General features: G+C 64.1%; 52 protein-coding genes, 1 tRNA gene and 2 pseudogenes (1 of these 55 running past the window's edge). 29 read left to right on the top strand and 26 right to left on the bottom strand.

Annotated elements, in window-relative coordinates; all coding sequences use genetic code 11:
- Together HV744_RS15400 and HV744_RS15395 are read left to right on the top strand one after the other, a co-directional pair.
- A protein-coding gene (locus HV744_RS15400; protein WP_175150348.1) for an ABC transporter permease crosses the window boundary here: on the top strand, positions 1-1607 show its 3' portion. Its footprint begins 145 nt before the window's first position; 1607 of the gene's 1752 nt are visible here — the last part of the coding sequence; the start codon falls outside the window, past its left edge; it ends in the stop codon at positions 1605-1607.
- 18 nt (positions 1608-1625) lie between these two features.
- Entirely contained in the window at positions 1626-2972 is a 1347-nt protein-coding gene (locus HV744_RS15395; protein WP_175150347.1) for an ABC transporter ATP-binding protein, read from the top strand.
- A 101-nt stretch (positions 2973-3073) separates the two neighbouring features.
- On the opposite strand, the gene HV744_RS15390 is transcribed toward HV744_RS15395, so the two are convergent.
- The 3 genes from HV744_RS15390 to HV744_RS15380 form a co-directional block, all read right to left on the bottom strand.
- Positions 3074-3643 carry a hypothetical protein gene (locus HV744_RS15390; protein ID WP_246279055.1) on the bottom strand — a complete coding sequence of 190 codons (570 nt, stop codon included), beginning with the start codon at positions 3641-3643 and terminating at the stop codon, positions 3074-3076.
- Positions 3640-4218, bottom strand: a complete 579-nt coding sequence (locus tag HV744_RS15385; RefSeq protein WP_175150345.1) for a hypothetical protein — start codon at positions 4216-4218, stop codon at positions 3640-3642. The genes HV744_RS15390 and HV744_RS15385 overlap by 4 nt, the downstream gene beginning before the upstream one ends.
- A gap of 360 nt (positions 4219-4578) precedes the next feature.
- Positions 4579-5637, bottom strand: a complete 1059-nt coding sequence (locus HV744_RS15380; protein ID WP_175150344.1) for a sigma-54 interaction domain-containing protein — start codon at positions 5635-5637, stop codon at positions 4579-4581.
- A gap of 344 nt (positions 5638-5981) precedes the next feature.
- Here HV744_RS15380 and HV744_RS15375 point away from each other — a divergent pair, with 344 nt between their 5' ends.
- The 6 genes from HV744_RS15375 (at position 5982) to otsA (ending at position 10675) form a co-directional block, all read left to right on the top strand.
- A complete protein-coding gene (locus tag HV744_RS15375) occupies positions 5982-6299 on the top strand; it encodes an ElaB/YgaM/YqjD family protein (RefSeq protein ID WP_175150468.1) in 318 nt (105 codons plus the stop codon).
- A gap of 53 nt (positions 6300-6352) precedes the next feature.
- Positions 6353-6607 (top strand): hypothetical protein, encoded by a 255-nt coding sequence (locus HV744_RS15370; RefSeq protein ID WP_175150343.1) that lies wholly within the window; start codon positions 6353-6355, stop codon positions 6605-6607.
- A 304-nt stretch (positions 6608-6911) separates the two neighbouring features.
- The gene (locus HV744_RS15365; RefSeq protein WP_175150342.1) at positions 6912-8312 is read left to right on the top strand and encodes a sigma-54-dependent transcriptional regulator; all 1401 of its coding nucleotides are present in this window, start codon (positions 6912-6914) and stop codon (positions 8310-8312) included.
- 98 nt (positions 8313-8410) lie between these two features.
- Positions 8411-8626, top strand: a complete 216-nt coding sequence (locus HV744_RS15360; RefSeq protein WP_175150341.1) for a hypothetical protein — start codon at positions 8411-8413, stop codon at positions 8624-8626.
- A gap of 172 nt (positions 8627-8798) precedes the next feature.
- The gene (locus tag HV744_RS15355) at positions 8799-9011 is read left to right on the top strand and encodes a hypothetical protein (RefSeq protein WP_175150340.1); all 213 of its coding nucleotides are present in this window, start codon (positions 8799-8801) and stop codon (positions 9009-9011) included.
- 233 nt (positions 9012-9244) lie between these two features.
- A complete protein-coding gene (gene otsA / locus HV744_RS15350) occupies positions 9245-10675 on the top strand; it encodes an alpha,alpha-trehalose-phosphate synthase (UDP-forming) (protein ID WP_175150339.1) in 1431 nt (476 codons plus the stop codon).
- A 175-nt stretch (positions 10676-10850) separates the two neighbouring features.
- On the opposite strand, the gene HV744_RS15345 is transcribed toward otsA, so the two are convergent.
- The 5 genes from HV744_RS15345 to HV744_RS15325 all read right to left on the bottom strand — a co-directional run bounded on the left by HV744_RS15345 (position 10851) and on the right by HV744_RS15325 (position 15514).
- On the bottom strand, positions 10851-12308 hold the full coding sequence (locus HV744_RS15345; protein ID WP_175150338.1) for an MFS transporter: 1458 nt from the start codon (positions 12306-12308) through the stop codon (positions 10851-10853).
- Positions 12309-12456: 148 nt separating this feature from the next.
- Positions 12457-12960, bottom strand: coding sequence for a YbhB/YbcL family Raf kinase inhibitor-like protein (locus tag HV744_RS15340; RefSeq protein WP_175150337.1), 504 nt, complete (start codon positions 12958-12960; stop codon positions 12457-12459).
- A 161-nt stretch (positions 12961-13121) separates the two neighbouring features.
- The gene (locus HV744_RS15335; protein ID WP_175150336.1) at positions 13122-13568 is read right to left on the bottom strand and encodes a very short patch repair endonuclease; all 447 of its coding nucleotides are present in this window, start codon (positions 13566-13568) and stop codon (positions 13122-13124) included.
- Positions 13569-13624: 56 nt separating this feature from the next.
- Entirely contained in the window at positions 13625-14908 is a 1284-nt protein-coding gene (gene dcm / locus HV744_RS15330) for a DNA (cytosine-5-)-methyltransferase (protein ID WP_175150335.1), read from the bottom strand.
- Between the two features lie 279 nt (positions 14909-15187).
- On the bottom strand, positions 15188-15514 hold the full coding sequence (locus HV744_RS15325; RefSeq protein ID WP_175150334.1) for a hypothetical protein: 327 nt from the start codon (positions 15512-15514) through the stop codon (positions 15188-15190).
- Positions 15515-15689: 175 nt separating this feature from the next.
- Between HV744_RS15325 and HV744_RS15320 the strand changes: the two genes are divergently transcribed.
- The 3 genes from HV744_RS15320 (at position 15690) to HV744_RS15310 (ending at position 17358) form a co-directional block, all read left to right on the top strand.
- A complete protein-coding gene (locus HV744_RS15320) occupies positions 15690-15893 on the top strand; it encodes a CsbD family protein (protein WP_175150333.1) in 204 nt (67 codons plus the stop codon).
- Positions 15894-16120: 227 nt separating this feature from the next.
- Positions 16121-16342 (top strand): hypothetical protein, encoded by a 222-nt coding sequence (locus tag HV744_RS15315; RefSeq protein ID WP_175150332.1) that lies wholly within the window; start codon positions 16121-16123, stop codon positions 16340-16342.
- A 308-nt stretch (positions 16343-16650) separates the two neighbouring features.
- A complete protein-coding gene (locus HV744_RS15310) occupies positions 16651-17358 on the top strand; it encodes a glutathione binding-like protein (protein WP_175150331.1) in 708 nt (235 codons plus the stop codon).
- Between the two features lie 115 nt (positions 17359-17473).
- Here the strand turns inward: HV744_RS15310 and HV744_RS15305 are convergent.
- A tRNA-Arg gene (locus HV744_RS15305) sits at positions 17474-17548 on the bottom strand.
- A gap of 273 nt (positions 17549-17821) precedes the next feature.
- Positions 17822-18013, bottom strand: coding sequence for a rubredoxin (locus tag HV744_RS15300; protein WP_175150330.1), 192 nt, complete (start codon positions 18011-18013; stop codon positions 17822-17824).
- 323 nt (positions 18014-18336) lie between these two features.
- Between HV744_RS15300 and HV744_RS15295 the strand changes: the two genes are divergently transcribed.
- From HV744_RS15295 to HV744_RS15275, 5 genes are all read left to right on the top strand, one after another.
- Positions 18337-18738 carry a DUF4399 domain-containing protein gene (locus tag HV744_RS15295; protein WP_175150329.1) on the top strand — a complete coding sequence of 134 codons (402 nt, stop codon included), beginning with the start codon at positions 18337-18339 and terminating at the stop codon, positions 18736-18738.
- A gap of 273 nt (positions 18739-19011) precedes the next feature.
- Positions 19012-20949, top strand: coding sequence for an ATP-binding cassette domain-containing protein (locus HV744_RS15290; protein WP_175150328.1), 1938 nt, complete (start codon positions 19012-19014; stop codon positions 20947-20949).
- A gap of 422 nt (positions 20950-21371) precedes the next feature.
- Positions 21372-23357: a DNA topoisomerase IV subunit B gene (locus HV744_RS15285; protein ID WP_175150327.1), complete on the top strand. Its 1986-nt coding sequence runs from the start codon at positions 21372-21374 to the stop codon at positions 23355-23357.
- 90 nt (positions 23358-23447) lie between these two features.
- Positions 23448-25772 (top strand): DNA topoisomerase IV subunit A, encoded by a 2325-nt coding sequence (parC, locus tag HV744_RS15280; RefSeq protein WP_175150326.1) that lies wholly within the window; start codon positions 23448-23450, stop codon positions 25770-25772.
- Between the two features lie 255 nt (positions 25773-26027).
- Positions 26028-26486: a CopD family protein gene (locus tag HV744_RS15275; protein ID WP_120347719.1), complete on the top strand. Its 459-nt coding sequence runs from the start codon at positions 26028-26030 to the stop codon at positions 26484-26486.
- A 49-nt stretch (positions 26487-26535) separates the two neighbouring features.
- On the opposite strand, the gene HV744_RS15270 is transcribed toward HV744_RS15275, so the two are convergent.
- From HV744_RS15270 to HV744_RS15245, 6 genes are all read right to left on the bottom strand, one after another.
- Positions 26536-27744: a chromate transporter gene (locus HV744_RS15270; protein ID WP_175150325.1), complete on the bottom strand. Its 1209-nt coding sequence runs from the start codon at positions 27742-27744 to the stop codon at positions 26536-26538.
- A gap of 169 nt (positions 27745-27913) precedes the next feature.
- Positions 27914-30268: a bifunctional diguanylate cyclase/phosphodiesterase gene (locus HV744_RS15265; RefSeq protein WP_175150324.1), complete on the bottom strand. Its 2355-nt coding sequence runs from the start codon at positions 30266-30268 to the stop codon at positions 27914-27916.
- Positions 30269-30693: 425 nt separating this feature from the next.
- On the bottom strand, positions 30694-31596 hold the full coding sequence (locus HV744_RS15260; protein ID WP_175150323.1) for a PhzF family phenazine biosynthesis protein: 903 nt from the start codon (positions 31594-31596) through the stop codon (positions 30694-30696).
- 213 nt (positions 31597-31809) lie between these two features.
- Positions 31810-32274, bottom strand: coding sequence for a RidA family protein (locus HV744_RS15255; protein ID WP_175150322.1), 465 nt, complete (start codon positions 32272-32274; stop codon positions 31810-31812).
- 65 nt (positions 32275-32339) lie between these two features.
- Positions 32340-33536 (bottom strand): aminotransferase-like domain-containing protein, encoded by a 1197-nt coding sequence (locus HV744_RS15250; protein WP_175150321.1) that lies wholly within the window; start codon positions 33534-33536, stop codon positions 32340-32342.
- Positions 33537-33611: 75 nt separating this feature from the next.
- Positions 33612-34313, bottom strand: a complete 702-nt coding sequence (locus tag HV744_RS15245) for a VOC family protein (protein ID WP_175150320.1) — start codon at positions 34311-34313, stop codon at positions 33612-33614.
- Positions 34314-34589: 276 nt separating this feature from the next.
- On the opposite strand from HV744_RS15245, the gene HV744_RS15240 reads away from it, so the two are divergent.
- From HV744_RS15240 to HV744_RS15230, 3 genes are all read left to right on the top strand, one after another.
- A complete protein-coding gene (locus HV744_RS15240; RefSeq protein ID WP_175150319.1) occupies positions 34590-36044 on the top strand; it encodes an aminotransferase-like domain-containing protein in 1455 nt (484 codons plus the stop codon).
- A gap of 231 nt (positions 36045-36275) precedes the next feature.
- Positions 36276-38174 carry a molecular chaperone HtpG gene (gene htpG / locus HV744_RS15235; RefSeq protein ID WP_175150318.1) on the top strand — a complete coding sequence of 633 codons (1899 nt, stop codon included), beginning with the start codon at positions 36276-36278 and terminating at the stop codon, positions 38172-38174.
- Between the two features lie 522 nt (positions 38175-38696).
- Complete coding sequence (locus tag HV744_RS15230) at positions 38697-40529, top strand: hypothetical protein (protein ID WP_175150317.1); 1833 nt, start codon at positions 38697-38699, stop codon at positions 40527-40529.
- Between the two features lie 115 nt (positions 40530-40644).
- Here the strand turns inward: HV744_RS15230 and HV744_RS15225 are convergent, their stop codons facing one another.
- A complete protein-coding gene (locus HV744_RS15225) occupies positions 40645-41148 on the bottom strand; it encodes an OmpA family protein (RefSeq protein ID WP_175150316.1) in 504 nt (167 codons plus the stop codon).
- 242 nt (positions 41149-41390) lie between these two features.
- Here HV744_RS15225 and HV744_RS15220 point away from each other — a divergent pair, with 242 nt between their 5' ends.
- From HV744_RS15220 to HV744_RS15195, 6 genes are all read left to right on the top strand, one after another.
- Positions 41391-42125, top strand: coding sequence for a chorismate--pyruvate lyase family protein (locus HV744_RS15220; protein WP_175150315.1), 735 nt, complete (start codon positions 41391-41393; stop codon positions 42123-42125).
- Positions 42125-42601, top strand: a complete 477-nt coding sequence (locus HV744_RS15215; protein WP_175150314.1) for a DNA-deoxyinosine glycosylase — start codon at positions 42125-42127, stop codon at positions 42599-42601. Before HV744_RS15220 ends, HV744_RS15215 begins: the two co-directional genes overlap by 1 nt.
- Positions 42598-43530, top strand: coding sequence for a class I SAM-dependent methyltransferase (locus HV744_RS15210; protein ID WP_175150313.1), 933 nt, complete (start codon positions 42598-42600; stop codon positions 43528-43530). Before HV744_RS15215 ends, HV744_RS15210 begins: the two co-directional genes overlap by 4 nt.
- A 262-nt stretch (positions 43531-43792) precedes the next feature.
- Positions 43793-44035 carry a DUF3311 domain-containing protein gene (locus HV744_RS15205; RefSeq protein ID WP_175150312.1) on the top strand — a complete coding sequence of 81 codons (243 nt, stop codon included), beginning with the start codon at positions 43793-43795 and terminating at the stop codon, positions 44033-44035.
- Positions 44032-45582: a monocarboxylate uptake permease MctP gene (gene mctP / locus HV744_RS15200; RefSeq protein WP_175150311.1), complete on the top strand. Its 1551-nt coding sequence runs from the start codon at positions 44032-44034 to the stop codon at positions 45580-45582. Before HV744_RS15205 ends, mctP begins: the two co-directional genes overlap by 4 nt.
- 148 nt (positions 45583-45730) lie before the next feature.
- The gene (locus HV744_RS15195) at positions 45731-46855 is read left to right on the top strand and encodes an FUSC family protein (protein WP_175150310.1); all 1125 of its coding nucleotides are present in this window, start codon (positions 45731-45733) and stop codon (positions 46853-46855) included.
- A gap of 169 nt (positions 46856-47024) precedes the next feature.
- Here HV744_RS15195 and HV744_RS15190 read toward each other — a convergent pair whose 3' ends face one another.
- Both HV744_RS15190 and tal read right to left on the bottom strand, forming a co-directional pair.
- A complete protein-coding gene (locus HV744_RS15190; protein ID WP_175150309.1) occupies positions 47025-47441 on the bottom strand; it encodes a VOC family protein in 417 nt (138 codons plus the stop codon).
- Between the two features lie 237 nt (positions 47442-47678).
- On the bottom strand, positions 47679-48632 hold the full coding sequence (gene tal / locus HV744_RS15185) for a transaldolase (RefSeq protein WP_175150308.1): 954 nt from the start codon (positions 48630-48632) through the stop codon (positions 47679-47681).
- A gap of 138 nt (positions 48633-48770) precedes the next feature.
- Here tal and HV744_RS15180 point away from each other — a divergent pair, with 138 nt between their 5' ends.
- Positions 48771-48953 carry a hypothetical protein gene (locus HV744_RS15180; protein ID WP_175150307.1) on the top strand — a complete coding sequence of 61 codons (183 nt, stop codon included), beginning with the start codon at positions 48771-48773 and terminating at the stop codon, positions 48951-48953.
- A 66-nt stretch (positions 48954-49019) separates the two neighbouring features.
- Here the strand turns inward: HV744_RS15180 and HV744_RS15175 are convergent.
- The 3 genes and pseudogenes from HV744_RS15175 to HV744_RS15165 form a co-directional block, all read right to left on the bottom strand.
- Positions 49020-49595: pseudogene (locus HV744_RS15175) on the bottom strand (benzoate/H(+) symporter BenE family transporter); the annotation flags it as partial.
- 40 nt (positions 49596-49635) lie between these two features.
- A complete protein-coding gene (locus HV744_RS15170; RefSeq protein WP_175150306.1) occupies positions 49636-50811 on the bottom strand; it encodes a vWA domain-containing protein in 1176 nt (391 codons plus the stop codon).
- A gap of 101 nt (positions 50812-50912) precedes the next feature.
- Complete coding sequence (locus HV744_RS15165) at positions 50913-51755, bottom strand: AAA family ATPase (protein WP_175150305.1); 843 nt, start codon at positions 51753-51755, stop codon at positions 50913-50915.
- Between the two features lie 337 nt (positions 51756-52092).
- Here HV744_RS15165 and HV744_RS15160 point away from each other — a divergent pair, with 337 nt between their 5' ends.
- Together HV744_RS15160 and HV744_RS15155 are read left to right on the top strand one after the other, a co-directional pair.
- Positions 52093-52461, top strand: a complete 369-nt coding sequence (locus tag HV744_RS15160) for a c-type cytochrome (protein ID WP_175150304.1) — start codon at positions 52093-52095, stop codon at positions 52459-52461.
- A gap of 47 nt (positions 52462-52508) precedes the next feature.
- A complete protein-coding gene (locus HV744_RS15155) occupies positions 52509-52892 on the top strand; it encodes a c-type cytochrome (protein ID WP_175150303.1) in 384 nt (127 codons plus the stop codon).
- Positions 52893-53039: 147 nt separating this feature from the next.
- Here HV744_RS15155 and HV744_RS15150 read toward each other — a convergent pair whose 3' ends face one another.
- The 3 genes from HV744_RS15150 to rsxB form a co-directional block, all read right to left on the bottom strand.
- Entirely contained in the window at positions 53040-53474 is a 435-nt protein-coding gene (locus HV744_RS15150) for a DUF1841 family protein (RefSeq protein ID WP_175150302.1), read from the bottom strand.
- A gap of 102 nt (positions 53475-53576) precedes the next feature.
- The gene (gene nth / locus HV744_RS15145; RefSeq protein WP_175150301.1) at positions 53577-54221 is read right to left on the bottom strand and encodes an endonuclease III; all 645 of its coding nucleotides are present in this window, start codon (positions 54219-54221) and stop codon (positions 53577-53579) included.
- 20 nt (positions 54222-54241) lie between these two features.
- A complete protein-coding gene (rsxB, locus tag HV744_RS15140) occupies positions 54242-55084 on the bottom strand; it encodes an electron transport complex subunit RsxB (RefSeq protein WP_175150300.1) in 843 nt (280 codons plus the stop codon).
- A gap of 237 nt (positions 55085-55321) precedes the next feature.
- Between rsxB and HV744_RS15135 the strand changes: the two genes are divergently transcribed.
- A complete protein-coding gene (locus HV744_RS15135) occupies positions 55322-55954 on the top strand; it encodes a TetR/AcrR family transcriptional regulator (RefSeq protein ID WP_175150299.1) in 633 nt (210 codons plus the stop codon).
- Between the two features lie 122 nt (positions 55955-56076).
- On the opposite strand, the pseudogene HV744_RS15130 reads toward HV744_RS15135, so the two are convergent.
- Positions 56077-56513: pseudogene (locus tag HV744_RS15130) on the bottom strand (polyhydroxyalkanoate depolymerase); the annotation flags it as partial.

Here is a 56513-nt window from a genome sequence, read left to right as displayed (position 1 = left end):
TGTCGACGCTCAAGACCCAGACGATCTCGCTCGACCCGGCGAACCTGCCCGAGTACGCGATGCGCACCACGCTGCGGATGCTCGCGGCGATGGCGGCCGCGCTGACCTTCACGCTGGTGTACGGCACGCTGGCGGCCAAGAGCCGCCGCGCCGGAATGGTGCTGGTGCCGATTCTGGACATCCTGCAGTCGGTGCCGGTGCTGGGCTACATTTCGTTTACGGTCACGTTCTTCCTCGCGCTGTTTCCGGGCCGCGTGCTCGGCGCCGAGCTCGCGGCGATCTTCGCGATCTTCACGAGCCAGGCGTGGAACATGACGTTCAGCTTCTATCAGTCGCTGCGCACGGTGCCGCGCGATCTGGATGAAGTGTCACGCGGTTTTCATCTGACTTCGTGGCAACGGTTCTGGAAGCTCGAAGTGCCGTTCTCGATGCCGGGCCTCATCTGGAACATGATGATGTCGATGTCGGGCGGCTGGTTCTTCGTGGTCGCTTCCGAATCGATCACGGTCGGCAACAACACGATCACGCTGCCGGGAATCGGCGCCTTTCTGGCGCAGGCGATCTCGGAGAAGAACCTGCATGCGATCGGCTGGGTGATCCTCGCGATGACGGTCGTGATTCTCGCGTACGACCAGTTCCTGTTCCGTCCGCTGGTCGCATGGGCCGACAAGTTCCGCATGGAAACCACCAGTTCGGGCGACGCGCCGGAATCCTGGCTGCTCGATCTGATTCGCCGTACGCGCCTGATTCACCGCTTGCTGGTGCCGCTTGGCTGGATGTTCGCGAAGGCCGCGCGGGTGCGCTTCCAGTTGCCGGCGTTTAGCGCGCCGCGCTTCCAGATTCCGCACCGCGAGAAGAACTCGAAGCTCGGCGACATCCTGTGGGCGGCGCTGGTGCTGGCCGCCACGGTGTACGTGGTGTACCGCGTGTTCCTTTACGTGCGCACCGGCGTGACGCTCGACGAAGTCGGTCACGTGTTCGTGCTCGCGCTCATTACGCTGCTGCGCGTAGTGGTGCTGATCGCGATCGCCTCGGTGATCTGGGTGCCGATCGGCGTGCTGATCGGCTTGCGGCCGGCGCTGGCGGAAAAGATCCAGCCGCTCGCGCAGTTCCTCGCCGCGTTCCCGGCGAACCTGTTGTTCCCGGTGTTCGTGATCGTGATCGTGCGCTTCCATCTGAACCCGGACATCTGGTTGTCGCCGCTGATCGTGCTCGGTACGCAGTGGTATATCCTTTTCAATGTGATTGCCGGCGCGAGTTCCTACCCGAACGACTACCGCGAGGCGGCCAAGAATTTCCACATCCGCGGCTGGCAATGGTGGCGTCAGGCGATGCTGCCCGGCATCTTTCCGTACTACGTGACGGGCGCGATCACCGCGTCGGGCGGCGCGTGGAACGCGAGTATCGTGGCCGAGTTCGTCCAGTGGGGCGATACCAAGGTGGCCGCTCACGGGCTGGGCGCGTATATCGCGCAGACCACCGCGGCGGGCGACTATCCGAAGATCATCGTGGGGATCGCCGTGATGTCCCTGTTCGTCACCCTGTTCAACCGCCTGCTGTGGCGTCCGATGTACGCCTACGCCGAAGCCAAGCTCCGGCTTGATTGAGATATGAAGGCATAAGCGATGCAAAATCCTAAAGCTGCTATGACCGCCGCGCCGATCCAGACGCCGCCGAAGCCGCCGCGCCTCGGCGAAGAGATCCTGCGCGTCAAGGACGTGTGCCGCGGTTTCAACAAGACGCAGGGCGAGCTGCTCGTCCTCGATGACGCGAATCTGTCGTTGCGCGAGGGCGAGATCGTCGGTTTGCTGGGCCGCTCGGGCTCGGGCAAGTCGACCCTGCTGCGCATCATCGCCGGTCTGATCGAACCGACCGACGGCGAAGTCACGTATATGGGCAAGCCGCTCGACGGCCCCGCCAAGGGTGTCGCGATGGTGTTCCAGACCTTCGCGCTGTTCCCGTGGCTGACCGTGCTGCAGAACGTGGAAGCGGGTCTCGAAGCGCAAGGCGTCGGCGCGAGCGAGCGGCGCACACGGGCGCTCGCGGCCATCGACCTGATCGGTCTGGACGGTTTCGAAAACGCCTATCCGCGCGAGTTGTCGGGCGGCATGCGTCAGCGCGTCGGCTTTGCGCGCGCGCTGGTGGTCGACCCCACGCTGCTGCTGATGGACGAGCCGTTCTCCGCGCTCGACGTGCTGACCGCCGAAACGCTGCGTACCGATTTGCTCGATCTGTGGACGCAAGGCCGCATGCCGATCAAGGCGGTGCTGATCGTCACGCACAACATCGAGGAAGCGGTGTTCATGTGCGACCGGATTCTGGTGCTGTCGTCGAATCCGGGGCGCGTGATCGCCGAGATCAAGGTGCCGTTCAAGCATCCGCGCAACCGGCTTGACCCGGCGTTCCGCCGGCTGGTCGACGAGATCTACGCGAAGATGACCGCGCGTCAGACCGACGAAAAGACCAAGAAGGGGCTGGAGCTGCATAGCTGGCTGCCGCATGTGTCGACCAACCTGATGGCCGGTCTGATCGAGACGCTGGCCGCCGCGCCATACCATGGCCGCGCGGACATGCCGGAAATCGCCCGCTCGCTGCATCTGGAGGTGGACGATCTGTTCCCGGTCGCTGAAGTGCTGCAGCATCTCGGTTTCGCCGACGTGCGCGAAGGCGATATTTTCCTGACGCCGCCGGCGCGCGTGTTCTCCGAGTTCGGCACGCAGGAACGCAAGATGATGTTCGCCGAGCATCTACTGCGGCATGTGCCGCTTGCCGCGCGGATCAAGAAGGTGTTGAACGAGCGGCCGGGGCATCGTGCGCCGCGCGTGCGTTTCGAGCAGGAGCTGGAGGATTTTCTGTCGGACAGCGCCGCGGAAGAGACGCTCGACGCGGTCATCAACTGGGGCCGTTATGGCGAGATCTTCTCGTACAACGACCAGACCGAAATCTTCAGTCTGGAAGACGTGGAGTCTTAAACGTAGCTGGACTGACTCAGACACTTCGAGAGGTGCTGAGACGCCCGCAACGTTCAAAGACGATTCAAGCAAAAAGCGGCAGGGGAAATCCTGCCGCTTTTTTATTGCAGATTGCCCCAGCGTTCAACCGCCGGTTCGGCGGAAGCCCACTTCCAGCCCTTGTCCTGCTGGCAAGCGCTCGCCGTGAACCAGGCTTCAGGCGCGTTCGGCTCGTCGCCGTCCTTCACCGAGAAGACGAATTCCTTGCACAGCACGAGCGCCGAACTGAACGCGCGTGTCACGCGCACCTGGCCATGGCCGTTCTCGACGGGCAGCGTGTGCTTGACCGCCCAAGGGCGCGTCTCGCCGACCGGCATCGCGCCCGCCAACGCAGCGATCAGATCCTGCTGGTCCTTGTGCATGCTGCGCATGTAGCGGCCGACGGCTTCGTCGGTCGCGGCCTGCACGGCAATGCCGACACCGATCGCGACGGCCGGGTTGGAGGTCACGAGGCCCGATGCGACGCCTGCCGCCGCGCCACTCGCGGCGCCGATCGACGTGCAGCCGCTCGACAGCAGGCTCGCGCCGACGCAGAGCACGCCGGCCGCGATAAGCCGCAGCCGGTTGCCGGAAAATGGCGTGGCACGTGTAGCAATCACCGCAAGCGAGACCCGAAGCGAGCGCGTCCTCATTGCAGCGCGCCCCAGCGTTCGGTAGCGGGTTCGGCCGAGGCCCACTTCCAGTTGTTGCCGTCACGGCAGATCGACGCGACGAAAAACGCGCTGCTTGCCGGGACGTTTTTGGTGGCGGTCTGGTCGACCGAGAAGACGATTTCCTTGCAGTCGAGCGCGCCCGTGCTGATTGCGCGGCTGACGGTGACGCGGCCGTGCTCGTCGTCTTCGATCGGGAACGAGTGGGTCACGCCCCACGGCGCCACCGCGCCGACGTCGAGCGGCCCGGCCACCTGGGCGATGCTGTTCTGCGTGTTTCTATGGACCACGCGCTCCGAGTACTGCACCCCGGCGCGGGCCGCGGCCACCGCGCCAAGCCCGATGCCGGTGGCGACGGCCGCGTTGCTGGTGACCTTCGTCGCAACCGCCGCGCCCGCGATACCGGCGCCCGCGACGGCGCCTTCGGAGTACAGCGAACTACAACCGCTCAACGCCGACGAGACCGCCAGCGCCAAGCCAACGAGCGCCACTGCATGGGGACGCCCGCGTTTGGCCGTTGGTTTTTCGCTGTCGGCCGACACCTTGTTTTTTTGCATTTCCCTGTCTCTGCTGGTACAAGTGCCATTCATTCACGCGTCAAGCGAGCATATGAACGAGCGACACGACTTTCCAATACGCTGCCGCATTTTGCAGGATGCTTTTTGTAATTGGCAGTGGGAAAGTGCAATAAATTGCAAAACATGATGCGGAGCAAACGGGTTTCTGTTCGGCAGCAACCGGATTTGCCTGGTAATACGAAGCAATCTGGAGCGGGCCGATATTGCGGCTGAATACTCGCAATATCGGGATAGTGGAGAGGCGCTCATGCGAAGAGTTCGCGTGAGCATGGAGCAGAGTGGATCGTTGGGCGGCTGTTAAAGGGCGGCTGTTACCGCGCGGCCCTTGCTGCTCGGCGGCTACTGTTCAGCTTCTTCGTCCGCGCCTGCGTCGCCGTACACGCTCAAGCGGTTGTACAGCGTTTTCAGACTCACACCCAGCGCTTTGGCCGCGCGCCGTTTGTCGCCGCCGCAATATTTGAGGGTGCCGAGAATGATCTGTTTTTGCGCATCGGCAAGCGGTGTGCCGATCCATACGCTCATCGTATCGCCCTGCGTGACGGCTTTCTTGACCCGCGACACGAGATGCGGGTGCGGCAACTCGACCGTCTTCTCCGCGAGAATGAACGCGCGATACACCGCGTTCTTCAACTCGCGCACATTGCCTGGCCACGACCAGGTGCGCAGCGTTTCGATCGCCCGTTTGCTGAAGCTCTTGCTCGTGCCTTCCTGTTGATTCAATTGCGCGAGGAAGTGTTGTGCAAGCAGCTCGCGGTCGCCGTCGCGCTCGCGCAGCGGCGGCGCGCGCAACGGAAAAACCGCGAGCCGGTACATCAGGTCTTCACGCAGACCGTTTTCTTTCACGGCCACCGCGGGGTCGCGATTGGTGGCGGCGATCACGCGCACGTTGCCGCTGATCAGCTCGTTGCCGCCAACCCGGTAGAAGGTGCCGGTCTCGAGCGCGCGCAGCAGTTTGACCTGCCGCACCGGCGCCATTTCGGTGATTTCATCGAGGAACAGCGTGCCGCCGTTCGCATGTTCGAAGTAGCCGACCCGGCCCTGGACCGCGCCTGTGAAGCTGCCTTTTTCGTGGCCGAACAACTCCGCTTCGATCAGTTCGTCGGGAATCGCGCCGCAGTTCACGGCGACGAACGCGGCGTCCCTGCGGCTGCTTTGATCGTGAATCGTGCGGGCGATCAGCTCCTTGCCGGTGCCCGATTCACCGATGATCAGCGCGGTCGCGTCCGTGCTGGCGACGCGTTCGATCTGCTCGTACAGATCCAGCATCACCGGTGACGAGCCGTACAGCAGCCCGTACGATTTCAATCCCGCGACGCCGTCCGCGACGCGCTGCTTCGCCTGACCCGAAGCATTGCCACCGGCGGAGACGGTGGCCGAGTCCAGATCGATTGACGCCATATGCGGAGGTCCTGTGCAAATGAGTTTGTTGTTGCGGCGCGCAGGCCTTGGGAGCGAAATAGACCCGTATAGTCACTATCTCACAAAAGCTGATTTAACCACTTCGGCGCTGTTTCCGGCAATCGAAGTGACGGCGGCGACAGACATTGGCGCGCGATCGGTCGAACGTGCTTCGCGCAATGACTGTGCTGTGATCGGGTACCGAATTTACCGGGCACGTCGTTTGCATTATGGACCCGACACGCGTGTGTTTCCTCGCGGCTCAAGTCGACGAATTGAATCAAAGAGGAATCAAGGCGCGGCCGAAGCGCACGCGAACGCCGAACCTAGACGAGGAGTGAATGATGACTGACACCACACAACAGCTTGCACTCGGCGGCCAGAAGATTGTCGACGATCTGCGGGTGCTGCTGAAGGACTCGGAAGAAATGCTGCGGCTTGCCTCCAACGTACCCGGCGAGGGCGTCGACGCGTTGCGCACCAAGCTGGGCGCGCATGTCGAAACCCTGCAATCGGCGCTCGGCGATGCGCAGCAGAACGCGCGGCGGCGCTACCGGGCGGCGACCGTCGGCACGGAGCGCTATGTGCGGCATAACCCGTGGCGCGCGATCGGCATCGCAGCGGGTGTAGGCTTTCTGCTAGGCGTCCTGACCGCGCGCTAGCACGCACGCGCAGTCCGGCTACCTATCCGCTTCACGACCACAAGGAGTTCACGATGGCACGACCAATTGGCATCTTCGGTGCGTTGATGGCGCTCGGCGGTTTTCTGGCGGTCCGCTACGTGCAGCACAGGCGCGCGGTCCAAGTTCCGTCCGCGCGGGAATTGAGCCGCTGGGAAGACGAGGGTGGCGCCGTGGCAACGCCGGCAGGCAATGTGCCGGTGGAGAGTGTCGGCCCGGGCGCCCATGGCGGGAACGGCTCGGCGCAAGCGAATGGCGACAGCCGGGCATGGCCGTTTCCGCATAGTTGAGAGCGATTGCTGGCAGCGCGTCGTCGCTATGTAACTTTGGCGGGCGGCGCCTGGCCAGCATGATTAATTTGTGTCTGTAAAGCCGTATAATAGGCAAATACACAACAATGAGCGAGGAATAATCGAAAATTACTCGGTTATTGTTGCAAAATTGTATTAAGTCGTCGGCTGGGCGCGTGTACGCAGAGTTAGCGCGCGCTTCATCTTCGGAGCGCGCCGCGGCACGGCGCGCCGCCGCCGGCCCGCCTTTCAGCATGCGCCTTGGCATGTTTCCCCACCCACGCTTGCAGGCTTTCGAGACGCGATGCCACATGTACTGATTGTCGATGACGATGCCGGTACCCGCGAGGCGCTTTCCGCCATCATCGGGGAAGACGGCCTGACCACCGCCACCGCGGGCGATTTGCGCGAGGCGCGCATTCAACTGGTCCGGCAGATGCCGGATGTCGTCTTTACCGACCTCAAGCTGCCCGATGGCAGCGGGGTCGATCTGTTCGAAGATCTCGATCCGCGCTCCGGCGTGGAAGTGATCGTGATTACCGGCCACGCCACGGTGGAATCGGCGGTCAATGCGCTGAAAATGGGCGCCACCGACTATCTGGTGAAGCCGATCAACATGCCGCGCGTCAAGGCGATCCTGTCGCGCCTGCCACGCGCCGGCGATCTGAAGGCGGAAATCGGCACGTTGCGCGGCGAGTTGCGCCGCATGGGCCGCTTCGGTCTGATGCTCGGCAATTCGCCGGCGATGCAGGTGGTCTACGACCAGATCGGCCGCGTCGCGCCGACGGCGGCCTCGGTGATGCTGGTGGGCGAGTCGGGCACCGGCAAGGAAGTCGCCGCGCAGACGCTGCACGAACTGAGCTTGCGTCGCAAGCATGCGTTCCTCGCGGTGAACTGCGGCGCGATCTCGCCGAACCTGATCGAATCCGAAATGTTCGGCCACGAGCGCGGCTCGTTCACCGGCGCGGACCGTCAGCACAAGGGCTATTTCGAGCGCGCGAACGGCGGCACGCTGTTTCTCGACGAAATCACCGAGATGCCGATCGAGTTGCAGGTGAAGCTGCTGCGCGTGCTGGAAACCGGCATGTTCATGCGGGTCGGAACGACCAGGGAAATCGAAACGGATGTGCGCCTGATCGCGGCCACCAATCGCGATCCGGAGCAGGCGGTGCTGGAAGGCAAGTTGCGGCTCGATTTGTACCATCGGCTGAATGTGTTTCCGATCAGCCTGCCGCCATTGCGCGAGCGCGGCAAGGACGTGGAGCTGCTCGCGCAGGCATTTCTCGACGAACTCAACGAGCGCCACAGCACGAAGAAGCATTTCCCGGCCGCCGTGAAGGACATGCTGATGTCGTATCCGTGGCCGGGCAACGTGCGCGAGTTGAAGAACTACGTGCAGCGCGCGCACATCATGTCGGGTACGGATTCCGACAGCACCGCGACGGTGCCGCTGCAAATCACGTTGTCGAAGCCGGCCGCCGGCACGGCGATCACCATTCCATTCGGCACGTCGCTCGCCGAAGCGGACCGTCAGCTGATTCTGGCCACGCTCGAACAATGCGGCGGCGTGAAGACGCGTGCCGCCGAGATTCTCGGCATCAGTCTGAAGACGCTATACAACCGGCTGGTCGAGTATGGCAACGACGCGCGTGAAGACGGCGACGCCGCCGACGAATCGCGCGCGTTGGGCGGCGCGGACGCCTGAAAGGCTCCATCAGCCCCCGCCGCGTCAGCCAGCCCGGGAGCGCAGTAACGGCACAGGCCTTGCTGCGCTTCAATGGAACGCCAACGAGGATGACCGACATGCCGGAATACGCTGCCGCTCCCGCGCTTCCCCTTCCGAAGCACGCTCACCGTCCCGAGCCGATCGAACCACCGTCGCCGCCGCCGAATCCCGCCGAGCCTGACACCTTCCCGGATCCGGCTCCGCAGCCGATCGAACCGGTCGAGCCGGTTGCCCCGCCGATCGGCGATCCGCCGCCTCAGCCCACGCAGACGCCGCAAGCCGGTGAGCGCTAGCCGCAGCGAATGCGGCACTGACACGCCAGGCGGGCCGCGCCGCGCTGCGGTGCAGCGATTTTATGTACTTGTTACAAACCCGGCGCATCTTTTACCGGCAATTTACCTTCGTGAACCCTAGACTGTAATGATGCCGCAGTGTGGCGGCGGGCTTCCCCTGGAGGCATCGATCATGAGACATCCAGCATTGCGACGTTCCGCGCGCCATTCGAAGCGCGATGCCCGGCCGGGCGGCAACAAGGCCGAGCCGGCGGCGTCGCCGGATCCGGCCGCGCAAAATCGCATCGCTCCCGATGCGCCACCCGATGGTGAACACAACCAGGGCGGCGTGCGCAAAGAGGGGCTGGAATACCAGCGCGATCTCGGCTTGGAACAGGATGCCTGAGTCTGCTCGTGCCCCATTCGAGCGGTTTTGACGGCCGGTAACAGCGGTTCCGGTTTCGTCGTATAAAGCAGAAAAAAATTCTTCGCGGTGTGACGTCGTCGCGCGTTTTCGCTCGGTTGTCACATTTGCATACATTTTTATTTCCAACATTTCAAAAAACGGCACGCGACTTGCGTGCACCGTTTTGGCACATATCCGAATGCAACGAAACAACTGAACCAGGTGGAGCGCCAATGAGCAGACTGATCGTGGTATCGAATCGTGTCGCGCCGACCCAGGAAGGCCGCCCCGCTGCGGGTGGTCTTGCGATCGGCGTGCTGGACGCGCTGAAGGAAACCGGCGGCGTCTGGTTCGGCTGGAGCGGCGAGACGGTGAATGAGCCGTCCGCTCCGGTCATCGAGAAGCAGGGCAATGTGACGTACGCGACGGTGGGTCTCACCAAGCGGGACTATGACCAGTACTATCGTGGCTTTTCCAACGCGACGCTGTGGCCGACTTTCCACTATCGCAACGACCTGTCGCGCTACGACCGGCAGGAATACGCGGGCTACCAGCGCGTCAACGCGACGCTTGCGAAGCAGCTCAAGGAACTGCTCAAACCCGACGACATCATCTGGGTCCACGACTACCATCTGCTGCCGTTCGCACGCTATCTGCGCGAACTCGGCGTGAAGAATCCGATCGGCTTTTTCCTGCATATTCCGTTTCCGGTGACGGAAGTGCTGCGCACGATTCCGCCGCACGAAGAACTGGTCAAGGCGATGTGCAGCTACGACGTGATCGGCTTTCAGACCGAGGCGGATCGCCAGTCGTTCGTCGACTATATCGAGCGCGGCCAGCATGGCACGTCGAGCGAAGACGGCATGCTGCACGCGTATAACCGCTTCCTCAAAGTCGGCGCGTTTCCGATCGGCATCTATCCGGACGCGATCGCGAAGGCCGCCGAGCAGTTCACGGACCGCAAGCCCGTGCGCAGCCTGCGCGACGGCATGCGCGGGCGCAAGCTGATCATGAGCGTCGACCGCCTCGACTATTCGAAAGGGCTGGTGGAGCGCTTCCAGGCGTTCGAACGGCTGCTGCTGAATGCGCCGGGTTGGCATGGGCGTGTGTCGCTCGTGCAGATTGCACCGCCGACGCGCGCGGACGTGCAAACCTATCAGCGCATCCGTCAGACGCTGGAAGGCGAGGCGGGCCGCATCAACGGTCGTTTCGCTCAGCTCGACTGGACACCGATCCAGTATCTGAACCGCAAGTACGAACGCAATCTGCTGATGGCGCTGTTCCGTCAGTCGCAGGTCGGTTATGTGACGCCGCTGCGCGACGGCATGAATCTCGTCGCGAAGGAATACGTTGCGTCGCAGGATCCGGCCGATCCGGGCGTGCTGGTGCTGTCGCAATTTGCCGGCGCCGCCGAGCAATTGCCGGGCGCGCTGGTGGTCAATCCGTTCGATCTGTCGCAGATGGCCGAAGCGCTCGAACGCGCGCTGTCGATGCCGCTCGCCGAACGTCAGGCGCGTCATGCGGACATGATGGCGCCGATGCGCGAGAACAACCTGTCGGTCTGGCGCGATACGTTCCTGGCTGATCTGCGCAACGTCGCGACCGCATCTTCGGTGACGGCCAAAGCGGTAAAGCTCGCTGACGTGACGGCCTCATCATCGTAGCTGGATCAGCGTCTCTCCCGGTCTTGCGAGAGGCGCGCAGGCTGTCACGTCCAGGCAGCGTTACGTAAAGACTGGAGAACGAAAGAAGGCAGAAGGGCGCGGATCGCGTGATGCGATCCGCGCCCTTTCTGCATGTGCGTGGAATGTGCGTTACTGACTCATATCGGTCAATGAGTCAGGCGGCCTGCGCGTTGACTCGCTGCATGACGCGCATCGTGCTGACCACCGCGGCAACCGCCGAGAAGCCCGCGGCCACATACAGCGCCACGGTCGGCCCGTTCTGCGGCGCAACGCCGAAGATCAGTGCGACCAGCGCCGCACCGAGCGTCTGCCCGGTCAGGCGCGCGGTGCCCAGCATGCCGCTGGCGCCGCCGCTACGATTGCGCGGCGCGGCGGACAGCATGGTGCGGTTGTTCGGCGACTGGAAAATGCCGAAGCCCGCGCCGCACAACGCCATGCGCCACGCGATCTGCAGCGCGTCCGGATGCGCGCCGAGCGTGGCGAGCAGCAGCAGTCCGACCGTCATCGCGGCGAGCCCGACGCCGCCCAGCCAGCCGGCCGACACCTTGTCCGATAGCACGCCGGAAATCGGCGCCGCGATGATGATGATCGCGGGCCACGGAGTCATCAGCAGACCGGTTTCGACTTGCGACATGCCCAAGGTTTCCTGCAGCAAAAACGGCAGCGACACGAAGGCCAGCATCTGCGCGCAGAACGAGCAGACCGACGTGCCGACCGACAGCGCGAATATCGGGATCCTCAGCAAATCGATCGGCAGTAGCGGCGCGGGCTGTGTCAACTGGCGGCGCACGAAGAAGTAGCCGATCACCAGCGCGCCAACCGCCTCGAGCGTGATGTAGCCGAGCCGCTCGCCGTGGCCGAGGCCGTCGACGGCGAAAATCAGCAGGCCGAACACGAACGCGTTCATCACCGCGCTCAGGTAGTCGTACGGCGATTCGTGGCCGGGGTTCAGCGGCAGCGCCTTGAAGCCGCCGATGATCGCCGCGATGCCGATCGGCACATTGATGGCGAACAGCCACGGCCACGTCGCGATTGCGAGCACGCCGGAGGCGACCGTCGGCCCGACCGCCGACGACACCGCGACCACCATCGCGTTGATCGCGACGCCGCGCCCGAGCTGGGTGGGCGGATAGATCATGCGCACCAGCGCGGTATTGACGCTCATGATGCCCGCCGCGCCGAAGCCCTGGATCACGCGCGCGAACGCGAGGGTCGGCAGCGAGGTGGACAAGGCGCAACCGAATGATGCCACCGTGAACAGGATCAGCCCGCTCAGATAGATGCGCCGGTAGCCGATGCGGTCGCCGAGCGACGCCAGCGGCAGCAGCGAAATGGTGATCGCAAGCTGATAGGCGTTGACGACCCAGATCGAGCCGGCCGCGCTCGCGTGCAGGTTGCGCGCGATCGTCGGCAGCGCCACGTTGGCGATCGCGCTGTCGAGCACCGCGAGCGTGAGCGCGAGTGCGATGACCAGCATCGCCCAGTAGCGTTGCGGAATCGGCAGGCCCTGTTCGGGGCCGTGCTCGAACGAGGTGCCGGGTGCGGCTTTGTCAGCTGTGTCGGCCGAGCTGTCCGGCACGGGGCCGTCCTTGCGCGAGGGTTGTGCGTGCATCGATTGTTTGATTTGGTGTGGGATGGCTCGACGGTCTGGCGACGGGCCACGTGCGCTGCCTGCCGTGCTCGGGAGACCGCCGTCGCCTGCGCAGTGAGCCGCGCCGCCGCTGGCCCCGGAAACCCGCGCCGGCAGTGCGTCTCATGCGTTATTTGAGTTCGTACAGGCCCGTGTGGGTGGTCGAGTCGAGCTCGTTCAGATGCGTCATGAAGCGCGCCACCGCGTTGGTGGTCTCTGCGTTGATCGGCAGATGCGGCACCTTCAGCGCATGCAGACGGAAGATGTAGCGATGCGTGCGGTCGCCACGCGGCGGCGCGGCGCCGCCGAAGCCGACCGTGCCGTAGTCGTTGCGCACCTGCAGCGCGCCTTGCGGCAGCAGCGAGCCGTCCGCTTTGCCGGCGTTGCGCGGCAGCGAGCGGGCGTCGGCCGGAATGTTCACTACGACCCAGTGCCAGAAGCCGCTGCCGGTCGGGGCGTCGGGATCGTGAACGGTGAGCGCGAAGCTTTGGGTGTCGGGCGGCGGCGCGTCCCACTGCAACGCGGGCGAGATGTTTTCGCCGTCCACGCCGAACGCCTTGTCGTGATATTCGTGGGCTTTCGGCATGAAGCCGTTGGTGGGAAAGTCGTCGGACCAGAGACGGAAATCAGCCATGATGTGCCTCCCTTGTTGATTGGTTCTGGGATGGTCGGCGCGTGCGGCGTCGCTGCGGGTAGGCGAGCATGGCGGCACGCAAAAGGGCTCCGAGTTAGCCTTTTGAGTGTATCACCAGAGGCTGTCGGATTTGCTCGAACCGGGCAGGCTACAGGTGGCTTTCAGCCGCGTTCCTCGAAGCTCGGCGCGTCGCTTTGCAGCCACGCGACGAGCCGCTGCAACACGCCGTCGATATCGCGATTGGCGCCCCGCAACGCGCATTCCCACACCACGGCCACACGCCACCCGTTGGCGAGCAACGCGCTGCGAGCCTTGTCGTCATTGCTGCGGTTGCGGCCGATCTTGTCGCGCCAGAACTCCGGCCGCGTTTGCGGCCATTTGAAGAGATGGCAGTCGTGGCCGTGCCAGAAGCAGCCGTGCACCAGCACCACCGCGCGATAACGCGGCAACACGATGTCGGGGCGTCCCGGCAGATCGCGCGCATCCAGACGAAAGCGAAAGCCCTGTCGATGCAGCAGGCTGCGGATCAGTATTTCCGGTTTGGTATTGCGGCCGCGGATGCCGGACATCATCCGGCTGCGCGTCGCGCTATCGACGATATCGACCATCGTGTCAAGGCCTGAGTAAGCCGCCGGGACAGCGGACGGTCATCACATCACGTCGCTCAGGCGTACAGCGAGAGGGCTTGCTTCGAACCATGGCGCGTTTCCTCGCCGAGCAGGGTTTGCACATGCGGCAGCATGATGCGCGCCACTTCGCGCATCACCGGCATGACGACGCTGTTGCCGAATTGCCGGTAGGCCTGCGTATCGCTGACCGGAATCCTGAAGGTGTCGGGAAAGCCCATCAGCCGCGCGCATTCGCGTGGCGTCAGGCGGCGTGGGCGCAGCGCTTCGCCCTGATAGACCAGGATCTCGGAGCCGTCCTTGTGATAACGCGCCGACAGCGTGCGCGTGACGCTGTCCGGATAGGCCATGCCGAAGCCGAAGCCATTGCCCGCCGCACGGTGTTTCGCCGCGTAGTTTTGCAGGTAGGTCCAGAGGTTGGGTGTGAGCGTGTACTTCGGTTGCACGCGTTGAGCCGCGTGGTCGAAGAAACGGTCGTGGTCCCACGGCAGCAGCGGTTCGCTGCCGTCCGTGCAATGCAGGATCGAGCCGAGGCGCGGGCCCTGTTCGGGCAGATGCAGATCGTCCCAGCAGAACGTGGTCTTGCCGCGAAAGCCGACGATGATGATGCGCTCCCGATGCTGCGGCGTGAAATGCTGGCCGTCGACCACGCGGTAATGGACCTCGTAGCCGAGTTCGTCGCGCAAGGTTTGCAAGATCACGTCGAAGGTGCGGCCCTTGTCGTGCGACAGCAGATTCTTCACGTTCTCCAGCAGGAACGCGGCGGGGCGCTTCGCGGCGATGATCCGCGCGACGTCGAAAAAGAGCGTGCCTTGCGTCGTGCACTCGAAACCGTGCGGCCGGCCCAGCGCGTTTTTCTTGCTCACGCCGGCAATCGAAAACGGCTGGCAGGGGAAGCCGCCAAGCAGCACGTCGTGGCTCGGCACGTCTTCGGCGGGAAAGGAGACGATGTCGCCGATCAGCGCGTGCTCGCCGCCGCCGCCGGGGTAGTTCTCGCGGTACGTCCTGGTCGAAAAGTCGTTCCACTCGCTCGTGAAGACGCAAGCGCCGCCATGCGCTTCAAAGCCCATCCGAATCCCGCCGATGCCGGCGAACAGATCGATGAAGCGAAACTGCGCGTCACCGCCAGCGCCGTTATTCGGCCGTGCGCGTTGCGGCAGCAGATCGCGCAACGCCGGCTCCAGCATTGCCGGGCATGGCGTTTCGCCTTTTTCCCAGCGACGCACCGTCTTGATGTCCTTGCCGACATGCGCGGCGATTTCGCGTTGAGTGAAGCGGGCGCGCGCCTGCCGAAGCAGGTCGAGCGGTGCGGCGAGGGTCACAGGCGTCCTTGCTGGGAATTTTTGCGGACATTATGACCTAAGGTCGTCCCATTTTCCCTATTTTCACGGCTGACGGGCGGAAAATCTCCAATCGTGCAGGGCACGTCGGTGGCTAAATCTGCTTGTCACAGTCGGACGTGTAGGCTTGTGGCGTGACGCGAATTCCCGGCGTTGCGACGTGTGTTGAGGCCGCGACCTGGTGCGCGGCCTTTTTTTTTCGGCGCGATGGCGGGTAGGTGGTCCAGCACTCGATGACCGGCGATGCGGGTTCGCCGGATTTCAGATCTGGCCGCTGGCGCTTGCGGGATAAGGCGGCGGGAACAGGGCGGCGGCTGCCGGAGCCAGCGTGTCATATGCCGGTTGAGGCTCGGCTTCGAACTGGTCGAGTTGCAGCAGAAGGCTGTCGATCGTGCACAGTTGCGCATGGGAGAGATGGCCGGTGTCGAGCAGCTCGTGCAGACGCTTGCGCCAATAGCCGGCGGGCAAAATGGGGCCGGCCAGATCACCGCGTAAAGACGTCCGCATCACACGCGCAATATGCGCAATGTCCCGATCGATCAGTGTGGTTTGGGATGATCCCGAAAGCGTATTGAGTGTGCGGTCCATGGCTCCTCCATGGCATCTTTACGGCAAGCTGTGGCGGGACTTTAGGCATTTCTCAAAATATTTTTTCGACGCTCGTCTTGGATCAATCCGGCTAGGGCCAGTCTCGGGCATACCCGTTGCTCGATACCGATACTGGCGCAATGTCGCGCCGGCATTCCAAATAGTGGAGCCGAACATGAACAAGGACCAGGTGAAGGGTGTGGGCGAACAGATCAAGGGTAAGGTCAACGAAGCCGTTGGCAAGGCCACGAATAACCCGGCGAAGGAGCTGAAGGGCGACCTGCAACAAGGCGCGGGCAAGGTGCAGAAGGCCTATGGCGATGCGAAGGAAGACGCGAAGGAAGACGCGAAGGACAACGCCAGGCGCAACGCGCCGTAAGGCGAGTGCGCTGGCTGCTGGATCGCTGCTGGATTGCGGGTGGCGGCGGGAAGAGGCGCTTCGGCGCCTTTTCCGTTTCATGGCTGGCGCGAGCTCTTGTCGAGTACCGCTTTCGGCGACGGCCGGCCATTGGCCGCTTGGGAGTAACCCGTGGTCGGCGTCGCGGGGCATTCCGTGCGCGGTGTGCCGCCTTTAGACTTGGCGCATCCCACACGGAGGTAGCGCCAATGACACCCGAAAAAATACTTTCGATGTTCGAACGGCAGTACCTGGAAGGCAAAGCACCCGTCGACCTCGAACCCACCTGCGCGAGCTTCGCCGCCTGGCTGGCGAGCGCGTGGGAACTGCTCGACGGCGAGCAGAAGACGCTGCTTCTGACGGTCGGCGCGGCGTTATGGCGTGAAGGATATAACTTGCGCGCCGGTACGGCGACCAAGGATTTGTGGTGAGTGGTCGATGGTGTGCGATGGGTTGTCGGACGGGGTTGGGTTGTTGGGGCTGCGTTGGTGAGGCGCGGTTGCGAGGCCGCGGGTCTAAGCACGGGTTCTAAGCCCGTTTTGTGAATTCGGTCGAAGCGCGGCGTGCTCACGTGCGCGTCAGCCCGCCGAAGTGGGCTCGTACGCGTTCCGCCCAGTCGGTTTATATTTGGCGGTCCCGCGTTCGGGTCGCCGATTCTGGCCGTTCAACGATGCCGGCCGCCCGGCACCCGATTCCGCTTTCCAATCGCACAACTTTCGCACAAGGCTGACGCCGTCCCATGACCGATTTATCCGCTTTCCCGATCACGAAGAAATGGCCTGCCGAGCATCCGGACCGGATTCAGCTCTATTCGCTGCCTACGCCGAACGGCGTGAAAATTTCGATCATGCTCGAAGAGACCGGTTTGCCATATGAACCGCATCTCGTGCGCTTCGACACGGACGATCAGATGACGTCGGAGTTTCGATCGCTCAATCCGAACAACAAGATTCCGGCGATCCTCGATCCGCACGGCCCGGACGGCAAACCGCTGCCGCTGTTCGAGTCCGGCGCGATTCTGATCTATCTCGCCGACAAGAGCGGCCAGTTGATTCCACAGGATGCCGCCGGCCGTTACGAAGCGATCCAGTGGGTGATGTTCCAGATGGGCGGCATCGGCCCGATGTTCGGCCAGCTTGGCTTCTTCCACAAGTTCGCCGGCAAGGCGTACGAAGATAAGCGCCCGCGCGATCGGTACGTTGCTGAATCGAGGCGGCTGCTTGGTGTGTTGAACGAGCAGCTCGAAGGGCGCAATTGGATTCTGGGCGACAAGTACTCGATTGCGGATATCGCGACCTTCCCTTGGGTGCGTAATCTGGCCGGCTTTTATGAAGCGGGCGACCTCGTCGGCATTCAGGACTTTCCGAATGTGACGCGCGCGCTGGCTGCGTTTGTCGCGCGTCCGGCGGTGGAGAAGGGGTTGAATATTCCGAAGCGGCCGTCGTAAGGGGGCTGGCGCGGCCGGATGCAGTGGATTGAGTTCGGTCGCGGTTTTTTTGGTTTTGCGTGATGAAGGGACTGAGGGCGAGAGATGTCAGCGGACGCTGAGCGGGTGATGGGTTTGGTCCCCCTGACAGGAATCGAACCTGTATCTAGCGCTTAGGAGGCACTTGTTCTATCCATTGAACTACAGGGAGAGGACCGAACCGGAATGATCGCTGCAATCCTGCTGCCCGACAAGGTCTGCGAGGATTGGGCGAGTCCAAATTCGCCGGCGAGCGCAGAGTATATCAAACACGCTCGGGTGCGAGGAGGGCCGTGAAGCCCACCCCATAAAGCAAACGGCCCAGCGAGGCATTGCCTGCTGGGCCGTGCGGATTGCCGGGGGCGCCTAGCCGGGGGCGCCAATGCCCCGGGGCGCCATCGCCGACGCGCCATCAACCGGCGCCCGTCGTTTCAATCGAGCCGACTCAGAACTCCACCACCGCGAATTCCGCCTTGCTCACATCGCACAGCGGGCAGCGCCAGTCTTCCGGAATCGCGGCGAAGCGCGTGCCCGGCGCAATGCCTTCTTCGGGCAGGCCTTCTTCCTCGTTGTAGATCCAGCCGCAAATCAGGCAGACCCAGCTCTTGTATTCAGTCACTTCAATTACTTCGCTCACGACGTACTCTTCTCTGGTTTAACGCAATGGTCCGCGCAGTCTGCCCCTTTTTTGGGCAGCGCGGCGACCCGCAATATTACCGGAATTTGCCAATCCGACCGCGAACTACCAATGCGGCATTGCCGCAACGCGTCTGAGACATCTCCGAACCCACCGGACGAACCTCGTCACACACAGCGTGTATGCTCTGTTCCGCGGCTACCCAGTTGGACAGACGCGCCAGGCGCTTCGCATGCAATGCGACGATCGATCTCGGGCGACGGTGGGGGCGTCGCCGGCAGGATCCCGTGCGTGACTTTCGTTTCCTGCCAAGGAGAACAGCGATGTTTAAGAATAAATGGTTGGCTGGTGCCGCACTGGCTGGGTTGCTCGCCGTATCGGGCGTGGCGCAGGCTGCGGGCGTGTCGTTCGTGCAACCGGCGGACGGCGCGGCCGTGAGCAATCCCGTGCACGTCGTGTTCGGCGTGGAAGGCATGAAGATCGCGCCGGCCGGCACTATGACGGAAGGCACCGGCCATCGTCATCTGTTGATCGACGGCAAGCCGTTGCCCAAGGGCGAGGTCATTCCCGTCAGCGACAAGTCATTGCATTTCGGCAAGGGCCAGACCGAAACCGATCTGACGCTGCCGCCGGGCGACCATACGCTGACGCTGCAATTCGGCGACGGCGCGCATCGGTCGTACGGTCCGGAAATGAGCAAGACCATCACGGTGCACGGGAAGTAAGCCGCCGCATTGAACGGCCGGGCGCGCGCAACCGCAGTCCGGCCGCGCCAGCCGGTCCGCATACGGTGCGCATTCACGCCGCGCCCGGCTTCGCATCTGAGTTCGCCGGGAGTTCGCGTCCAGGTTCCCCCCGGCTTTGCATCCAGATTCACCCCGCCTCGTCCACGCGTCGCAAGCCGGCCATTCGGCCTATCTCTTCGGGCATACAGGCACCTGGCCGCGCGCCCGGTACAATGGGCGGTTCCGACTCATCGCTGTCTTCTCCAATTCTCCATGTCGCTTTACACCATTACCGGCGCCCAACTGGCGTTCGGTCACGTCGCGTTGCTCGATCACGCGGATTTCTCTCTCGAAGCGGGCGAACGCGTCGGGCTGATCGGCCGCAATGGCGCGGGCAAGTCGTCGCTGCTGAAGATCGTCGCCGATCTGACCAGGCCCGACGACGGCCTCGTCACGCGCCAGCAGAATCTGAGCACGGTCTACGTGCCGCAGGAGCCCGAGTTCGATACTGACGACACGGTGTTCGAAGCGGTCGCCGCCGGCCTCACGCACGCCCGCGCGCTGCTGGACGAATACGACGTGGTCGCCAACCAGCTCGCCGACGAGCCGGAAGGCGCGCAGCACGACGCGCTGATGGCGCGCATGAACACGCTGCAATCGTCGCTGGATGCGGCGGACGCATGGAACTGGAGCACCCGCGTGGCCACCACGCTGCAGCAGATCGGTCTGAACGGCGAGGCGCGCGTCGGCTCGCTGTCGGGCGGCATGCAAAAGCGCGTCGCGCTGGCGCGTGCGCTGGTCGTGCAGCCGGACGTGCTGCTGCTCGACGAGCCGACCAACCACCTCGACTTCGACGGTATCCGCTGGCTCGAGGACCTGCTGGTGTCGCTGCGCGCGGGCCTGCTGTTCATCACCCACGACCGCGCGTTCCTCGACCGCGTCGCGACGCGCATCGTCGAACTGGATCGCGGGCGTCTGCTGTCGTACCCGGGTAACTTCTCCGCGTACCAGACGCGCAAGGCGCAGCAACTGGAAATCGAGCGCGTCGAAAACGACAAGGCCGACAAGCTGCTCGCGCAGGAAGAAGTGTGGATTCGCAAGGGCGTCGAAGCGCGCCGCACGCGCAGCGTCGGCCGGATCGCGCGGCTCGTGCAGATGCGCAACGAACGCGCCGAGCGCCGCAACGTGCAGGGCAACGTGAAGCTCGACGTCGGCCAGGGCGAGAAGTCCGGCAAGATCGTCGCCGAGTTGACCGACGTGACCAGGCGCTACGGCTCGCGCACGGTGGTCGACAATTTCACGGCCACGGTGATGCGCGGCGACAAGATCGGCTTCGTCGGTCCGAACGGCGCGGGCAAGACCACGCTGCTCAAGCTGATCCTCGGCGAACTCAAGCCGGACGAAGGCACGGTGCGCGTCGGCACCAATCTGCAGGTCGCGTATTTCGATCAGATGCGCGCGCAGCTCGATCTGGACAAGAGCCTCGCCGACACCATCAGTCCGGGCAGCGAGTGGGTCGAAGTCAACGGCCAGAAGAAGCACGTGATGAGCTACCTCGGCGACTTCCTGTTCGCGCCGGAGCGCGCGCGTTCGCCGGTCAAGTCGCTGTCGGGCGGCGAGCGCAACCGTCTGCTGCTCGCGCGTCTGTTCGCGCGTCCGGCCAACGTGCTGGTGCTCGACGAACCGACCAACGACCTCGACATCCCCACGCTCGAACTGCTCGAAGAACTGCTCACCGAATACGACGGCACGGTGCTGCTGGTCAGCCACGACCGCGCGTTTCTCGACAACGTCGCGACCTCGGTGATCGCGTCGGAAGGCGGGGGCAAGTGGCGCGAGTACGTCGGCGGCTTCACGGACTGGCAGATCCAGCGCGACCGCTCGCAGCAGATGGCGCTGGACGCGCAGAAAGAGGCCAACAAGGAAGCGGCCAAAGACGCGGCGCCGGCCAGGGACAGCTCCGCGGGCCGCAATACGCAGCGCGCGGCGAAGCTGTCGTTCAAGGAGCAGCGTGAACTGGAGGCGCTGCCGGAGAAGATCGCCGCGCTCGAAGCCGAGCAGAAGACCATCGGCGCGCAACTCGAAGACGGTTTGGTGTTCGCGAGAGACGCGCAGGAAGGCACGCGCCTGACCGAACGCTATGCCGCGATCGACGAAGAACTGCTGATCGCGCTCGAGCGCTGGGACGAGCTGGAAAACCGGCGCAAGTGAGGCAAGGAGCGGCGCTGCATGAGCGTGACAGAAAGCGGTGCGCAGCAAGAGAAAGTGCCGGGGCGCGCCAGGCTTGGACAAGCGTCGCGCTTTGCCCGCATTGCGCGCCGCTCGTCTGTCCATTGCACTCGCCGGGTCTTATCCAGACGGCCAATCCCGCGAATGGTCAATTGCCGCCGCTATCGAAATCAGTAAAATACCCCGCGAACAGGCTTCCCCCGCGTTCGCCCGGCCTGGTCGTGCCAGTGAGCGCCGTCCAGCGCGCCAACGGGAAGCCGCGCGACAAAACAGCTTGCCCGCACCGCGGGCACCCCACCTAACCCTGTTGTTTCGTTTCGCTTTTTTTGAAAACTCAACGCATTGTCCACGGACTTATGAACAGGACCTGTGGACAACGATGAACCGACGCACCCGAGTCAACCATGTCTACGAAAAAGCCAAACGCCGCGTATAGCGAAGCGTCGATCAAGGTGTTGAAGGGCCTGGAGCCGGTCAAGCAACGGCCCGGGATGTACACCCGCACCGAAAATCCGCTGCACATCATTCAGGAAGTCATCGACAACGCGTCGGACGAGGCCCTCGGCGGCCACGGCCGGCAAATCACGGTCACGCTGCACGCGGACCATTCGGTCTCGGTCGAGGACGACGGCCGCGGCATTCCGTTCGGCCTGCATCCGGAAGAAGGCGTGCCGGTCGTCGAAATCGTTTTCACGCGCCTGCACGCGGGCGGCAAATTCGACAAGGCCGCCGGCGGCGCATACACGTTCTCGGGCGGCCTGCACGGCGTCGGCGTGTCGGTCACCAACGCGCTGTCCACGCGCCTCGACGTCACCGTGTGGCGCGACGGCAAAATCGCCGAACTGAGCTTCGCCAACGGCGACGTCGCGAAGCAGCTCGAAGTGCGGGCCGCCGCGAAGGGCGACAAGAAATCCGGCACGCGCGTCACCGCGTGGGCCAATCCGAAATACTTCGACTCGCCGAACCTGCCGCTCGGCGAACTGCAACGTCTGCTGCGCTCGAAAGCGGTGCTGTTGCCGGGCGTCGAAGTCACGCTGATCAACGAGAAAACCGGCGAGCAGCAAAGCTGGAAATACGAAGACGGTCTGCGCGGCTATCTGCTCGAAGGCATGAACGGCAGCGACCTGCTGATCCCGCTGTTCGAAGGCGAGCGCTATGTCGAAAACGCGCGGGCGAGCGAAGAGACGTTCGCCGAAGGCGAGGGCGCCGCATGGGTGGTCGCGTGGAGCGAGGAAGGCACGCTGATGCGCGAGTCGTACGTCAACCTGATTCCGACGCCTGCTGGCGGCACGCACGAATCCGGTTTGCGCGACGGTCTGTACCAGGCGGTGAAGAGCTTCGTCGAACTGCATAACCTGCAGCCGAAGGGCGTGAAGCTGCTCGCGGAAGACGTGTTCGCGCGCGTGTCGTTCGTGCTGTCGGCGAAGGTGCTCGATCCGCAGTTCCAAGGGCAGATCAAGGAACGCCTGAACAGCCGCGACGCGGTCAAGCTGGTGTCGTCGTTCGCGCGGCCGGCGCTCGAGTTGTGGCTCAATCAGCACGTCGAGCACGGCAAGAAACTCGCGGACCTCGTCATCAAGCAGGCGCAGGCGCGCACGCGCGCAGGGCAGAAGGTCGAGAAGCGCAAGAGTTCGGGCGTCGCCGTGTTGCCGGGCAAGCTGACCGATTGCGAATCGACGGAAATCGGCCGCAATGAACTGTTCCTCGTCGAGGGCGACTCGGCGGGCGGTTCCGCGAAGATGGGCCGCGACAAGGAATACCAGGCGATTCTGCCGCTGCGCGGCAAGGTGCTGAACACATGGGAAACCGAGCGCGACCGCCTGTTCGCCAACAACGAGGTGCACGACATCTCGGTGGCGATCGGCGTCGATCCGCATAGCCCGGATGACAAGGTCGATCTGTCGAATCTGCGCTACGGCAAGATCTGCATTCTGTCGGACGCCGACGTCGACGGTTCGCACATCCAGGTGCTGCTGCTCACGCTGTTCTTCAAGCATTTCCCGCAACTGATCGAGCGCGGGCATGTGTGCGTCGCGCGTCCGCCGCTGTTTCGCGTCGACGCGCCCGCGCGTGGCAAGAAGCCGGCGCAGAAGCTGTATGCGCTCGACGAAGGCGAACTCGAAGCGATCCTCGACAAGCTGAGCAAGGACGGCGTACGCGACACGCAATGGTCGATCAGCCGCTTCAAAGGCCTCGGCGAAATGAGCGCGGAGCAGCTGTGGGACACGACGATGAATCCCGACACGCGGCGCCTGCAGCCGGTCGCGCTGGGCGAGCTCGACTACGACGCCACGGTCGCGCGGATGACGATGCTGATGGGCAAGGGCGAAGCGGCGTCGCGGCGCAGCTGGCTGGAAGAAAAGGGCAACGAAGTGGAAGCGGACATCTGAGCGCGCGCTTTATAGCTCGCGTTATAGCTCGCTTCACAGCGCGCTGCGTTCGCAGGAAAACTTCAAGCCAAACACGGATACGGAATCTAGATGGACGACGATAACACTCTCGACCTTTTCACCGAGCCGCCGCCCCCGGAAGGCGACTTTCTGACGCTCGGCAACTACGCGGAACGCGCGTACCTCGAGTATGCGGTCAGCGTGGTCAAGGGCCGCGCGCTGCCGGACGTGTGCGACGGCCAGAAGCCGGTGCAGCGCCGCATCCTGTTCGCGATGAACGAGATGGGTCTCGGCGACAACGCGAAGCCGGTCAAGTCGGCGCGCGTGGTCGGCGACGTGCTCGGCAAATATCACCCGCACGGCGACCAGTCGGCGTACGACGCCTTGGTGCGTCTCGCGCAAGACTTTTCGATGCGCTATCCGCTGATCGACGGCCAGGGCAACTTCGGCTCGCGCGACGGCGACGGCGCGGCGGCGATGCGGTACACGGAAGCGCGTCTCACCCCGATCGCGAAACTGCTGCTCGATGAAATCAACCAGGGTACGGTCGATTTCATGTCGAACTACGACGGCTCGTTCCAGGAGCCAAAGGTGTTGCCGGCGCGCTTGCCGTTCGTGCTGCTGAACGGCGCGTCGGGCATCGCGGTGGGTCTGGCGACGGAAATCCCGTCGCACAATCTGCGTGAAGTCGCAGCCGCCACGGTCGCGCTGATCCGCAATCCGAAGTTGTCGCATGCCGAGTTGATGCAGCACATTCCGGGTCCGGACTTCCCGGGCGGCGGCCAGATCATTTCGAGCGAAGCGGAAATCTCCGCGGCGTACGAAGCCGGCCGCGGCAGTCTGAAAGTGCGCGCTCGCTGGAAGATCGAAGACCTCGCGCGCGGCCAGTGGCAACTGGTGATCACCGAACTGCCGCCGAACACCGCCGCGCAGAAGGTGCTCGAGGAAATCGAAGAGCAGACCAACCCGAAGATCAAGCTCGGCAAGAAGACGCTCACGCCCGAACAGTTGCAGACCAAGCAGACCATGCTGGCGCTGCTCGACGCGGTGCGCGACGAATCCGGCAAGGACGCGCCGGTGCGCCTCGTGTTCGAGCCGAAGTCGAGCCGCATCGATCAGACCGAGTTCGTCAATTCGCTGCTCGCACATACGAGCCTGGAATCGAACGCGTCGCTGAATATGGTGATGGTCGGCGGCGACGCCCGGCCGCGTCAGAAGGGCTTGAGCGAAATTCTGCACGAGTGGATCGCGTTCCGCTTTGCCACGGTCACGCGCCGTACGCGTCATCGTTTGTCGAAGGTCGACGACCGGATTCACATCCTTGAAGGCCGGATGATCGTCTTTTTGAATATCGACGAAGTCATCCGCATCATTCGCGAATCGGACGAACCGAAGGTCGCGTTGATGGCCGCATTCGGCTTGTCCGATCGCCAGGCCGAGGACATTCTCGAAATCCGCTTGCGTCAGTTGGCGCGGCTCGAAAAGATCAAGATCGAGAAGGAACTGTCCGACCTGCGCGATGAGAAGGCCAAGCTCGAAGAACTGCTCGGCAGCGAATCGGCGATGAAGCGCCTGCTCATCAAGGAAATCGAAGGCGACGCGAAGCAGTATGGCGACGAGCGCCGCACGCTGATCCAGCAGGAAAAGCGCGCGACGTTCGAAGCGCGCGTGGTCGACGAACCGGTCACGGTGGTGGTGTCGCAGAAGGGTTGGGTGCGCGCGTTGAAGGGCCACGGTCTGGATACGGCGGGCTTCACGTTCAAGGCCGGCGACGGGCTCTACGCGGCGTTCCAGTGCCGCACGCCGGACACGCTGGTCGCGTGGGGCAGCAACGGGCGCGTCTATTCGGTGGCGGTGGCCTTGCTGCCGGGCGGCCGTGGTGATGGGGTGCCGGTCACGTCGCTGATCGAACTGGAGTCGGGCAGCCATCTGATGCACTACTACGCGGCGTCCGCCGATCAGGCATTGCTGCTCGCGTCGAGCAACGGCTTCGGCTTCGTCGCCAAGGTCGGCGACATGGTGAGCCGCGTGAAGGCCGGCAAGTCGTTCATGACGATCGACGCCGGCGCCGCGCCGCTCGCGCCGATGCCGATGCTGCCGGATGCCACGCACATCGCGTGTCTGTCGTCGGGCGGGCGTCTGCTGGTGTTCGGCCTCGACGAGATGAAGACGCTCGCGGGCGGCGGCCGCGGCGTCACGCTGATGGCGCTCGACGACAACGAGGCACTGCTGCAGGCGCTGGCCATCAACCAGGCGGGCGTCATGTTGATCGGCACGCGCCGCGGCGGCCGCGTCGACGAAGAGAGGCTGAGCGGCGCTGCACTCGCGGCGCATATCGGCAAGCGCGCACGCAAGGGCCGCGCGCCGGAGAGCAAGATGAAGCTCGACGGTATGCGCCCTGTGCTGGCGGCTTGACAAAGTTTGATGTAGGAACACGGCGAGCGTCTGATAGCATGCAGGCGCTCGTCGTGCGTAGTTGAGAGCATACGTAAAAAATCGGGGGCAGCGGTGTCGTGGCATCAGGCGCGCTGCAATAACAACTACAAAATCGACGGGAAAGCCTCAGGCACCCGGAACTGCGTGCACAGCGCGCGGTCGAATGCGCTCAATAGCCGCTGCTGAATATCAATCGTCCTAAGCGGTGTGGCGTCGTCGGGAGAGGAAAACAACATGAACAAGGCTATCGAACTCGCACTCTTTCTGCATCTGCTCGCGGTCGCGGTGTGGGTGGGGGGGATGATCTTCGCGCATTTCTGTCTGCGCCCGGCCATTGCCGATCTATCGCCGCAATTGCGTTTGCCGCTGTGGGAGTCGGTGTTCGGCCGTTTCTTCAATTGGGTCGCCGCCGCCGTGCTGGTGATTCTGCTCACCGGCGGCTTTCTGCTGATGCAGTTCGGCGGCGGTCACGCCACGTGGCCGCTGCATGCGATGGCGGGCCTCGGCATCGTGATGATGCTGATCTTCGGGCACATCCGCTTTGCGGTTTTCCCGCGCATTCGCCGCGCGGTGCAGGCGCAGAAATGGCCGGACGGCGCGCAGGCAGTCGGCACGATCAGGCGTCTGGTGCTGATCAATATCGTGCTCGGCGTCGTGACGATCGGTGTCGCGGTGCTGTCGCGCGGGTTCTGAGCTTGGGGTTTTGCGTGGCCGTTGGCGTAGCCGCTGCTTTTAGCGCCGGCTAGGGCAACGCGCCATAGGCCAGCCACAGCCCGCACACCACCGCCACGGTTCCATACACCACGTACACCGGCACCTTGAGCTTCGCGAAGCACATGCCGGAGAAGAGCGCGGTCAACAGATAGATTGGTTTGAACGGCACATGCGCGGCAATGCGCAGTACGGCGACCGCGAGAAACGCGGTGGTGACCGCACGCAGAATCCGCATGCCATGCTCGAAGCGCGGATTCGCCTTCAACTGATGCAAATGCCGCTGCGCGAGCACGACGAGGCAGCCCGACGGCACGAACAGTGCGAGCGTCGCAATCAACGCGCCCAGCCAGCCGTCCACCAGATAGCCGAAGAACGGCACCACATTCAACAGCGGTCCGGGCGACAACGGCGACAGCGAAAACGCCAGCGTAAAGTCGTTATCCGATACGCCGATCGCCGGCGTGACGAACAGCGTCTTGAGCACCGGCAATGCCGAGAAGCCGCCGCCGAACAAGGTCATGCCGGCGCCGGCCAGCCGCGGCCACAGCAGCGCCAGTTCATAGCGATGCGGCAGCGGCAGCGCGAACAACACCAGCAGCGCACACAAAGCGGCCAGCATCTGCCAGTCACCGCGCCTGAGCGACACCGCAAGGCGTGTGTTGCGCACCGGGCTATCGAACCATCCGGCGCCAAAGGCCGCACTGAGCATCACGACGTAAGCGGCGGGACTGCGCGCATAGAAGAGCGCCACGCAACCCAGCACCGCCGCGGTCCATTCGAGTTTGCCGCGCACCAGCGCGCGCGTCTGCTTGTACCAGGTGATCGCGATCAACGTGGCCAGCACGACGCTGAAGTGATTGAGCAAGGTTTGCGAAGCGGCGGCGCGCACCAGCGGCGTGCGGTAGAAGATCGCGAACAACGTCATCAGCATGAAGAAGGGCAGCACGCTGGCGATGCCCGCGACCCACGCACCGGCGCGTCCGCGCAGCGCGTGCCCCAGTTGCACGGCGACGTTGCAGCCCACCGGGCCGGGCACCATCCAGGCGAGCGCGATCAGATCGGAGAAGGCCACCCGCGAGAGCCGTCCTTCGCGCTCGACGTAGTGGTGTTCAAGCTGCGCCATTAGCGCGAGGCCACCCCACGACAACGCCGACAGGCCGAACACGACCCTGAACAGCGTCCAAAGCGGTTCCCGTTCCCCTCGTCTGACAGCATCCTGGCTCGTGATCGTGTGCATGGCGCCACGGGCGCCCGGCACACGGACGCCCGCCCTTTGGGATCATCGTCGTATCGCGGGATGTGGCCGGCGGCCGGCATCACGCTGTGACGCAGTACAGCGTGAATGTAGCCGGTTTTTTGCGGCAGCGGTAATAGACGCCGGCGCGCTCAGCTGCGTTTAGCCGCGTTCAGCCGTTAGCGCTGGACACGCTGCTGGTGCTGTCGGTTTCATGCGTGGCGCGGCGGCCCGTCATCCCGCACACGCCGAAGCGTTCGAGCAGCGCCGGGATCGCCTCCACCGGCACCGGGCGCGAGAACAGGAAGCCCTGCGCCTCGATATGACCGAGCGCGGCGAGCCATGCGATCTGCTCTTCGGTCTCGGTGCCTTCGACCACCACCGTGAGCCCGAGCGAGCGCGCCAGATTGACGATTGCGGTGACCATCACGCAGACGCTGCGGTCGCCGGGAATCGCCTGGATGAACGAACGGTCCACCTTCAGCGTGTCCACCGAGAAGCGGTTCAGATAGGACAGCGACGAATAGCCGGTGCCAAAATCGTCGAGCGCGATGCGCACGCCGAGACGCTTCAACGCGAAGATCTTTTCCGAAACCAGTTCGGGATATTCCATCATCGCCGTCTCGGTGATCTCGAGTTCGAGGCGGCGTGCGGAGATGCCGCTTTCCTCGATCGCGTGCGAGATGGTCTCATACAGATCGCCGCGCCAGAACTGCACTGCCGAAATGTTCACCGCGAGCGACAAGGTGTCGTAGCCCTGTTGCTGCCAGAGCGCCAGTTGCCGGCAGGCGGTCTCGATCACGAAGTCGCCGATCGGCACGATCAGGCCGGTCGATTCGGCGACCGGAATGAATTCGTTGGCCGGAATCAAACCGTGCTGCGGATGATTCCAGCGCACCAGCGCCTCGAAGCCGGTGATGCAGCGGTGTGTCAGATCGATCTTCGGCTGATAGGCGAGAAACAGTTGCCCTTCGGCGAGCGCCACGCGCAACTGCTGCTCCCACTTCATCAGATGATCCGCGCGATGCGACAGGTGCGGCGAATAGAACTGGTAGCAGTTCTTGCCCGCGTCCTTCGCGCTGTACATCGCGAGGTCGGCTTTCTTCAGCAGGTCGATCTCGCTCTCGTTGGCCACCGAGTAAAGCGCAATGCCGATGCTCGCATGCAGTACGAACGAACTGCCGCGCACTTCGAAAGGCTTGGCGAACGCGTCGGCGGCGGCTTCGGCCAGTGCGACCGCGCGCTTCTCGACGTCGTCGCCCTTGATCACGACGACGAACTCATCGCCGCCGATGCGGCTCAGCGCACCGCCGTCGCCGACCGCGGTGGCGAGCCGCGAGGCCGTCATTTGCAGCACGATGTCGCCGGCATTGTGGCCAAGTGTGTCGTTGACGGTCTTGAAGTTGTCGAGGTCGATGAAGAGAATCGCGAGACGGCCGAGGTTGGCCTGCTGCGCCACGTCGTGCCGCAGCGTTTGCAGCGTCGCGTAGCGATTGCGCAAGCCGGTGAGCAGATCGTATTCGACCAGATGCGTCATCTCGCGCTCGCGGCCGAGCAGTTTGCCGATCAGGCCGGTCGCGACGGCGAAGAAGCTCAGCATCGCGAACGAGATGAAGCCCGCCATCAGCAGATAGACGTTGCGCGTGTGGTTGTAGTCGGCGAATTCCTCGGCTTGCGACAGACCCACCAGCACGCCGAGCGGATAACCGTCGATGTGCCGGTACGAGACGATACGCGTGACGTTGTCGATCGAATCGACATAGGTGCCCGACACATGCTCCGAAGTCGGATACGAGCCGCTCGCCGAAAACGCGCCGTGGGCGTTGTCGACGCTGCCGGTGCGCCGCGCGAGCACGGTGCCGCTGTCCGAGATCACCGCGATCACGCCGTCACGGCCGATCGCCGCGTTGTTGTAGAAGTCGGAGGTGAAATAGCTGGGGTCTTCAGAGACCACCACGACGCCCGCGAACGAGCCGTCCGGATGATTCAGACGCCGGGTCATCTGCAAGGTCCAGTGGCCCGAGATGCGGCCGAGCACCGGCTTGCTGATAAACAGCTGGTCGTCGTTCTCGTGTTCGTGAACCTTGAAGTGTTCGCGGTCGGACAGGTCGATGTGCCTGGGATTGAGCTCGGCCGTGTTGGCGATCAGCTTGCCGTGCTCGTCGATCAACGACACCTGCACGAGGGTCTCGCTTTGCACGACGCCCTTTTCGACCGTGCTGGCGAGATCGAAATGATTCGGGGTCTTCTCGAACTCGTATTTGACGAAGCGGGTGATCTGATCGACCTGGTGAATCGCCTTGATCGTGTGCTGCTCCAGCGCCGCCGAGAGAATCGCGGCGGAGGCCATCGCTTCACGATTCGTGGCTTCTTTCTCGACCGACAGACGCGCGAAGATCACGGTCCAAAGCAGGATCAGGACCAGCACGCCAAGTGCGGGAATCACGAGCAAAGCCCGCCGGCGCGACACGGCCGGGTCGCGCCGAGGTTTGGCTTCGCGCTGGTCCGAGAAGCGGGATTGGCTCATCGGGCGGCCCGTACCTGAGTGCCGTCCGATTGCAAATACGCGAGCATCGACTGCGCTGATTTCATGGATGGCTGCATGGTGACCAAGGTGCCGGAACTGCTGCGCAGGAGGAGGGGGCGTGGCGCCGTGCCTGACCTGACCGTCCACAGGTCATCGGGTACGTTTCGATATTACTTAATGCCACTGGATTAAGGAAGGGTCCGGGCATCGGGTATACGCTGGCGCGGCAAACCGTCCGCTTCGGCTGATTTTGCAGCTAGCGCGGCTGGCCTTGGGCCGCGGCCTGGCAATCGTTTTATATATTCCATTGGGTTCAGTGTTCAGGTGTGCCAGGTCTCTGATGAGCCGCTTGCGATGCAAGTCGCATCAAGTGTTAAAACGATGCGGCTTTTTGTGGGCAAGCGCGGCGAGATGCGGCGCGCCGTTCATGGCAGCCGGAACGTGCCGTCGATGATCGTCACCGACGAGCCGCCGATCCACGTCTTGCCACGTGCGTCGTCGTAATGCACCGAAACCTGCCCGGCACGGCCCAGCACGGTGCCCTGGCGTGCCGTGTAATGCGTGCCCGGGCGCCGCTGCTGTGCGCTCAGCAGGCCGGCGAGCGCGGCGTTGGCACTGCCGGTCACCGGGTCTTCGCCGACGCCGAAGCCGCCCCCGGCCATCAGGCAGCGCACCTCGAAAGTCGCGGGGCCGTCTGCTTCGTGAGGGCCGTACACCGCGAGCCCATGCGTGTCGACTGAATGCACGAGCTCGGCGAGCGCTGCGCTGTCGGGGTCGAGCACGAGGCAAGCGCGCGCCGAATGCAGACGCACCACGAGCCACGGCGCACCGTTGTCGACCGCACAGGGCGTCGCGCTGAAATCGATCGCATCACTACGTAAAGCCGTGGACAGCGCCGCGTAGCGATCCGCGGCGAGCGGCGTGACGCGCGCGGGCGGCGCGGCGAACGCCCATGCGCCGCGCGCCGGATCGGCCGATCCGCTCAGCGCTTCGAGCTCGACGAGTCCCACGCCGCATTGCTGGACCAGCTTGCCGGCCTGCTTCGGCTGATAGCCGCTTTCGAGCAACGCGTGCGCGGTGCCGAGCGTCGGATGACCCGCGAACGGCAATTCGCCATGCGTGGTGAAGATCCGCACGCGATAGTCGGCGGCCGGGTCGGTCGGCTTCAACAGAAAAGTCGTTTCGGACAGATTGGTCCAGTGGGCGATGGCCTGCATCTGATTCGCATCGAGCGCATCGGCATCGAATACGACAGCAAGCGGATTGCCTTTGAGCGGCACCGACGTGAACACGTCGACTTGTTTGAAACGAACAGTGTGGGCGGGCATCGGGCGCGGTCCAGCGAATCAAACGATTGGGTAGGATTCGCGGATTCTATCCGCTGGCGCGGTAACGATCCACCTTTGCAGAAATGCAAAACGCGCCGCGAGTGGCTGACCCCTCGTGGCGCGTTTTGAAACCGACTACCAGACGAACCGCCAGCTTATGCTGGCTGGGTTGTCGAGGTGGCTTTCGCTATGCGATTCGCGGCTTCCCGTTGGTTACTCGACTTCAGCGATCATCTCGATCTCGACGCACGCGCCGAGCGGAATCTGCGCGACGCCGAATGCCGAGCGCGCATGCTTGCCGCGCTCGCCGAACACGTCGGCGATCAGTTCGGACGCGCCGTTGGTGACCAGATGCTGTTCGGTGAACTCGGGCGTCGAGTTGACGAGGCTCATCAGCTTGACGATGCGCGTGACGCGGTTCAGATCGCCCACATGCGCGTGCAGCGTGGCGAGCAGGTCGATGGCGATCGAGCGCGCCGCGACCTTGCCTTCTTCGGTGCCGAGCGTGGCGCCGAGCTTGCCGGCCCACACCTTGCCGTCCTTCTTCGCGATGTGACCGGACAGGTACACCGTGTTGCCGCTTTGCGCGCTCATCACATACGCGGCTGCCGGTGCGCCGGCGACCGGCAGTTCGATGCCCAGTTCCTTGAGCTTGTCGTACACATTCGTTTGAGCCATTTTGTGTCCTCGATCAGTAGTGAAATACGATAACGCGGGCCGCGTGAAGATCGCGCGGCATGCGCTTAGATCTTCGCGCGTATCAACGCCCCGAGACGTGCGACGCCTTCGTCGATCTTCGCCGGCGGCACCGTGACGAACGACAGGCGCAGCGTGTTGTGTTGCGCTTCGTTCGCAAAGAACGGGCCGCCCGGCACGAACGCGACGTTTTGCGCGACGGTTTCTTCGAGCAGTTTCATGCTATCTATTTGCGCGGGCAGATTCACCCACACGAACATGCCGCCTTCCGGACGGTTCCAGCTTACGCCTTCGGGCATATAGCGCTGGAGCGCGGCCAGCATGGCTTCGCATTGATCGCGGTACAACTCGCGAATGGTCGGCACGTGCGTGTCGAGGAAGCCGTCCCTGATCACTTCATGCACGATGCGCTGCGTGAAGCTCGGCGTGTGCAGATCGGTGGCCTGCTTCGCCTGTACGAGTTTGAAGATCAATTCTTCGGGCGCGATGATGTAGCCGACCCGCAGGCCCGGCGCGAGCACCTTCGAGAACGAGCCGAGATGGACGATGTGGTCCGGCGCCATCGACAGCATCGTCGGCAGCGGTTCGCCCGCGTAGTCGAGCGCGCCGTACGGGTCGTCTTCGATCACCGGGAAGGGCGCGGTTTTCGCGAACCCGGCGAGCGCGCGGCGGCGTTCGATCGGCAGACGGCGGCCGGTCGGATTCTGGAAGTTCGGCTGCGCATACAAGAGGCGCGCGCCTTTCGTTAGTTCCGGCGTCAGCGCTGCGGGGATCAGGCCCTGGTCGTCGGTCGGCACCTGCGCGTAGCGCGGTTCGTACATCGAGAACGACTGCAGCGCGCCGAGGTAAGTCGGCGTTTCGACCAGCACCGGGCTGTCCGGGCACACCAGCACCTTGCCGAGCAGATCGAGCGCCTGTTGCGAGCCGGTGGTGATCAGCACTTGGGTGGGCCGAATCTGCGAGCCGTTCACCGAATAACGCTGGGCGATCCATTCACGCAGTGGCGCATAGCCTTCAGTCGCGCTGTATTGGAGCGCCGCGGCGGGCGAGTCGCGCAGAATGCGGTCGGCCGCTTCGCGCATGCGTTCAGCCGGGAAGGTGGCCGGCGAGGGCAGGCCGCCGGCGAACGAAATGACTTCAGGCCGTTCCGTGACCTTCAGAATCTCGCGGATCGCGGAGCTCGTGAGCTTGCGTGCGCGTTCGGACAATTGCCACGTGGGGGCTTTCAGGTCGCTTTGGTCCATGGTCTCCTCTGCTGGTATCTCTGGAACCGGTCAAAACTTCAATTATCGCGCGAGTCGGCGACCCGCGCGCGCTGCTTATTTGAGGGTCCGTAGACCATCGGGTGTTTCAAGTTCGGCGACGAGCGCCGCGGCGCCATCGGTCGGCTGCAATTCGAGCAGATGCGCCGCGCCGAGCCACTGCAACTGCGCGCTCACCAACTCGGCTTGAGGGTGCACGGCTTTCAACGCTTTCAGCGCGAGGCTCGTTGCCGGCAGCGTGGTCGACGGATGCTGCGGCGAGTCCCATTGGATCAGCGAGGGCAGCACGCCGTTGCCGGCGCCCTGCCAGGCTGGGAAAGCGCCGTCGTCGGGCACCGACAGGCTCCAGCTGAAATCGCCGCGCGTCATCGGCACGATCGGCGCAATGCGCTGCGGGTACTGCGTTTGCCATGTCGACAGGCGCTTCGGCCGCTCGACGCGCGCCACCCAATGCGACAGGTACGGCCCGTTTTCGAGCCGCGCGTGCGTCGCCGGGTCGTCGAGCGCGAACAGGCGGGGGCGCGGCGCGCTGCCGTCGGCTTGGGCATTGGCTGCCGACGCCGCATGCGGATCGATCGCGATCACTTCCAGATACACGCCGCCCCACAGGTTCAGCAGGCGGTTGTGAGTGCGCATCAGCGGATGGGCGCCGCCGCCGGCCGGTGCGACGCCAAGCGTGTCGGCGATGTACTGCGTGCCCTCATCGAGGGTGCGGGCGGAAATCACGAGATGATCGAGACGGAGCGGATGGGCTGTCATAACGGATCGAGGAAAACGGTTTTGTGCGGTAAGCCGGTGCGCGCCAGTGTGACGGCGGTGCTGCCGGGGCCGTAAGCATAACCGGTTGCCGGATCGGCGGGCCATGCGGATGGTTCGGGGGCCGGTGTTGCCGGATCGCCAGTGATCGGCGGAACCCTTGTCCGAACCGCGTTTGCGCTGCGTCCCCCTGTTTTGCTGCTCTCAAATGTAGCGGCGGCGACCGGCACAGTAACGGTACAATCGCTTCGATACTGTTCGGTACAGTTGGAGCCCGTCATGTCCGTCCCGCTTGCCCAGATTCCCGCCCCGCACGATACGGCGTCGCTGACGCTGGTCGAGCAGCTGGTCCAGTGGGCGCGCCGCCGTATCGAGGAGCGCGTGTTCCGTCCCGGCATGCGGATGCCGTCGATCCGCAAGCTCGCGCTCGACAAGGGTGTGTCGCGCTTCACGGTGGTCGAGGCGTATGAGCGGCTGGTGGCGCAAGGCTATCTGGAGTCGCGGCGCGGCTCCGGCTTCTACGTGCGCGAGCGGCTGGGCGGCGCGGCGGTGATGGAGATGCGCCCGCACGCCGAAGGGGCGCCCGCGCCGGCCACGATCGACGTCGTCTGGTTGTTGCGCAACATGCTGTACACCGGCGCGCGCCCCGAGCGCAGTCCGGGCCTGGGTTATCTGCCGGCGCGCTGGCTCGACGGCGACCTGATCACCAACGCGCTGCGCACGCTTGGCCGCCAGAGCGGCGCGCAGATGCTCGGCATCGGCACGCCGCAGGGTTTCCTGCCGCTGCGCCAGCAATTGCAGACGCGGCTCGAGGAACTGGAGATCGGCGCGTCGCCGGATCAGATCGTGATGGTGTCCGGCATCACGCAGGCGATCGACCTGATCTCGCGCATCTATGTGAAGCCGGGCGATGCGGTGATCGTCGGCGATCCGGCGTGGTTCCAGATGTTCGGGTGCTTCGCGTCGCAAGGCGCGCGGCTGGTCGGCGTGCCGTACACGCCGGACGGCCCCGACCTCGACGCGCTCGAAACGCTCGTGCAGACGTGGCGGCCGAAAATGCTGGTGATCAATTCGGTGCTGCAGAACCCGACCGGCACGTCGCTGACGGCGGCCCAGGCATTCCGCATCCTGCGCCTCGCCGAAGCGTACGATTTCATCGTCGTCGAAGACGATATTTACGGCGATCTGTGTCCGCCGAGCCATCCGGGCACGCGGCTCGCGAGCCTCGACCAGTTAAAGCGCGTGATCTACCTCGGCAGCTTTTCGAAGACGCTCGCGCCGAATCTGCGCGTGGGCTTCATCGCGTGTGCGCCGGACGTGGCCACGGCGGTCAGCAATCAGAAGATGCTGGTCGGCATGACGAGCCCCGAGCTCAACGAGCGCGTGCTGTACAAGATTCTGACCGAAGGCCACTATCGGCGGCATGTCGAGCGCTTGCGCGCGCGGCTCGACGGCGTGCGCGAAAAGTCCGTGCGGATGCTGGAGAAGACCGGTATGAAGCTGTTTCTGACGCCCACGGCCGGCATGTTTCTGTGGGCCGATACGGGCGTCGACGCCGGCGCGCTGGCGGCGGCCGGTCACGAAGCCGGCTTCCTGCTGACGCCCGGCGGCCTGTTTTCGCCGCAGCAGTCGCCGACCACCTGGATGCGCTTCAATATCGCCAATTGCGGCGATCCGGAACTGGCGACGTTTTTGTGCCGCTATCTCGATGGCGTCGCGCGCCGCGCCTCTTGAAACCGTGCCGGATTGCCCCCAATTAGGCCGGCGATCCGGCAGTTGGCGATCCGGCGGCCGGCGATCCGGCGGCCGGCGCTCCGGTGGCCCGGCAATCGCGGCGCCGCTGCCCGGCGCCCGCGGCTGCACAGTCCAGCGCGGGCGGGCCGCACCGAACGGCGCCCGCGCCCGAGCGCCAAGCCTGAGCTGAACCGACCTGAACCCCATTCGCAACAGAGAGGAAGTCCGACCATGGCACAAGAAACCATGAGCTTTCAGGCAGAAGTGAAACAGCTTCTGCAATTGATGATTCATTCGCTGTACAGCAACAAGGAAATCTTCCTGCGCGAGCTGATTTCCAACGCATCCGACGCGGCCGACAAGCTGCGCTTCGAAGCGATCGCAAATAGCGCGTTGTACGAGAACGATCCGAACCTGCGGATTCGCGTGTCGTACGACAAGGCCGCGCGCACCGTCACCATCGACGACAACGGTGTCGGCATGAGCCGCGACGAAACGATCGCGCACCTCGGCACGATCGCGCGCTCGGGCACCAAGGAATTCTTCGGCAAGCTCTCCGGCGACCAGCAGAAAGATGCGGCGCTCATTGGCCAGTTCGGCGTGGGTTTCTATTCGGGCTTCATCGTCGCCGACAAGATCACCGTCGAAACGCGCCGCGCCGGCTTGCCGGCCTCGGAAGGCGTGCGCTGGGTCAGCGCGGGCGAGGGCGATTTCGCGGTGGAGCAGATCGAGCGCGCCGCGCGCGGCACCTCCATCACGCTGCATCTGCGTGCCGATGAGGACGAGCTGCTGTCATCGCATCGTCTGAAGTCGATCATCCAGAAGTACTCCGACCACGTCGCGCTGCCGATCCTGATGCAGAAGGAAGAGTGGGACGCGGAACAGAGCGCGATGGTCACGAAGGACGAGGACGAGACCGTCAATCAGGCCAGCGCGCTGTGGACCCGCGCGAAGAACGACATCACCGAAGAACAGTACCAGCAGTTCTACCAGCACCTCGCGCACGATCATCAGGATCCGCTCACGTGGACCCATAACCGTGTGGAAGGCCGCAGCGAATACACGCAACTGCTGTACGTGCCGAGCCACGCGCCGTTCGACATGTGGAACCGCGAGCAGCGCGGCGGCCTGAAGCTGTACGTGAAGCGCGTGTTCATCATGGACGACGCCGAGCAACTGCTGCCGGCGTATCTGCGTTTCGTGAAGGGCGTGGTCGATTCGAGCGATCTGCCGCTGAACGTGTCGCGCGAAATCCTGCAGGAAAGCCGCGACGTGAAGGCGATCCGCGAGGGCGTGACCAGGCGTTCGCTGTCGATGCTCGAAGAACTGGCCAACTCGGACAACGACGCGGACAAGGAAAAGTACGCGGGTTTCTGGAAGGAATTCGGTCAGGTGCTGAAGGAAGGCATCGGCGAAGACTTCGCCAATCGCGAGCGGGTCGCGAAGCTCGTGCGCTTTGCGTCGACGCATACGGAAACGCCGGAGCAGACCGTGTCGCTGGCCGATTACGTCGCGCGCATGAAGCCCGAGCAAACGAAGATTTACTTCGTCACCGCCGACACCTGGCAGGCCGCGACCCACAGCCCGCACCTCGAAGTGTTCCGCAAGAAGGGTGTGGAAGTGCTGCTGCTGACCGATCGCGTCGATGAGTGGATGCTGTCGTTCCTGAACGAATTCGACGGCAAGCCGCTGCAAAGCGTGGCGCGCGGCGATCTCGATCTGGGCGCGTTGAACGACGAGGAAAAAGAGGCGCAGGAGAAGGTCGGCGAAGAGTTCAAGCCGCTCGTCGAGAAGATGAAGGAAGCGCTGAAGGACAAGGCGAAGGACGTGCGTCTGACGTTCCGTCTGACCGACTCGCCGTCCTGCCTCGTCGCCGACGACGGCGAAATGAGCGGCTATCTGCAACGCATGCTGAAGGCCGCGGGCCAGCAAGCGCCGTCGTTCCACCCGATTCTCGAAGTGAATCCGGAGCACGCGCTGGTCAAGGGCTTGCACGCGGACAGCGCGAACTTCGACGACTGGTGCCATTTGTTGTTCGATCAGGCCTTGCTCGCCGAAGGTGGCGCGCTGGAAGATCCGGCGAGCTTCGTGAAGCGGACCAATGCATTGCTGCTGGCGCGCGCCAATTGAGCGCGCGCTCAGCATGACTTTGGCTTGAGCCGGCAGCGTAGCGACGCTCCTGGTTGGCTGAAAAATGCGCTGCTTCGGCAGCGCATTTTTTTTGCCCCGCCGCGGCGATGCCGGCGCCGGTTCGAACGTATCAGGCCGGGCGTTCAGTGAGGATTCAGCGAGCGGCGCAATCCGGTCCCTGAAAATGACGCACTTGCGTCAGCACGCAGCCAGCCAGCTCTTTTGCCTCGTAGTGTTCAAGCGGGACTCCCAAGTGTTTTCTGTTGAACAGGTCGACTGCCTGGACTTTACCTGGCGTCGATTCAAATTCATTATGGTTAACTAAATAAAACCAATCAACGACCATAAATTGAGATCAAGTTGCGACGTATAAAAGTCTAGTTTTGTCTTATGTTGCGCTTTCAAAAACTAAGAGGCTTGAAGAATTATTTGCAGTTTTTAAGCCACTTATCCGCTGATTCTTATTTTCCGACGACGCACCCGCGCGTTGTAATAACGCTCTGAACCACACGCTGGAACCTCATGTCCGATTCCACCCTGACTAAGCCCATCGATTCAGTTCATGTCCTGTGGTCGATCCTGCGCGAGCAAGGTTTCGACGCCGCCGCCCGGCGCGCGCTCGAACTCGCCGCAACAGGCGTCACGCCGCAATTGCACGCCGACCTGTGCGCGAGCGCGGCTTATTTCGAGGCGGCGTATCACAGCGCATCGCAGGCGCAAGCGGACGCGAGCGGCGCGCGCCATGCGCGGCTCGCGTTGTTCGCGTCCGCGCTCGGCCACACCGACGCCGCACAGCGCTACAGCGAACTGGCCGCGGCCACCCAGGAACTGGCGGCGACGCGCGAGTGGATCGTCTGGCTGATCGAGCGCTGCGGCGCGCATTCGGCGGCGGCGCACATGCTGGGTGCGTACGAGCGCCTCGCGCCGCGCGACGCGCGCGCGCCGTGGTGGCTGGCGATCGTACTGGCGGCGCAGCCCGACGCGGGCGCGGGGGCCGAGCGTCGCGCGGCGCTGTTGCGCGCGTATGCGCTCGACCCGGCGCTCGATCCGGCATTGCCATTGCAGCTCGTGCTGGCGTTGCGTGAGATACGCGATTGGCCGACGGTCAAGCACGTGTGCCGCGAGTGGCTCGCACACCACCCGGCCGACGCGGAAATGGCATGGCAACTCAGTCACGCGCAATGGCAGTGCAACGACGCCGCCGGCGCCGAGGCGACCATGCGCGCGGTGGACGCGCTCGCACCCGGCGATGTCGATGTGCTGGCCGCCATCGGCATGTATCTCGGCGAGCAGGCGCGTTACGACGAAAGCGAAACGGCGCTGCGCGCAGCGCTCGCAATCGATCCTTCCACGGTGCAGGCATCGATCGATCTGGCCGACCTGGAATTGCGGCGCGGCGCGTGGACGGACGCATGGCCGCGCGCACTGGCGCGGCTGGCGCGCGAAGACCGCGAGTCGCACAACATCATCACGGTGATGGCGCGCCTGTGTCCGCGCTGGCAGGGTGAGGCGCTCGCCGGCAAGACGCTCGTCGTGCACAGCGAGCAGGGCAGCGGCGACGACATCCAGATGGTGCGCTTCGTACCGCAACTGGCCGCGCGCGTGCACGACGAAGGCGCCCGGCTGGTGCTCGCCGTGCGGCGCGCGTTGCAGCCGCTGTTCGCGCGTTTTTACGGCGATTGCGTGTCGATCGAAGATGGGCCGCTCGGCAAGCCGGACTATGCGTTGCCAATGATGAGCCTGCCGCTCATGTTCAGTCTGCAGCCGCACGAGGTGAGCGGCGTACCGTATTTGCGGGCCGACGTGAGGAAGCTGGCGGCATGGCGCGTGCGGGTCAGCGCGTGCGCGCCAGATGCGAAGTTGCACATTGGCCTTGTGTGGTCCGGCAGCCCGACCCATCGGCGCGATGCAAAGCGCTCGATTCCGCTGGACGCGCTGGCGCCGCTTCTCGGCTTGCCTGATGTCGCGTTCCATCCACTCACGCCGGGGCGCTATGCCGATGTGGCGGCGCTCACCGCGCAGGGCCACCGACTGTACGATCTGACGGGGAGTTATGAAGCCGGCTTCGACGACGTCGCAGCGCATCTCACCGCGCTCGATGCGCTGGTGACGATCGACAGCGCGCCGCTGCATCTGGGCGGCGCGTTAGGGCATCCGGTGTTCGCGATGCTCGATCACGTGTCGCACTGGTCGTGGGGTAACGAAGAGGCACAGCCGTGGTATGACTCGGTCGACCTGTTCAGGCAGCCGCAACCGGCGAGGTGGGCGCCGGTCGTCGAGCGGGTGGTGGCGCGGTTGCAGAAGATGATCGCATCCGACCGGGTGGCCCCAGCGACGCATGCGGTCGAACGTTGAATCGATATTTGTCGATGCACGCTCATGGCGCGGCGCGCCGATGAACGTCTGAAGCGGGCGCACGCAGCACGCCCGAGTTTCCGTTCATCCAGACAGAGCCTGAACCAGCCGGCGCTCACTTGCCCATCAGCGTTTCCAGCGTCTCGCCACGCACGATGATCTCCGTACGGCGGTTCAACGCGCGGCCTTCGGGCGTGTCGTTGCTCGCCACCGGGTTGTTATACGCGTTGCCCTTCGTGCGGATGCGGTCCTGTGCCACGCCGCGAGCGACCAGCGCGTAGCCCACCGAGGTCGCGCGCGATTCGGACAACTGCTGGTTGTACGCGAGCGTGCCGACGTTGTCGGTATAGCCCTCGACGACGATCGGCTTCTTGCTGCGCTTGAGCAGAACCGCTGAACGATCGACGACCGCACCTGAATCGGCGCGCACTTCGGATTTATTGAAATCGAACAACGCGGTTTCGGGCAGCTTGACCGCGACACCCTCGGCGACCGGCGACACCTCGATGCCGACCGCCTTGTTCAGCGAGATTTCCGTATCGCGATGCAGCGGGGCCGCGCAACCCGTCACCAGCAACACCAACAACGCGCATGCCGTTGCGCTCAGGAATGTTTTCATCTTCTTCTTTCTCCTTGATTATCCGATTGGATGGCGCGCCCATCGAACGTGGACAAAGCGCCGACTTTGTTAAAGCAAGAAGGTTTTATCGCGCGTCGCTGATAGGGGGAATCAGCGGTATCCGAAAACGGCGATCAGGTTGACGCGCTTCCACATCCGCGCTGTTGTCGCTGGAACGACGCGCGGCGAGCGACGGGCGCGCGGAAAATCGCCGGATGGCTGCGCCGTTATAATCCGACACCATGCCTACTCGTTTCGATGCCGCCGACGCCCACTGGCGCGTCGCGCCCTTACCCGGCTTTAGCGCCGCCCAGAAAGACTGGTTGACCCGTGGCGGTTCGCTGACCGCGCATCTGCGCGCGCTCGGCGCGGTCGCGGTGCGCGTCACGCGCGAATGCGTCGCGCTGCCATGGAGCGACGAGATCGCCGCGCTCGGTCTTGTGCCGCGTGCACCCGTGTGGGTTCGGGAAGTGGTGTTGCAGGTGGACGGCGTGCCGTTTGTCGCCGCGCATAGCGTGACGCCTCGCGCGGCGAGCGTCGGCGTGTGGCAGGCCACGCGGCGCTTGCGCACGCGGCCGCTCGCCGAACTGCTGTATAGCGACAGCAGCGTGGCGCGTTCGTCGCTGGTGAGCCGCAGGGTCGGCGCGCGTCATCCGTTATACCGGTTGGCCGCGCGTGAAGTCGACGGCGTGCCGCCGCATGCGCTGGTCGCGCGCCGCTCGGTGTTCGAGCGTCACGGCGCGCCGCTGATGGTGACCGAGTGCATGTTGCCGGCGTTGTGGGCGTGTCTGGCGTCGTCGTGTGGGGCGGCCATTTCAGACATTGCGGGCAGTGCGGACAGTGCGGGCGCGGGTGCCGCGACTGCGCATGCGCAACACGCAGCGCAATCGCGCGTGCGCGAACACGGCCGTCCGCTCGAACACACCGTCTCACGCGCGCATCCCGCGCCGCGCCCATCCGACGAACGGAGCCGCTGATGCTGCGCGGCTTTCCTCCGGTCGCCGCGGCCGATACGCACACGCTGATTCTAGGCAGCTTTCCCGGTGAAGCGTCGCTCGCCGCGACCCAGTACTACGCGCATCCGCGCAACCAGTTCTGGCGCTTGCTCGGCGCGGTGCTCGATGAACCGCAACTCGCCGAACTCACGTACGAAGAGCGCCTGCGGCGTGTGCTCGCGCATGGCATCGGCGTGTGGGACGTGCTCGCCGCGTGCACGCGCGAGGGCAGTCTCGACGCGGCGATCCGCAACGCCAGTCCCAACGATTTCGCTTCGCTGCGCGCGCACGCGCCGAAGCTCGCGAAAGTCTGCTTCAACGGCAAGACGGCGGGCCGCTTCGCGCCGGTGATCGGCGCGGCGGGCTATGCCACTCTCGTATTGCCTTCGTCGAGTCCGGCGAATGCTATGCTCTCGTTCGACCAAAAATTGCGCCTCTGGCGCGACATCCTTACATGACGAAATTGATCAAGCGCGCTTCGGCCGAGGCGCGTGCCTTCCGTAATCGTGACGCGGACGCCGCCGGCGGCAAACAGAAAATCCAGAGAACCCTGAAAGCCGTGCGCAACAACCAGCGCGTGTCGCTCGACGACGATCTGCACGACGCGCCGCAAATCGAAGCGCCGCGCAAGCCGCGTTTCGCGCCGGTGACGTTCTCGGAAGAGGGCGGCGTGCGCTTTCTGCATTTCGGCACGGAATGGGTGCAAGGCGCGATGCGTCTGCGCAAGCCGGATCACATCGAACTCGAATACGCGCAGCAGATGATGGCCTGGCTGCTGTTCATCGAAACGCCCACGCGCATCGTCCAGCTCGGTCTGGGCGCGGCGGCGCTGACCAAGTTCGCGCACCGCTTCCTGAAGCGCGCGAAGGTCGAGGCGGTCGAAGTGAACCCGGCGGTGGTGGTGGCCGCGCGCACGATGTTCGAACTGCCGCACGACGATGCGCGTCTGACCGTGCACGAAACCGATGCGTGGGACTTCGTCAACGACCGCGCCAATCACGGCACGATCGGCGCATTGCAGATCGACGTCTATGACGCGACCGCGCGCGGCCCCGTGCTCGACAGCGTCGGCTTCTATCGCGCGGCGCGCGCGTGTCTGACCGGCGCGGGCGTGGTGACGGTGAATCTGTTCGGCGATCATCCGAGCTTCGTGCGCAACATGAAGCGTCTGAACGAAGCGTTCGACGGCCGCGTGATCGCGCTGCCGGAAGTGCACGACGGCAACCGCATCGCGATTGCGTTTTCGGGCCCGGCGCTCGACGTGCCGTTCACCGCGCTGCAGACGCGCGCGAAGCTGATCGAAGCGCAACTCGGCTTGCCGGCGCGCAAGTGGATCAAGGGGATGCAGGAATCGACCGGGCAGAAGGGCGCGTCGTTCTCGATCTGATTCTGATCGCCGCAGTGGCCGGGCCGGCGCGCACCCCGGCTAGCTCCGCGGCCCGATCCAGCACGCATCGACCCTCTTTTCTCCGCCATCGAAGCACCGTCGCGCCTCGGGTCGTCCCTGCTTGACCGCGCGTTCGCGGCTCCTATACTCTTTCGGAGCTTTCGGGGCGCCTGTGGCCATACGCGGGGCGGCCACCCGCCGTGGGATCCACTTCCCGTCAAAACACGGGCCGACAATTCAAAAACAGGAAAGAGGAGACGTCATGGCTCACGACGCCGACGCGAACAAAGCCAGCAAGCACTGGCTCTGGTTGCTGCTGCTGCCCTGGATCGCGATGCTCTGGGTGCCGTCGTACAACAGGATCGAACCGCAACTGTTCGACTTCCCGTTCTTCTACTGGTATCAGCTGCTGTGGGTGTTGATCAGCGCCGTCATCACGGCGCTCGTGTACTTCAAGACCAAATCGCGCTACACCGGCCGTCCGCAAGGGGGCGCGCAACAATGAACACGATCGCAACTTTCGTCTTCGTCCTGTTTTTCATCGGCGTCACCATTCTCGGCTTTGTCGCGGCCCACTGGCGGCGCGGCGATCTCGCCCATCTGGAAGAGTGGGGCCTCGGCGGCCGGCGCTTCGGCACCATCGTCACGTGGTTCCTGCTGGGCGGCGACCTGTACACCGCGTACACTTTCATCGCCGTGCCGGCGCTGGTGTTCGGCGCGGGAGCAACCGGCTTCTTCGCGCTGCCGTACACGATCCTGATCTATCCGTTCGCGTTCGTCGTGTTCCCGAAACTGTGGAGCATCGCCAAACGTCACGGCTACGTGACATCGGCGGACTTCGTGTCGGCCCGCTATGGCAGCCGCATGCTCGCGCTGGCGATCGCCGTGACCGGCATCGTCGCGACCATGCCGTACATCGCGCTGCAACTGGTCGGTATCGAAGTGGTGATCGGCGCGCTCGGTTTCGACACCCAGGGCTTTGTCGGCGATCTGCCGCTGATCATCGCGTTCGCGATCCTCGCGGCGTACACCTACACGTCGGGCCTGCGCGCGCCGGCGATGATCGCGGTGGTCAAGGACATCCTGATCTACGTGACGATCTTCGCCGCGATCGTCGTGATTCCGCCGCAACTGGGCGGCTTCGGCCATATCTTCAGTGTGGTGCCGCCGGCCAAGCTGCTGCTGAAGTCGCCGGACGCATCGAGCCTGAACGGCTACAGCGCGTACGCGACGCTCGCGGTGGGCTCGGCGCTCGCGCTGTTCCTGTATCCGCACTCGATCACCGCGGTGCTGTCGTCGAAGTCGGGTAACACGATTCGCCGCAACATGGCGCTGCTGCCGGCCTATTCGCTGGTGCTCGGGCTGCTCGCGCTGCTCGGCTTCATGGCGCTCGCGGCCGGCGTGAAGGACATGCCGGAATTCGTGCCGTACTTCAAGGCCTTCGGCCCGAACTTCGCGGTGCCGGCGCTGTTCCTGCACTTCTTCCCGTCGTGGTTCGTCGGCGTGGCATTCGCGGCGATCGGTATCGGCGCGCTGGTGCCGGCGGCGATCATGTCGATCGCGGCGGCCAACCTGTACACGCGAAACGTCCACAAGGAGTTCGTAAACCGCAACATGACGCACGAACAGGAGACCAATGTCGCCAAGCTGGTCTCGCTGATCGTCAAGGTCGGCGCGGTCGCGTTCATTCTCGGCCTGCCGCTCACGTACGCGATCCAGTTGCAACTGCTCGGCGGCATCTGGATCATCCAGACGCTGCCGGCCATCGTGCTGGGTCTGTACACGCGCGTGCTCGACTACCGCGGCCTGCTGGCAGGCTGGGCGGCCGGCATCGCCACCGGCACGTGGATGGCGGTGTCGCTGAAGCTGGCCAGCTCGATCTTCACGATCCACCTGTTCGGCATGGCGATTCCGGGCTATGCGGCGGTGTGGTCGCTGATCGTGAACCTGGTGGTGGCGGTGGTGGTGAGCCTGCTGGTGCGCGCGGTCGGCATGCAGCGCGGCGAAGACCGCACCCATCCGGAAGATTATCTGGATGTGGTCGAAAGCTGATTGAGCGGCTTGATGCTGCTCGGCCGTACTCCGTTCGACAGCTTGAAAAACTCAGCGCCCGCAGACGAAAGTTTGCGGGCGTTTGTCTTTACCGGGCACTCCAGGGCAGGATAGCGGAACCGTCCTTCAATGCGTGCGTCGCGCCACCATGGCTTCTGCCGATTCCCAGACTGTGATTCCACGCCGCTCGGCGCTCAGCCGGATGGTTCGCGCAGTGACATCGCCTTACTACCGCTATCGCCACGCGAAGGTGCTGCACAGCCTGCGCGTCGGCCTCGCGATGCTGGTTTCGATTCTGGCGACCACCGGCATCGACATTCCGCACGGCATCTGGTCGTCGGTGACGCTGCTGGTGGTGATCGGCGGCTTGCAGCATCACGGCAATATCCGCAAGAAGGCGGCCGAGCGGGCGGCGGGGACGCTGCTTGGGGCGTCGATCGGGCTGCTGCTGATCGTGCAGCAGAATCTGCTCGGCTCGCTGCCGCTCACCTATGTCCTGATGGCGGTCGTCGCGTCGATCTGCGCGTGGTTCGCGATCGGGTCGTCCGGCTATGTCGGGCTGCTGACGGCGATCACGATGTGCATCGTCGCGGGTCACGGCAACAACCTGATCGACGTCGGCTTGTGGCGCACGCTGAACGTGCTGATCGGCATTGTGATCGCGCTGGCGTTTTCGTTCGTATTGCCGCTGCACGCGACGTATTCGTGGCGCTACGGGCTCGCGGCCAATCTGCGCGAATGCGCGTCGATCTACGCGCGCCTGCTGGATGGCGAGACCACCAGCGAGGAGGAGCAGGTCAAGCGCTTTCTGCAAATCAACAACCGGCTGGTGCAGCTGCGCTCGCTGATGCCGTCGGTGGCGAAGGAAATCGACGTGCCGCAGGCGAAGCTGGAAGAGATCCAGCGGCTGCATCGCTCGGTGCTCAGCGCGCTGGAGTTGCTCGCGACCGGCCCGCTGATGCAGGCCGATGTCATGGCGCGCACTGCGTATGCCGACCAATGCGGCGTCGAGGTCCGCGCCGTGCGCGCGATTTTGCTGGCGATCGCGCGCGGACTGCGCTTTGGCCGCGCGACGCACTTCGGCATTCCGGCCGCGTCGCCGCTCGCGCAGACGCACGGCGGCCGGGCGCTCGGGCTGCCGCCCGATTTGCAGGGGCCGTATTGGCTCGGGCAGCGGCTCGCGGAGCAGGTGGAGCGGCTCCGTGCGCTGTTGCTGGAGACCGAGCCGAACTGGAATATCGAGCGGCACTCGCGGAGTTTGCTGAAGGGGTAGGCAGACAGTGGCGGCGGTGGTGGGTGAAGGTTCATGGGCAGCGGGCCCGCCGCTTGCTGGCGTGGCGGCGGCTGGGCTGGCCGCCGTCGGCGGGGCGTGCTTTCACGCGCTGTGACGTCGTCGCGCTCTTAGGCGCTTGCGCTCTCAGGCTTCACCGCCTCGCCACGCTTCAAGCCTCCGGCACGCTCACCATCCACATGAGACCGAAGCGGTCCACCACCATCCCGAAGCCCTTGCTCCAGAAGGTGGGCTGAAACGGCATCGCCACCTGTCCGGCGTCGCTCAGGGCGTCGAAGTATTTTTTGGCGGACGCGTCGTCGTCGGCCGTCAGCGACAGGCTGAAGCCGCTCATCGGACTGGCCGCGGGGTCGCAATTGCCGTCGGACGCCATCCAGGTGGTCGAACCCATCCGCACGCTGGCGTGCATGATTTTCTCTTCGAGACCGGGGCGCGGCTGGTTCGCCGCATCCGGCGGCGCCTCCTTGAAGCGCATCTTGAGGATCACTTCGGCGCCGAGCTTTGCGCAGTAGTACTCGAGCGCTTCTTCGCAACGGCCGTTGAAAAACACGTAGGGCTGAACGTACATGATCGTCTCCTGGAACAGAGTTGGCGGCACCGTCATGTCCCGGCCAGTGGCGACAGGGAACGGGCGCGCAATCGATTGTAGTCGTCTGTTGCCGCGTGGATTGTGACGTTATTGCGTAGGGTCAAGCGGTGGCGCTGACGGTCTCGAAGCGGGTCCGTAAACGGCGAGCGGCCCTGAACCGTGAGGTCCAGGGCCGCTCGCCTGGCCGCGTGAATCAGGCGGCGCGCGAAACGCGGCTTAACGCAGCGCTTCGATCAGCTTTTCCAGCTTGACGGCGTCCGCGGCGAATGCGCGGATACCTTCGGCGAGCTTATCGGTTGCCATTGCTTCGTCGTTGACGAGGAAGCGGAACGACGCTTCGTCGACCGGCACGCGCTCGATACTCGCGTCGTTGGACATCTCCGGCGACAGTTTGCGTTCGACCTTGTCGGTGCTGTCCTGCAGCTTCTGCAGCAGATCCGGGCTGATGGTCAGCAGATCGCAGCCGGCCAGTTCCAGAATCTGACCGGGCGTGCGGAAGCTCGCGCCCATCACCTCGGTCTTGTAGCCGAACTTCTTGTAGTACGCGTAAATGCGGCGCACCGATTTGACGCCGGGGTCGTTGGCGCCGCCGTCTTTCGCTTCGTCCCACGCGCTACCGGCGTTCTTCTTGTACCAGTCGTAGATGCGGCCGACGAACGGCGAGATCAGTTGCGCACCGGCTTCGGCACAGGCGGCCGCCTGGGCGAGCGAGAACAGCAGCGTCATATTGCAGTGGATGCCTTCCTTCTGCAGCACTTCCGCCGCGCGGACGCCTTCCCACGTGGAGGCCAGCTTGATCAGCACGCGTTCGCGGCCGATGCCGTGCTCCTTGTACAGCGCGATCAGTTCATGGCCCTTGGCGATCGAGCCTTTGACGTCGAACGACAGGCGCGCGTCGACTTCGGTCGACACGCGGCCCGGGATGATCTTGAGGATTTCCGTGCCGAAGGCGATCAGCAACTGATCGATGATCGCGCCGACCGGTTTCGACGCGTGCGCTTTCACGGTCTTTTCGAGCAGCGGCCGGTAGTCGTCTTTCTGCACCGCCTTCAGAATCAGCGACGGATTGGTGGTCGCGTCCTGCGGCTTGTATTGGGCAAGCTGCTGGAAGTCGCCGGTATCGGCGACGACGGTGGTGTATTGCTTGAGTTGATCGAGTGCGGTTGTCATGTTCGAGCCTTCAGGGCGCGTTTGCGCCGTGGTTCAGGAGAAATGAGGTCGCCGCCGGACTGACAGGACGAAATCAGCACCGGCGGCCGCGGGTCACGCTGCAGCGTTGCCCGTGATGTTGCCGGGAAGCGCTGCCGGATGCATCTATTCTATGGCGGATCGCCTGATCCGGTATTGAGACTTGGCCCCGGCGATCCGTTCACGGGGATTTCTGGCGGCGAGGACGTGTGGAACGTCGTGGATGGCTCCGGCGGCGCCGGCTTTGCGGCAGGCGTCTGGATATTCGCCGACCTTACCATGCCGTCCGTGTTGCAGCCGTAAGCCGTCAGCCGTCAGCCACCAGCAAGCCCTCAGCGCGTCACGCGCGCCGCGCGTTCAGCACCAACTGGTGGTCGGAATCGCGTAGCGTGGCGTGAGCCGTTTGACGATCAGGTAGGTGAAGAACATCGTCAGCACGAGTGCGGTCTGGAATTGCGCCGCGCGGAAAATCTCGATGCCGATCTCGAACAGAATGCCCGCCAGCAACGCCGACGCGATGGCGGCCGGGATCTTCTTCATCAGCGTGTCGAACCAGCCGGTAAGGCCGACCACCGTCAGCAGCGCCGCGCAGACGATAAACGCGCCGATCGCCTGCGCATACGCCACATGCGGCAGCGACGACACCAGCAGCGCCGCGCCGGGCGTCGACCACGCAATCACGATCGGCGCGCGAAAGCGCAGCGACAGGCCGATCGTGCACACGGCCATGCCGATCGACAGCGCCCAGATCCACGATGAAATCTGCGCGCTGCTCAGATACGCGGCCTGGCCCGCCTGGAACATCAGCACGAGCGAGCTGGTGTAGCCCGTCATCATCGCGACGAAGCCGGCGACGAGGGTGGACAGCGACGTGTCGGCGATCGGATTGAAACGCCTGGGCGGCGCGGCGGCAGGGGATAGCTCGGACGATGAAGAAGGGCTCATGCAAATGCTTTCTTATAGTTGAAGGTGTTACGCGACAGCCTTATTTGCTCAGCATGCGCATCGCGGTCTCCAGCCCGGCGAGCGTGAGCGGGTACATCCGGTGGCCGAGCACTTCGCGGATCGCGCTGACCGATTGCCGGTACGCCCACAAACCTTCCGGTTCGGGATTGAGCCACGCGTGATGCGGGAAGTGATCCGCGAGGCGGCGCAGCCACACCGCGCCGGCTTCGGCGTTGTTGTATTCCACCGAGCCGCCCGGCTGCAGCACTTCGTAAGGGCTCATCGTCGCGTCGCCGACGAAGATCAGCTTGTAGTCGGGCGTGAACTTGTGCAGCATGTCCCACGTCGGCATGCGCTCGGCATGGCGGCGGCGGTTGTTCTTCCACAGGAAGTCGTACACGCAGTTGTGGAAGTAATAGAACTCGAGATGCTTGAACTCGGCCTTCGCGGCGGAGAACAGCTCTTCGGTGCGCTTGATGTGATCGTCCATCGAGCCGCCGACGTCGAGCAGCATCAGCACCTTCACCTTGTTGTGCCGCTCGGGCACCATCTTCAGGTCGAGCCAGCCGGCGTTCGCGGCGGTGCTGCGGATCGTGTCGGGCAGATCGAGCTCTTCGGCGGCGCCTTCGCGCGCGAAGCGGCGCAAGCGGCGCAACGCGACCTTGATATTGCGCGTGCCGATTTCGACCTGGTCGTCGTAGTCGCGATAGGCGCGCGCCTCCCACACCTTGACGGCCGTGCGATTGCCTGCCGCGTCGCCGCCAATGCGCACGCCTTCCGGGTTGTAGCCGCCATTGCCGAACGGCGACGTGCCGCCCGTGCCGATCCATTTGCTGCCGCCTTCGTGGCGCTCCTGCTGTTCGTCGAACAGTTCCTTGAGGCGCTCCATCAGCTTGTCGAGGCCGCCCATCGCTTCGATCTGGGCTTTTTCTTCCGGCGACAGGTCGCGTTGCAGCTTCTTCTTCAGCCAGTCGAGCGGGACGTCGAACGCCAGCTCCGACGCTTGCGCGACACCGTTGAAATACGCGCCGAATGCCTGGTCGAACTTGTCGAAATACTGTTCGTCCTTGACCAGCGTGATGCGCGCGAGATAGTAGAACTCGTCGAGCGACGGCGCGATCACGTTGGCTTTGAGCGCTTCGAGCAGCGTCAGGTATTCCTTCACCGACACCGGCAGCCTGGCGGCGCGCAGCGAATAGAAGAAGTCGATCAGCATGCTGTGTCCCGTGCAGGATAGTTGCTGCCGCGGCGAATGGTCGGTGCGGCGCGCTGAGCGGCGGCGGGTCGTGATTCAACCGGCCGCCGCTCAACGATCAATCAACGGTTATTGCGGTTCATGAAGATCAGCCGCTCGAACAGGCTCACGTCCTGCTCGTTCTTCAGCAGCGCGCCGTGCAGCGGCGGAATGATCTGCTTCTGGTCGGACGAACGCAGCGCTTCCGGAGGAATGTCTTCGGCGAGCAGCAGCTTGAGCCAGTCGAGCAGCTCCGACGTGGACGGCTTCTTCTTCAGCCCCGCAACGTTGCGCAGCTCGAAAAAGCTCTGCATGGCCGCGGCGAGCAGTTCCTTCTTGATGCCGGGGTAGTGCACCCCGACGATCTGCTGCATCGTGGCCGGATCCGGAAACTTGATGTAGTGGAAGAAGCAGCGGCGCAGGAACGCGTCGGGCAGTTCCTTCTCGTTGTTCGACGTGATGATCACGAGCGGACGCTGTTTGGCGCGGATCAGCTCGTGCGTCTCGTACACGTAGAACTCCATGCGATCGAGTTCGCGCAGCAGGTCGTTCGGGAATTCGATGTCGGCCTTGTCGATCTCGTCGATCAGCAGCACCGTTTGCTCGTCCGACTCGAACGCCTGCCACAGCACGCCCTTGACGATGTAGTTGCGGATCTCCTTGACGCGCTCGTCGCCGAGTTGCGAATCGCGCAGACGCGACACCGCATCGTATTCGTACAAACCCTGCTGGGCCTTGGTGGTGGACTTGATATGCCACTGCTGGAGCGGCATGCCGAGCGCGGCGGCGACCTCTTCGGCGAGCATGGTCTTGCCGGTGCCCGGTTCGCCCTTGATCAGCAACGGGCGCTTCAGCGTCATCGCGGCGTTGACCGCGAGCTTGAGGTCGTCGGTGGCGACGTACTGCGATGAGCCTTCGAAACGCATGGTGAGATGCTCTTTTTGCGGAAAAAACCCAGTATAAGTCAGAAGGCCTGTTGGCCTGAAACCGGCTCGCGTATGGTGTCAGCCGCGGTGTCACCTGAAGCACCGCACGACAGAGCGTGTGCGCATGCGGTGCACGGCGGGCCTGCCGGAGTAAAGTGGCGCTGGCCGTGGCTTTGCAGTGGGCGCTCGCGCCGCCGGCCCCGCGCGGTGGACGTTCGGCGCGGCGTCGCGGTACAATTAGCCCGATTTTTTTGGCCTGCGTGGCTACCGTATAAGAAGAACGGCGCGGGCCGTTGCCTTTTTGGGCGCCCGTTCCCCTCAAGCCAGGTTACATGCTATGAATAAATTCGTTGGCAAACACGTCGTGATCGCAGCGCTGTCGGTGCTCGCGGGCTATGCGGGCAGTGTGCAGGCAGCGGATGTCGTCGGCAACGCGAAGGCGGGCCAGGACAAGGTCGCGATGTGTATCGGCTGCCACGGCATCCCCGAATACCGCACGGCTTATCCCGAGGTCTACCGCGTGCCGAAGCTCGGCGGCCAGAATCAGGCGTACCTCGAAAACGCGCTGCGTGGCTACAAGAAGGGCGACCGCCATTTCGATACGATGCATGCAATCGCCGTCTCGCTGACGGATCAGGACATCGCCGACATCGCTGCCTACTACGCAGCGCAAAATTCCTCTTCGAAGAGCAATCCCGACAAGTGATCGGCGTCGGTCACTCGGCAATTAATATTCGCGGGATAGGAGATTTCATGATTAAGCCCCAACAGGCACTCCACACGGTGTTCAAGGCTGCATGCGCGTCGGCGGCAGTGATCGGTCTGGTTGCAGCGAACGTCGCGCACGCGGCCGACGCCGGCAACGGCAAGGTGCTGTCCGACACCCATAACTGCGCGGCTTGCCACGGCGTCAACCTGAACAAGCCAGTGAGCCCGGAGTATCCGAAACTCGCCGGCCAGCACGCCGACTACATCTACTGGGCGCTGCGCCAATACCAGATGGGCACCGGCAACCCGCACCTCGGTCGCAACAATGCGATCATGCAGGCGCAGGTGCAAAGCCTGTCGCAAAGCGACATGAAAGACATCGCCGCGTACGTCGAATCGCTGAGCGGCGATCTGGTGCAGAAGAAGTAAGCGCGTCGCAAGGCTTGAGCGTGGTTTGCGCGCTGCTTGCAGATTTGAACGACACCCCGCCTCGGCGGGGTGTTTTGTTTTGGGGCTGGCTGGCGCGAGTGTGAGTTCAGTCCTTCGACTTGTGCCCGGCCTTACCCGGTTCAGCCCTCAGTCGCGCGTAGCGCGCCGCTCGATCCGCTGCAAGTAAGCATCGGTATCCGGCGGTGTGCCGGTGCGCTGCGCTTCCCAGATGGTTTCGCCGAGGCAATCCATGATCGCGTGCTGCGCTTCGTGAGTCGAGCCGAGGCGGGCGGCGAGCCGCTCGTGCGCCGCACGAATGCCGGGCGGCTGGTCGATCGACAACTGTTCGGTGATCGCCAGGTGCATCGACAGATGCAGGAACGGGTTGGTCTGGCCGCGTTCGGGCGAGTAGTCCTGCGCCTGGGCGGCGCCGGTGTCGCTCAGGTCGGCATGGTATTCGGGATGCTCGACGATCCAGTCGGCGGCAATCGCCTCCAGCGGCGTCAGGATCTCGCCGTGACGCTGCTTGCGCCAGGTGTCGGTGAAAAAGAGACGGACTTCGTCACGGCTGGGATTGAACATCGTGGAACCGGTGCGTTTGAGAGGGGCGTGCGAGACAGGCGCGCAGCCCAGCATTTTACGCCGGGGCAGCGCGCGCTGCTGGCGGCGCGCGGCGCGCGGCGCTCAGAGATCCGGTGGCGGCGTCTTCGGCCGGAACTCGCAGAGCGGCTCGATCACGCAATGCCAGCATTCGGGGCGGCGCGCCTTGCAGACATAACGGCCGTGCAGGATCAGCCAGTGGTGCGCATCGTGCTTGAACTCGGCGGGCGTGAACTTCTCCAGCGCCGCTTCGACCGCGCGAACGTCCTTGCCGGGCGCGAGCCCGGTTCGATTGGCAACCCGAAAGATGTGCGTATCCACCGCGATGGTCGGATGACCGAACGCCGTGTTCAGGATCACGTTGGCCGTTTTGCGGCCGACCCCCGGCAGGCTCTCGAGCGCTTCACGATCCTCGGGCACTTCGCCGCCGTACTGGTCGAGCAGAATGCGGCAGGTCGCGATGACGTTCTTCGCCTTGGTTCGATAGAGGCCGATCGTCTTGATGTAGCCGGCCACGCCTTCCTCGCCGAGATCGAGCACCTGCTGCGGCGTGTTCGCGACCGGGAACATCTTGCGCATCGCCCTGTTGACCGACACGTCCGTGGCCTGCGCCGACAACAGCACGGCGATCAGCAGTTCGAACGCAGAGGTGTACTCAAGCTCGGTGGTCGGATGCGGGTTCAGGCTCTGAAGCGTTTCGTAGATGGCGCGGCGTTTGTTCGCGTTCATGCGGAGCGTGGCAGGTGCGCTTAGCGCGGATTGGACGGCTTGTCGGTGTCGTCGTCGGTGAGTCCGAGACGGCGGCGGCGTGCTTCGGCGGCGTCGATCTGCGCCTGCACGTCGGCGCTGACGCGTTCGGTGTTCAACGGACCCTGGCCTTTGGCGGCCAGTTCTTCTTTCTTCTTGCGGGCACGCTCGAGCGCGGCCTGGATGATCGCGCGTTTGTTCGCTTCGGCGTCGTCCGCGACGGGCGCAGTGGGCGTTGCAGTGGCGCCGGTTTGCGTGGCCTGAATCGCCTCGGTAGCCTGCGCTGCGGGTGCGCTGCCGGCCCGCCGCGCCGCCGCGCGCGCTTCGGCGGCTTCACGCTCACGTGCCAGACGGGCTTCGCGACGGTCATGGCGCGTGCGCGCGGCGTCGGCCTGGCTCTGGCTCCATGCGTCCCAGCCGGTTGCGTCGCCCGTGACCGGCGGCATCGCAATGCAGTCGACCGGGCACGGCGGCACGCACAGATCGCAGCCGGTGCAGAGCTCGGCGATCACCGTGTGCATCTGTTTCGGTGCGCCAACTATCGCATCGACCGGACAGGCCTGCATGCACAACGTGCAGCCGATACACACCTGCTCGTCGATAACCGCCAACGGACGCGCCCGTTCGACGCCGTTGGCGGAATTGAGCGGAATCACCGGCTTGCCGAGCAGCGCGGCAAGCCGCGCGATGCCTTCGGCACCGCCTGGGGGACACTGGTTGTAATTGGCCTCGCCGTTTGCGACGGCTTCGGCATAAGGACGGCATGCGGGATAACCGCATTTCGTGCATTGCGTTTGGGGCAGCAGATTTTCGATGCGATCTGCAAGTATTTTGATATCTGTCACGGTCACGACGTGGGGGCTTGCCTTGCGGCCGCACAGCTTGAACTAAATAGCACATTATCGCCGATTTCCCCAATTGCCATCCGCAATCCATGTGCCATAATCGAAGCGCTTTTTCGAAAGACCGCAGAAAAGGGTGTCCCCCAACCATGGCGCGCCCGTTCAACGCTGTCGGTGCAAGGCCCGAGGAGAGGCCGGCGGCGCGATCCGGATAACGCGGCTCACGAAGACGATGCCACCATGAATCAGCCGAAAATCAAAAGAGATCCTGAAGGCACGCGGCGCCGCATTCTGCTTGCGGCAGCCGAAGAGTTTGCAAATGGAGGGCTATTCGGCGCACGCGTCGATCAGATTGCCCGCCGCGCGGAAACGAATGAACGCATGCTCTATTACTACTTCGGTAGTAAGGAGCAGCTTTTCACCGCCGTACTCGAGCACGCATTCAGCGCGCTCAACGAAGCGGAACGCACGCTCGAACTGAATGGCGTAGCGCCGGTCGAGGCCGTGACGCGTCTCGCGCATTTTGTTTGGGATTACTACCGCGATCACCCCGAGCTGCTGCGTCTGATCAACAACGAGAATCTGCACGAAGCGCGCTACATGTCGAAGTCGACGCGGATCCGCGAAATGATCTCGCCGATCGTCGCCACGCTCGGCGGCATTCTCGAACGCGGTCAGCGCGCGGGACTGTTTCGCACCAACGTCGATCCGCTGCGCTTTTACGTGACGCTGTCGGGCATGGGCTACTACATTGTGTCGAATCGTTTCACGCTCGAAGCGACGCTCGGCCGCGACTTCAGCAGCGCCGGCGAACGCGGCGAAGTCATTCAGATGAACACCGAGTTGCTGCTCGCGTATCTGTTGCGCAAGTAGACGCGCTGCGTGGCGCGCGTGGTGCGCGCCGGGCGTGTCATAAGCGGTTGTCACAAGGCAGCATCACAAACGACAACGGCCTCCGAAGAGGCCGTTGTTGCCAACTGCTGCACGCGCGGTACTCAGGCTTCGACCTTTTCCTTCGCGGGCTTGGTCGCCTTGTTGTGCTCGAGGATGAAGTCGCGCAACTGCGGATAAATGATGGTGCGCCAGCGGCGTCCCGAGAAAATGCCGTAGTGGCCGCATTTTTCCGCGGTGAAGTGACGCTTGTTTTGCTCCGGAATGCCGGTGCACAACTCGTGCGCGGCATAGGTCTGCCCGTCGCCGGAAATGTCGTCCAGTTCGCCTTCGATCGTGAACAGCGCGGTCTTCGTGATGTCCTGCGGCCTTACCCGCTCGCCGTCGACGTCCCACGTGCCTTCGGCCAGACGGAATTCCTGGAACACCACGCGGATCGTATCGAGGTAATAGGCCGCGTCCATGTCGAGCACCGCGTTGTACTCGTCGTAGAAGCGGCGATGCGCTTCCGCATCGTCTTCGTCGCCGCGCAGCAGGCTCT

Origin of the sequence: Paraburkholderia ultramafica, from assembly GCF_902859915.1 — a bacterium.
Classification (GTDB): domain Bacteria; phylum Pseudomonadota; class Gammaproteobacteria; order Burkholderiales; family Burkholderiaceae; genus Paraburkholderia; species Paraburkholderia ultramafica.
The sequence above is the reverse complement of the archived record's forward strand: the minus strand, read 5'-3'. Positions and strand labels throughout refer to the sequence as shown.

Bases quoted from the DNA above. Each gene is read 5' to 3' on its own strand.
- HV744_RS15210 (WP_175150313.1), top strand. From the start codon at position 42,598: ATGACGAAATTGATCAAGCGCGCTTCGGCCGAGGCGCGTGCCTTCCGT.
- HV744_RS15190 (WP_175150309.1), bottom strand. From the start codon at position 47,441: ATGTACGTTCAGCCCTACGTGTTTTTCAACGGCCGTTGCGAAGAAGCG.
- tal (WP_175150308.1), bottom strand. From the start codon at position 48,632: ATGACAACCGCACTCGATCAACTCAAGCAATACACCACCGTCGTCGCC.
- HV744_RS15170 (WP_175150306.1), bottom strand. From the start codon at position 50,811: ATGCTGATCGACTTCTTCTATTCGCTGCGCGCCGCCAGGCTGCCGGTG.
- HV744_RS15365 (WP_175150342.1), top strand. From the start codon at position 6,912: ATGCCACATGTACTGATTGTCGATGACGATGCCGGTACCCGCGAGGCG.
- HV744_RS15375 (WP_175150468.1), top strand. From the start codon at position 5,982: ATGACTGACACCACACAACAGCTTGCACTCGGCGGCCAGAAGATTGTC.
- HV744_RS15245 (WP_175150320.1), bottom strand. From the start codon at position 34,313: ATGACAGCCCATCCGCTCCGTCTCGATCATCTCGTGATTTCCGCCCGC.
- otsA (WP_175150339.1), top strand. From the start codon at position 9,245: ATGAGCAGACTGATCGTGGTATCGAATCGTGTCGCGCCGACCCAGGAA.
- HV744_RS15395 (WP_175150347.1), top strand. From the start codon at position 1,626: ATGCAAAATCCTAAAGCTGCTATGACCGCCGCGCCGATCCAGACGCCG.
- HV744_RS15135 (WP_175150299.1), top strand. From the start codon at position 55,322: ATGAATCAGCCGAAAATCAAAAGAGATCCTGAAGGCACGCGGCGCCGC.
- HV744_RS15160 (WP_175150304.1), top strand. From the start codon at position 52,093: ATGAATAAATTCGTTGGCAAACACGTCGTGATCGCAGCGCTGTCGGTG.
- HV744_RS15380 (WP_175150344.1), bottom strand. From the start codon at position 5,637: ATGGCGTCAATCGATCTGGACTCGGCCACCGTCTCCGCCGGTGGCAAT.
- HV744_RS15180 (WP_175150307.1), top strand. From the start codon at position 48,771: ATGCATCTATTCTATGGCGGATCGCCTGATCCGGTATTGAGACTTGGC.
- HV744_RS15240 (WP_175150319.1), top strand. From the start codon at position 34,590: ATGTCCGTCCCGCTTGCCCAGATTCCCGCCCCGCACGATACGGCGTCG.
- HV744_RS15205 (WP_175150312.1), top strand. From the start codon at position 43,793: ATGGCTCACGACGCCGACGCGAACAAAGCCAGCAAGCACTGGCTCTGG.
- HV744_RS15260 (WP_175150323.1), bottom strand. From the start codon at position 31,596: ATGCCCGCCCACACTGTTCGTTTCAAACAAGTCGACGTGTTCACGTCG.
- HV744_RS15150 (WP_175150302.1), bottom strand. From the start codon at position 53,474: ATGTTCAATCCCAGCCGTGACGAAGTCCGTCTCTTTTTCACCGACACC.
- HV744_RS15340 (WP_175150337.1), bottom strand. From the start codon at position 12,960: ATGGCTGATTTCCGTCTCTGGTCCGACGACTTTCCCACCAACGGCTTC.
- mctP (WP_175150311.1), top strand. From the start codon at position 44,032: ATGAACACGATCGCAACTTTCGTCTTCGTCCTGTTTTTCATCGGCGTC.
- HV744_RS15230 (WP_175150317.1), top strand. From the start codon at position 38,697: ATGTCCGATTCCACCCTGACTAAGCCCATCGATTCAGTTCATGTCCTG.
- HV744_RS15385 (WP_175150345.1), bottom strand. From the start codon at position 4,218: ATGCAAAAAAACAAGGTGTCGGCCGACAGCGAAAAACCAACGGCCAAA.
- HV744_RS15285 (WP_175150327.1), top strand. From the start codon at position 21,372: ATGTCTACGAAAAAGCCAAACGCCGCGTATAGCGAAGCGTCGATCAAG.
- nth (WP_175150301.1), bottom strand. From the start codon at position 54,221: ATGAACGCGAACAAACGCCGCGCCATCTACGAAACGCTTCAGAGCCTG.
- HV744_RS15370 (WP_175150343.1), top strand. From the start codon at position 6,353: ATGGCACGACCAATTGGCATCTTCGGTGCGTTGATGGCGCTCGGCGGT.
- HV744_RS15255 (WP_175150322.1), bottom strand. From the start codon at position 32,274: ATGGCTCAAACGAATGTGTACGACAAGCTCAAGGAACTGGGCATCGAA.
- HV744_RS15215 (WP_175150314.1), top strand. From the start codon at position 42,125: ATGCTGCGCGGCTTTCCTCCGGTCGCCGCGGCCGATACGCACACGCTG.
- HV744_RS15275 (WP_120347719.1), top strand. From the start codon at position 26,028: ATGAACAAGGCTATCGAACTCGCACTCTTTCTGCATCTGCTCGCGGTC.
- HV744_RS15310 (WP_175150331.1), top strand. From the start codon at position 16,651: ATGACCGATTTATCCGCTTTCCCGATCACGAAGAAATGGCCTGCCGAG.
- HV744_RS15250 (WP_175150321.1), bottom strand. From the start codon at position 33,536: ATGGACCAAAGCGACCTGAAAGCCCCCACGTGGCAATTGTCCGAACGC.
- HV744_RS15155 (WP_175150303.1), top strand. From the start codon at position 52,509: ATGATTAAGCCCCAACAGGCACTCCACACGGTGTTCAAGGCTGCATGC.
- HV744_RS15320 (WP_175150333.1), top strand. From the start codon at position 15,690: ATGAACAAGGACCAGGTGAAGGGTGTGGGCGAACAGATCAAGGGTAAG.
- htpG (WP_175150318.1), top strand. From the start codon at position 36,276: ATGGCACAAGAAACCATGAGCTTTCAGGCAGAAGTGAAACAGCTTCTG.
- HV744_RS15315 (WP_175150332.1), top strand. From the start codon at position 16,121: ATGACACCCGAAAAAATACTTTCGATGTTCGAACGGCAGTACCTGGAA.
- HV744_RS15390 (WP_246279055.1), bottom strand. From the start codon at position 3,643: ATGAGGACGCGCTCGCTTCGGGTCTCGCTTGCGGTGATTGCTACACGT.
- HV744_RS15345 (WP_175150338.1), bottom strand. From the start codon at position 12,308: ATGCACGCACAACCCTCGCGCAAGGACGGCCCCGTGCCGGACAGCTCG.
- parC (WP_175150326.1), top strand. From the start codon at position 23,448: ATGGACGACGATAACACTCTCGACCTTTTCACCGAGCCGCCGCCCCCG.
- HV744_RS15295 (WP_175150329.1), top strand. From the start codon at position 18,337: ATGTTTAAGAATAAATGGTTGGCTGGTGCCGCACTGGCTGGGTTGCTC.
- HV744_RS15290 (WP_175150328.1), top strand. From the start codon at position 19,012: ATGTCGCTTTACACCATTACCGGCGCCCAACTGGCGTTCGGTCACGTC.
- HV744_RS15165 (WP_175150305.1), bottom strand. From the start codon at position 51,755: ATGCGTTTCGAAGGCTCATCGCAGTACGTCGCCACCGACGACCTCAAG.
- HV744_RS15195 (WP_175150310.1), top strand. From the start codon at position 45,731: ATGGCTTCTGCCGATTCCCAGACTGTGATTCCACGCCGCTCGGCGCTC.
- HV744_RS15265 (WP_175150324.1), bottom strand. From the start codon at position 30,268: ATGAGCCAATCCCGCTTCTCGGACCAGCGCGAAGCCAAACCTCGGCGC.
- HV744_RS15335 (WP_175150336.1), bottom strand. From the start codon at position 13,568: ATGGTCGATATCGTCGATAGCGCGACGCGCAGCCGGATGATGTCCGGC.
- HV744_RS15220 (WP_175150315.1), top strand. From the start codon at position 41,391: ATGCCTACTCGTTTCGATGCCGCCGACGCCCACTGGCGCGTCGCGCCC.
- HV744_RS15270 (WP_175150325.1), bottom strand. From the start codon at position 27,744: ATGCACACGATCACGAGCCAGGATGCTGTCAGACGAGGGGAACGGGAA.
- HV744_RS15225 (WP_175150316.1), bottom strand. From the start codon at position 41,148: ATGAAAACATTCCTGAGCGCAACGGCATGCGCGTTGTTGGTGTTGCTG.
- HV744_RS15325 (WP_175150334.1), bottom strand. From the start codon at position 15,514: ATGGACCGCACACTCAATACGCTTTCGGGATCATCCCAAACCACACTG.
- HV744_RS15360 (WP_175150341.1), top strand. From the start codon at position 8,411: ATGCCGGAATACGCTGCCGCTCCCGCGCTTCCCCTTCCGAAGCACGCT.
- HV744_RS15355 (WP_175150340.1), top strand. From the start codon at position 8,799: ATGAGACATCCAGCATTGCGACGTTCCGCGCGCCATTCGAAGCGCGAT.